The 43,271-nt window shown below is 51.1% G+C and carries 32 protein-coding genes, 1 tRNA gene and 2 pseudogenes; 22 read left to right on the top strand and 13 right to left on the bottom strand.

Going from position 1 to position 43,271, the window contains the following annotated elements; all coding sequences use genetic code 11:
- Positions 1-227 precede the first annotated feature (227 nt).
- On the bottom strand, positions 228-590 hold the full coding sequence (locus tag VFS25_RS02085) for a hypothetical protein (protein WP_326460451.1): 363 nt from the start codon (positions 588-590) through the stop codon (positions 228-230).
- 184 nt (positions 591-774) lie between these two features.
- Here VFS25_RS02085 and xth point away from each other — a divergent pair, with 184 nt between their 5' ends.
- Positions 775-1,548 (top strand): exodeoxyribonuclease III, encoded by a 774-nt coding sequence (xth, locus tag VFS25_RS02080; protein ID WP_326460450.1) that lies wholly within the window; start codon positions 775-777, stop codon positions 1,546-1,548.
- A gap of 9 nt (positions 1,549-1,557) precedes the next feature.
- On the opposite strand, the gene VFS25_RS02075 is transcribed toward xth, so the two are convergent.
- The 6 genes from VFS25_RS02075 to VFS25_RS02050 all read right to left on the bottom strand — a co-directional run bounded on the left by VFS25_RS02075 (position 1,558) and on the right by VFS25_RS02050 (position 9,825).
- Positions 1,558-2,295 carry an SDR family oxidoreductase gene (locus VFS25_RS02075; RefSeq protein WP_326460449.1) on the bottom strand — a complete coding sequence of 246 codons (738 nt, stop codon included), beginning with the start codon at positions 2,293-2,295 and terminating at the stop codon, positions 1,558-1,560.
- Positions 2,296-2,424: 129 nt separating this feature from the next.
- Entirely contained in the window at positions 2,425-3,315 is an 891-nt protein-coding gene (locus tag VFS25_RS02070; RefSeq protein WP_326460448.1) for a helix-turn-helix domain-containing protein, read from the bottom strand.
- A 145-nt stretch (positions 3,316-3,460) separates the two neighbouring features.
- A complete protein-coding gene (locus VFS25_RS02065) occupies positions 3,461-6,106 on the bottom strand; it encodes a TonB-dependent receptor (RefSeq protein WP_326460447.1) in 2,646 nt (881 codons plus the stop codon).
- Positions 6,107-6,246: 140 nt separating this feature from the next.
- Positions 6,247-6,957 carry a LytTR family DNA-binding domain-containing protein gene (locus tag VFS25_RS02060; protein WP_326460446.1) on the bottom strand — a complete coding sequence of 237 codons (711 nt, stop codon included), beginning with the start codon at positions 6,955-6,957 and terminating at the stop codon, positions 6,247-6,249.
- The gene (locus tag VFS25_RS02055; RefSeq protein WP_326460445.1) at positions 6,957-8,000 is read right to left on the bottom strand and encodes a sensor histidine kinase; all 1,044 of its coding nucleotides are present in this window, start codon (positions 7,998-8,000) and stop codon (positions 6,957-6,959) included. Before VFS25_RS02055 ends, VFS25_RS02060 begins: the two co-directional genes overlap by 1 nt.
- A 142-nt stretch (positions 8,001-8,142) precedes the next feature.
- Complete coding sequence (locus VFS25_RS02050) at positions 8,143-9,825, bottom strand: chloride channel protein (protein ID WP_326460444.1); 1,683 nt, start codon at positions 9,823-9,825, stop codon at positions 8,143-8,145.
- Between the two features lie 103 nt (positions 9,826-9,928).
- Here VFS25_RS02050 and VFS25_RS02045 point away from each other — a divergent pair, with 103 nt between their 5' ends.
- From VFS25_RS02045 to VFS25_RS01990, 12 genes are all read left to right on the top strand, one after another.
- Positions 9,929-10,630 carry a Crp/Fnr family transcriptional regulator gene (locus VFS25_RS02045; protein ID WP_326460443.1) on the top strand — a complete coding sequence of 234 codons (702 nt, stop codon included), beginning with the start codon at positions 9,929-9,931 and terminating at the stop codon, positions 10,628-10,630.
- 130 nt (positions 10,631-10,760) lie between these two features.
- The gene (gene abc-f, locus VFS25_RS02040) at positions 10,761-12,350 is read left to right on the top strand and encodes a ribosomal protection-like ABC-F family protein (protein WP_326460442.1); all 1,590 of its coding nucleotides are present in this window, start codon (positions 10,761-10,763) and stop codon (positions 12,348-12,350) included.
- Positions 12,351-12,422: 72 nt separating this feature from the next.
- The gene (locus VFS25_RS02035) at positions 12,423-14,342 is read left to right on the top strand and encodes a PAS domain S-box protein (protein WP_326460441.1); all 1,920 of its coding nucleotides are present in this window, start codon (positions 12,423-12,425) and stop codon (positions 14,340-14,342) included.
- 62 nt (positions 14,343-14,404) lie between these two features.
- Positions 14,405-14,917: a GNAT family N-acetyltransferase gene (locus tag VFS25_RS02030; RefSeq protein ID WP_326460440.1), complete on the top strand. Its 513-nt coding sequence runs from the start codon at positions 14,405-14,407 to the stop codon at positions 14,915-14,917.
- A 46-nt stretch (positions 14,918-14,963) separates the two neighbouring features.
- Positions 14,964-16,334 carry an MFS transporter gene (locus tag VFS25_RS02025; RefSeq protein ID WP_326460439.1) on the top strand — a complete coding sequence of 457 codons (1,371 nt, stop codon included), beginning with the start codon at positions 14,964-14,966 and terminating at the stop codon, positions 16,332-16,334.
- A 165-nt stretch (positions 16,335-16,499) separates the two neighbouring features.
- Entirely contained in the window at positions 16,500-17,555 is a 1,056-nt protein-coding gene (locus VFS25_RS02020) for a tellurite resistance/C4-dicarboxylate transporter family protein (RefSeq protein ID WP_326460438.1), read from the top strand.
- Positions 17,556-17,614: 59 nt separating this feature from the next.
- Positions 17,615-18,703 (top strand): hypothetical protein, encoded by a 1,089-nt coding sequence (locus VFS25_RS02015; protein WP_326460437.1) that lies wholly within the window; start codon positions 17,615-17,617, stop codon positions 18,701-18,703.
- A 34-nt stretch (positions 18,704-18,737) separates the two neighbouring features.
- Complete coding sequence (locus VFS25_RS02010) at positions 18,738-20,954, top strand: molybdopterin oxidoreductase family protein (RefSeq protein WP_326460436.1); 2,217 nt, start codon at positions 18,738-18,740, stop codon at positions 20,952-20,954.
- A gap of 22 nt (positions 20,955-20,976) precedes the next feature.
- A complete protein-coding gene (locus VFS25_RS02005; RefSeq protein ID WP_326460435.1) occupies positions 20,977-21,549 on the top strand; it encodes a 4Fe-4S dicluster domain-containing protein in 573 nt (190 codons plus the stop codon).
- A gap of 12 nt (positions 21,550-21,561) precedes the next feature.
- Positions 21,562-22,062: a Rieske (2Fe-2S) protein gene (locus VFS25_RS02000; RefSeq protein ID WP_326460434.1), complete on the top strand. Its 501-nt coding sequence runs from the start codon at positions 21,562-21,564 to the stop codon at positions 22,060-22,062.
- A 13-nt stretch (positions 22,063-22,075) separates the two neighbouring features.
- Complete coding sequence (locus VFS25_RS01995) at positions 22,076-22,312, top strand: DUF6755 family protein (protein ID WP_326460433.1); 237 nt, start codon at positions 22,076-22,078, stop codon at positions 22,310-22,312.
- A gap of 41 nt (positions 22,313-22,353) precedes the next feature.
- On the top strand, positions 22,354-23,259 hold the full coding sequence (locus VFS25_RS01990) for a cation diffusion facilitator family transporter (protein WP_326460432.1): 906 nt from the start codon (positions 22,354-22,356) through the stop codon (positions 23,257-23,259).
- Between the two features lie 171 nt (positions 23,260-23,430).
- On the opposite strand, the gene VFS25_RS01985 is transcribed toward VFS25_RS01990, so the two are convergent.
- From VFS25_RS01985 to VFS25_RS01975, 3 genes and pseudogenes are all read right to left on the bottom strand, one after another.
- Complete coding sequence (locus VFS25_RS01985) at positions 23,431-23,880, bottom strand: STAS domain-containing protein (protein WP_326460452.1); 450 nt, start codon at positions 23,878-23,880, stop codon at positions 23,431-23,433.
- A 57-nt stretch (positions 23,881-23,937) separates the two neighbouring features.
- Positions 23,938-24,980, bottom strand: a pseudogene (locus tag VFS25_RS01980) (SulP family inorganic anion transporter); the annotation flags it as partial.
- A 235-nt stretch (positions 24,981-25,215) separates the two neighbouring features.
- A complete protein-coding gene (locus tag VFS25_RS01975) occupies positions 25,216-26,136 on the bottom strand; it encodes an AraC family transcriptional regulator (protein ID WP_326460431.1) in 921 nt (306 codons plus the stop codon).
- A 138-nt stretch (positions 26,137-26,274) separates the two neighbouring features.
- Here VFS25_RS01975 and VFS25_RS01970 point away from each other — a divergent pair, with 138 nt between their 5' ends.
- Positions 26,275-27,327 carry an NAD(P)/FAD-dependent oxidoreductase gene (locus tag VFS25_RS01970; RefSeq protein ID WP_326460430.1) on the top strand — a complete coding sequence of 351 codons (1,053 nt, stop codon included), beginning with the start codon at positions 26,275-26,277 and terminating at the stop codon, positions 27,325-27,327.
- A 110-nt stretch (positions 27,328-27,437) separates the two neighbouring features.
- Here VFS25_RS01970 and VFS25_RS01965 read toward each other — a convergent pair whose 3' ends face one another.
- Positions 27,438-27,680: a hypothetical protein gene (locus VFS25_RS01965; RefSeq protein ID WP_326460429.1), complete on the bottom strand. Its 243-nt coding sequence runs from the start codon at positions 27,678-27,680 to the stop codon at positions 27,438-27,440.
- A 191-nt stretch (positions 27,681-27,871) separates the two neighbouring features.
- On the opposite strand from VFS25_RS01965, the gene VFS25_RS01960 reads away from it, so the two are divergent.
- The 6 genes from VFS25_RS01960 (at position 27,872) to VFS25_RS01935 (ending at position 39,478) form a co-directional block, all read left to right on the top strand.
- Positions 27,872-28,492 carry an RNA polymerase sigma factor gene (locus tag VFS25_RS01960; RefSeq protein ID WP_326460428.1) on the top strand — a complete coding sequence of 207 codons (621 nt, stop codon included), beginning with the start codon at positions 27,872-27,874 and terminating at the stop codon, positions 28,490-28,492.
- A gap of 69 nt (positions 28,493-28,561) precedes the next feature.
- Positions 28,562-29,686, top strand: a complete 1,125-nt coding sequence (locus VFS25_RS01955) for a FecR family protein (RefSeq protein ID WP_326460427.1) — start codon at positions 28,562-28,564, stop codon at positions 29,684-29,686.
- Positions 29,687-29,792: 106 nt separating this feature from the next.
- Entirely contained in the window at positions 29,793-33,077 is a 3,285-nt protein-coding gene (locus VFS25_RS01950; RefSeq protein WP_326460426.1) for a TonB-dependent receptor, read from the top strand.
- Positions 33,078-33,088: 11 nt separating this feature from the next.
- On the top strand, positions 33,089-34,669 hold the full coding sequence (locus VFS25_RS01945) for a RagB/SusD family nutrient uptake outer membrane protein (RefSeq protein WP_326460425.1): 1,581 nt from the start codon (positions 33,089-33,091) through the stop codon (positions 34,667-34,669).
- Positions 34,670-34,788: 119 nt separating this feature from the next.
- Entirely contained in the window at positions 34,789-36,051 is a 1,263-nt protein-coding gene (locus VFS25_RS01940; RefSeq protein ID WP_326460424.1) for a Gfo/Idh/MocA family oxidoreductase, read from the top strand.
- A gap of 22 nt (positions 36,052-36,073) precedes the next feature.
- Complete coding sequence (locus VFS25_RS01935; RefSeq protein ID WP_326460423.1) at positions 36,074-39,478, top strand: DUF1080 domain-containing protein; 3,405 nt, start codon at positions 36,074-36,076, stop codon at positions 39,476-39,478.
- Positions 39,479-40,279: 801 nt separating this feature from the next.
- On the opposite strand, the gene VFS25_RS01930 is transcribed toward VFS25_RS01935, so the two are convergent.
- Positions 40,280-40,353 (bottom strand) — tRNA-Asp (locus tag VFS25_RS01930).
- 139 nt (positions 40,354-40,492) lie between these two features.
- Here VFS25_RS01930 and VFS25_RS01925 point away from each other — a divergent pair.
- Positions 40,493-41,446 carry an acetyl-CoA carboxylase carboxyltransferase subunit alpha gene (locus VFS25_RS01925; protein ID WP_326460422.1) on the top strand — a complete coding sequence of 318 codons (954 nt, stop codon included), beginning with the start codon at positions 40,493-40,495 and terminating at the stop codon, positions 41,444-41,446.
- Between the two features lie 64 nt (positions 41,447-41,510).
- On the top strand, positions 41,511-42,389 hold the full coding sequence (dapA, locus tag VFS25_RS01920; protein ID WP_326460421.1) for a 4-hydroxy-tetrahydrodipicolinate synthase: 879 nt from the start codon (positions 41,511-41,513) through the stop codon (positions 42,387-42,389).
- Between the two features lie 528 nt (positions 42,390-42,917).
- On the opposite strand, the pseudogene VFS25_RS01915 reads toward dapA, so the two are convergent.
- A pseudogene (locus VFS25_RS01915) lies at positions 42,918-43,271 on the bottom strand (ribonuclease Z); the annotation flags it as partial.

Below are 43,271 nucleotides of genomic sequence, written 5' to 3'. Positions count from 1 at the left end.
AAAAAGAGAAGGGTACCTATCTCTCAAAGAGTTAAGTACCCTTCCAACTGTATTATTCTGATGTGCCGCCGTATACGGGTCCGTATGTACGGTGGCTGGAGGGGACAGGTAGCGAATTAATCGCTACCTTCCTACTCAATTATTCGCTTATCTGCAATGCCGGCGGCAACTACAACTACCCGTAAATAATAATGCGGGTGCTGGCATTGCAGTATTTATTGCACGAATTAATAAATGGAAAGGGAAGACGTATAAGTAATGCTAACGTTGCTGAACGTGGCATATCCCGTACTAGTGGTAATAGAGGTACCGTTAAAGGTAAATGTATGTGAACCGGGAGCGGAGGCATAAACATTAATAGTATAAGTGCCTGGGTCCAGCGGCCCGAAAGACCTGGATGTTCCTGCTTCCATGGTGGCGCTGAGCGGGGTAGGTCCATACAGGTAAAAAGAACTGTTGTCTGTAGTACCGTTAAATACATTCAGCCCAATGCTGAACTTTTTACTGGCATGTTGGGTTTCTGCCTGAATTTTTTGTTGCGGAAAAGCGCCCAGCAGGCACAGTAAGAAAAGGGTTACGAGTGTTTTCATAACTGGATTTTTTAATTTGAGGATAGCCGCAATTGCCCGGGTTTCACAAACAATATAACGATTTTGATCTATAAACGCAAGGCAGTATTTACTGCTGCGCAGGGATTAGCAGTATTACCACCATGTTTTGTTGTTGCGTTGTAATACTTAACTTTAATCCATATCTGTTTAATCATTAAACTCCATGAAAATAGCAACCTATAATGTCAACGGCGTAAACGGCCGCTTACCGGTGCTGCTCCGCTGGTTAAACGAAACAGCGCCGGATGTGGCTTGCTTACAGGAGCTGAAAGCTCCGCAGGAAAAGTTCCCGGAACAGGCCATTGCAGATGCAGGCTATGAAGCCATATGGCACGGGCAAAAAAGCTGGAACGGCGTAGCCATCCTGTCACGCATAGGAAAGCCCGTAGAGATCTGCCGCGTGCTGCCCGGCGATGCGGAAGATATGCATAGCCGTTATATCGAAGCTATGGTAAACGGCATTACCATCGGCTGCCTGTATTTACCCAATGGCAACCCTGCCCCGGGCCTTAAGTATGATTACAAGCTGAACTGGTTTGAGCGCCTGCACCAGCATGCAAAGCAGCTGCTGGCTAAGGGTACGCCTGTAGTGCTCACCGGCGATTACAACGTAATGCCTACTGAGATGGATGTATATAAACCCGAAAGCTGGAAGGATGATGCCCTCTTCAGGCCGGAGGTGCGCGAAGCTTTCAAAAACCTGGTTGACCAGGGCTGGACAGACGCTATCCGCAAGCTGTACCCCAATGAAAAGATCTATACTTTCTGGGATTATTTCCGCAATGCCTTTGCGCGTAATGCCGGGCTGCGTATAGACCACTTCCTGCTAAGCCCCCAGCTGGACGGGCGTTTGAAAGCCGGCGGCGTGGATAAGGACGTAAGAGGCTGGGAAAAATCCAGCGATCATGCGCCGGTATGGATCCAGCTGGCGGATTAAACCCGCTGCTCACCAGGGGCTTTCATCGCTTTCGCCGTTTATATCATTGCTGAAGTATTTACCGGTAGGGCCATCCGCGCCTGTCAGTGCATATTTTACGATGATCCTGGCCGCATTTTCCACGCTGCCGGTTCCGCGGTGCTGGTTAAAGTCCGTAGCGGTATAACCGGGATCTACTGCGTTTATCTTAAAAGCAGTGTCGCGCAGCTCATAGGCCAGCGCCACGGTATAAGCATTCAGCGCGGTTTTGGAAGGCCCGTAGGCAGCGCTTTTTATGGCGTAATATTTCCAGGCAGGATCGCTGTGCAGCGTAAGCGATGCCAGGCCGGAGGTTACATTTACAATGCGCGGTGCGCCCGATTTTTTCAGCAGCTCCATAAACGCCTGCGTAACATGAACAGCCCCAAAGAAGTTAGTGTTAAATACCTCATGCAGCACATCGGGGCTGATGGCAGAAGGCATTTGCTGGTAACCGCCCATAATACCTGCGTTGTTGATCAGTATGTCCAGCGATGAAATTTGCTTGCTGACCGTATCTTTTGCAGCTGCTACAGATGCAGGATCTGCTACGTTAATCTGTACAGCCTGTACCTGGCTGTAGCCTGCAGCCTTCAGTTGATCTGCTGCTGCCTCACCCTTTTTAATATCGCGGCTGCCCAGGAATACAAAATAACCCTGTGCGGCCAGCTGTTTTGCGGTTTCAAAGCCAATACTCTTGTTGGCGCCTGTGATAAGTACTGTTTGCATCTGTTGATCTTTATTTTTTAGCATTCAGATGGAACCTGCCATGATAAAATGAAGGTTTTATCATAGCCGTTCATATTACACTGCAAAATTATTTTTGCCTGTAATACCAAAACTGCACTTCACGCGGTTTCAATGGTAAATTTCGCGGATGGTGGTGCGGTACTGCACCGGTGTTTGGCCGGCCAGCCGTTTAAAGAACCTGTTGAAATAGGCCGCATCCTCAAATCCCAGGTTAAAAGCAACTTCTTTAATGGACTGGTCTGTGTGGAAAAGCAGGCGCCTGGCTTCCAGCATTATGCGTTCATGAATATGCACAATGGCCGGCTTGCCGCTTTGCTCCTTTACTACTTCGCTTAAATGCCCGGCAGAAATGTTCATCAGCTGCGCATAGGCGGCTACTTCGTGCATGTGGGTGTAGGCGCCTTCAATATGGGACAGGTATTTTTTCAGCACCTGCCGGTCCGGCGCACTATCCGTTCCGCTGAACTGTGCGGTGTATAAACGGCTTAAATAAATCAGCAGCACTTTTACATAGCTTACCAGCATGGTTTGCTGCCATTCATTGGCCGTATGGTATTCTGCGTATATCTTTCCCAGTATATCTTCCACAAAGGCCAGGTCTTTTTCATCCAGCTGCAGCTCGTGCCCGTTATAGGTGTTTTGGATAATGGGCAGGTTCTTTAGAAAATCGTTGCCGTCTGTTAGCAAAAATTCCCGCGTAAAGCTGAAAACAATACCGGTCATGGGATGGGCGGCTTCCTTCATGTGCACCTGGTAGGGAACCGTAAAGTAAAAGGTGTTTTCCTTCAGTACATACGGCTGCATGTCTATCCAATGCCGGCTGCGGCCCTGTTTTACAAAAGCAAAAAAGTAGTAGTCTTTCCGGTGCGGCGTCAGAAACTCTTCCGGCACATAGCTCACCGCAGCATCAATCCTGTTAATGCGGAAGAATTTATTGCCGGTTTTGCTGTCCGGCTCAAAAGGGTACTTTGGAATGGAGGTTTCTACAGTATAAAGCATACTATAAAATTACGCATAACCGTAAGAAAGTAACAGCGGTGATCAGATTATCCGCTAAATAGTACCCTGCGCGCCGGTATGGCACAGGCAGCGTACGGTACCGCTTACCAGGCAGGGCATGGCCGGGCGCAATAGGATGGAGGGACTACTGTAACCCCTGCATCATGCCCTGCGTGCCTTCGGACTCTCCTTTTATGTTTTTCCGCTTGAAAAGCGACATATCCATTTGGCCGAAGTGGTAAGCAATGTTCAGGCGCAGCATGGGAGGATCGTTCAGCCGGTGGCTGTTCTGTATATAAAAGCTGCTTTCGGAATATTGGTCGAACCGGCGGGTGCGGAAAATATCATTTACGCTAAAGGTAACCGACAGGGCATTGTTCTTTAAAAAACTCTTTTGTAAAGCCGCGTCTATCCCGTAGTTGGATTTAATATAACCCTGCGCTGCGCTTTGTGCCCCGCCGCCCGGGGGAGGAGGGCCGCCCGGCGCACGGCCGCTGTTGTTATTCACCGGCAGGTTGGTTTTGGACTGGTAGGTGCCTGACAGCTGCAGCTTAAAGTTTTTAGGCAGCTTAAAATTGCTGTTCATTTTGGCAAACCAGCTCCACATGGCGTCTTGTGATGTGCCAATAATATTATCGGTATTGATCCTTGAATTGTAGATGTTCACATTGGTATTAATATCCAGCCACTGCGTAAGTGTGTTTTGTGAAGTAAGCTCCGCGCCCAGGGAACGGCTGGAGTTGGCGTTCACATACGTGCTTACCGGGTGCTGAATGCCGGCAGCAGTGGTAACCGTGTCCAGGAAACGGGTAATCAGGTCGGTGGAATATTTATAATACACAGACGCCATAATGGTATTGTTACCCTTGAGCTGTTTGGAATAAGACGCTTCCACGGAATTGGTAAACTCCGGCTTCAGGCCTGCATTACCGCGGGTCCAGTTTAGCTGGTCGGTAGAGTCAATGAAAGGGATCAGCTGCATAAAAAACGGGCGGTTAATGCGCCGGGTATAGCTCAGCTGCACTTCCTGCTGGTGCTTCAGTTTCTGGCTCAGGAACACCGATGGGAAAAGGCTGATGGGATAGTTGTTTACAAACTGTTGTTTGGTATCGGTAAGTTCACCGGTATAGTCCGACCGTTCTGCGCGCAGCCCTACCTGGTAGCCGAAATCTTTAATAGCGCTGGTAACGGAAACATAGGCCGCATACACATTGTCTTTATTCTTATAATTGCTGGTGGCGGATGGCACCAGCTGATATTCCCCGCCGGCCGCATTATAATAATAGTTTTGCTGGTTGTTGCTCATCTTACGCAGCTGCACCCTGGCGCCGGCTTCCAGCTTGGAGCTGCCTTTAAAGGGCTTCACATAATCTGTTTGAATGGTAAAGAACTGGTTAGTGCCGCTGCCCAGTATTTTTTGCAGGGTATTGCCGGTGTGGGCGCCGCCTTCGGTAGCATAAACGTCTGTATTATACAAAGCGCTGTTGTTGCCTTTGCCGGAGAAAAAGGTGGCGTCTGCCGTCAGTTCTTCCCCTTGTTTGGGAAACTGGTATTTAAAACCGCCCTGCAGGCCGGTTGCGTTAAACGCCCGTTTATTGCTGGTGTTTCTCTGGCTGTAGCTGATGTGAGAGCCGCCTTCATAGGCGCTGTCGGCCTCCAGCATATCGGTGGGGCTCATGTTGCCATGTACTTTTATAGCGCCAATGGAAAGGGTGGTGCGGTTGGTAACAAAGTAATCGAGCCCCAGGCGGCCAAATAAGAAGCCGCCGCCCATACGGGTTTTATTTTCCTGGTTAACCAGCAGCGGATCGTTTGTTAAAAGGCTGCGTATATCGGTGGTGCCGGTATTGCGGTTCCTCATCTGGTTGCCAAAAGCAGCCAGTGAAAGGTTGATCTTATCCTGCCGTACATTCACGTTGGCGCCGCCATTTAACCCGCCGCGCTTGTCAATGCCCGCGCTCAGGTTGCCGTTATAGCCGCTTTTCTTATTCTTTTTCAGCACAATGTTCAGTATGCCCGCGTTGCCGCCCGAAGCATCGTATTTGGCTGATGGGTTGGTGATCACTTCCACGCTTTCTATTGCATCTGCCGGTATCTGGTCCAGTGTAAGGGTAGTAGGGCGGCCGTCAATATAAATTTGCGGTGTGGCGTTGCGCAGCGTAACATTGCCATCTATATCCACATTCACGGAAGGCACGTTCTTCATTACATCCACAGCAGTGCCGCCGGCGCTTACGATGTTTTGTGTAACATTAAACACCTTTTTGTCAATATCCATTTTCAGCGTAGGGGCGGTAGAGGTTACCACCACGCCGGCCAGCTGTTTGATGGTGGAGTGCAGGGTAATATTGCCGAGATCTTTATCAAAGTTGCCAGCCAGGGCGGCCATGTCCGGCGCCTGGCCTTTATTGGCGGGAGCGCCGCCGGCGGGCATTTTCGGCTGGAACGAAACGGTTTGCTGGTACTGCGCATACCCGATGGCCGATACGGCCAGCTTCAGCGGGCCCATTACCGGCAGGCCTTCCAGGCTAAAATCGCCGTTTGCCTGCGTGGTAACGCCTTTCACCAGTATATCTTTTCTTTTTTTGGTAGCGCTGTCAAACCGGTTCTGCAGTATCATTACAGAAGCATCCTGTATACCCCTGCCGGTGCTGTCTACCAGCTTTCCGTAAATATGGCCGATGCTGGGCGGCGCAGGCATTTTTCCTGCGCCCGGCCTGCCGGGTTGCTGGGCCGCAGCCGGTAATATAATGATAAGCACACCGGTTAAAAGTAGCAGTAATTGCTTCATACGATCTTTTTTGCTGGTAGAATGAAGCGTAAAATTAAAGGGTGTGCGGCGGTGGGTAACGGTAAATGAGATGAGTATCAAAAATACTGCGACGAAAACGCCGTGCGCAAGCTGCTGCCTTCAAAAAGGCGGTAAAACGCTCAGCCCGGCCGGCCGATGAGCTGGAAAAACTTTTCCCGGTAATTTTCACTGATGGGCAGCTCGCGGGCGCCCATGAAAACACTGTTCTTTCTTACAGCGGTAATAGCGGCAATGGCTACTATATACGATTTGTGAATGCGTGCAAACTGTAAGGCAGGCAGCTGCTCTTCAATGGTTTTAATGCTCATGCGGGTAACAACCGGCGCGGTGGTGCTTTTGAGGTGTATCTTAATATAATCCTTCAGTCCTTCAATCCACGTAATATCCGATTTCAGCACCTTCAGCAGGCTGTAATCCACGTTCACGAAAAAGTAATCCGGCGCCGGCTCGCCGCTGCCTTTGCTTCCGGTGCGCAGCTGCTGCAGCTCAAAGGCCTTATTACAGGCTTTGATAAAGCGGTCCAGCTCTACGGGCTTCAGCAGGTAATCCACTACGTTCAGGTTAAAACCTTCGAGCGCGTATTTTTCATATGCTGTGATCAGGATGAACATACAGGGCGAATGGCTGCTTTGTATCAGCTGCAGCCCGGTTAAGCCGGGCATTTGTATGTCAAGGAAAACCAGGTCAATGGCCTGTTCCTGCATCACTTTAACCGCCTCCAGCGGATCGCTGCAGGTAGCTACCAGCTGCAGGTACGGCACTTTGCGTATGTTGTCTTCCAGCAGCTCCAGCGCCAGCTCTTCATCGTCTATGGCAATACAGCGTAGCATTAATGCAGGTTAAGGTGAAGTAATATGGTAAAAACGCCATCCTTTTTATCAATCGTCAGCGTATGGTTGTTACCGTATGATAAGTTAAGGCGCCTCCTTACGTTCGCAAGGCCTATGCCGGCAGTTTTGTCTTTCGGCTCCTGCGCCCGGTCGTTATACCGGTTGCTCACGGAAAACTCCAGGCTGCCCGCCTGCACGGTTAAATGAACGGATATTTGCGCGTCGGGGATAAGGCCGGTGCCGTGCTTAAAGGCATTTTCCACGAATGGTATCAGCAGCATGGGCTCAATGGTATAGCCGTAATCCCGCTGCTGAATGCAGGCCGCTATCTTTACCTTTTTGCCAAAGCGCTGCCTTTGCAGCTCAATGTAGCTCTCCAGGTATTCTATCTCTTTTTCCAGCAGCACCTTGTCGGCATGCGTTTCATACAGCATGTAACGCAGCAGGGAGGAGAGCCTTATCAGCGAAGGCTCCAGCACGTCTGATTTCTTACGCGCAAGCGCCACCATGTTGTTCAGCACATTGAACATAAAATGCGGGCTTACCTGCGACCGTAAAAAAGCCAGCTCGGTGCGCAGGTGCTCGGTTTCCTGCTCTTTGGCGCGCTGCCGGGCCTCCATGCGGTCGCGGATCATCCGGAAAGCAGCGCTGGCAACAATAATAAAGATGAAAACAGGCAGGTTAAATACAAAGAAGTTCCATGTTTTATAGGTAAGCCCCGAGATCAGCAAGGTGAAAAAAAGATGGTCCCAGGCCAGCATGATGCACAGCGCTGCCATCAGCACCAGCATGTACCCGATATATTTTTTACGGTAAATAAGCTTTGGAATGAACAGGAAGGCATTGGCATAAAACAGCAGCATGCGCATGAGGTTATTCAGCAGGTGCAGGTAATGAAAGCCCCTGTCATCTATCAGCCGGTGCGGCCCTGCTTCGTCATCCATCACAGGGCGCAGCATGTAAGGGAATACAAAAAACAGGCCCCAGAAAAGAATGTGCAGGCACAGCACCACCCACTTTTTCGTATACCATTCATCATTCATGGCCGCAATATAACAGTTAGCGGTTAATGCGCGCAGCTTATGCGACGAAATTGAAAAATTCAGCGGTTAATAAAAAAAGCAGGCGGCTGCTGCTGCAAACCGCCTGCTGTTACTAACAGTGAAAAGGCTCAGGTTATGTAGGTTATCGCTTGTAATGTATCATTTTGCGGGTGCGTACCAGCAGCCGTTTGGTACCTACAGGCGCCTCATACTGCTGCTCCTGCGATTTCTGGTTGCTGTAAAATGAGATCAGGTCTTTGGAAGTGATCATTCCTATGGGATGGTCTGCTTCATCTGTTACCATCAGCTCATTCACGCCGTGTTGGCCCATCAGCTGCAGGCAGGTGCCCAGGTCGTCTGTTTCTTTTACAGCATATAATGAGAGGGCCCGGTCGTCTTCCGGTAATGGTTCCATTACTTCTTTTACAGTGGTATAGCGCAGCAGGTCCGGCTCATAGGTATCAGGCGTGCTGATGCCGCGGCGGCGGATCTTTTCTGTCATAATGCTGCCTTTCATCAGGAAAAAGGAAACAAAGTATGCGGCAATACATGCGCACAGCAAAGGAAGCAGCCCGTTAGGCTGTCCGGTTGTTTCCAGCGCAAATATGATAGAGGTGAGCAGTGCGCGGGAAGCGCCGGCAAACATGGCTGCCATGCCTACCAGTGCTGCGGTGGCCAGGGTGATGCCGGAAGCAGGGAAGATCTTCAATACTACCATGCCGGTTAAAGCGCCCAACGCGCCGCCTATGGTGAACAAGGGAGCCAGGGTACCGCCGGAGGTGCCGCTGCCCAGGGATATTACCCAGGAAATATATTTTAATATGCACAGGGATAACAGCATGGCCAGCGGTAAATGGCCGCTCAGCAGGTGCTGTATATTATCATAGCCCACCCCCATGGTGTACGGGGCAAAGTAACCTACCACGCCTACAGCAACAGCGCCGATAGCGGGCCACCACATCCAGTGTACCGGCAGCTTCTCAAACAGGTCTTCAACCGCGTAAACAGATTTAGATACCAGTGCGGCAACAACGCCTATAAATAATCCCATGGCAGTGTACACGATCAGCGCGCCGTCGGAAGGGGCGGTAATAGCGCCCATGGCAAATACCGGCTCATGGCCAAACAGCAGAATGTGCATGCCGGCGCCGGTAATGCAGGCCAGGGCCACAGGAATAATTGACCGGGCAGAGAACTCAAAAAGCAGCAGCTCAATAGCCAGCAGCACAGCGGCCAGCGGGCTGCCGAAAATGGCGGCCATACCTGCGCAGGCGCCTGCGCTCAGCATAATTTTACGTTCTGCGGCGGAAATGTGCATGATTTGCCCGGTAAAAGAGCCGAAGGCGCCGCCGGTGGCAATAATAGGACCTTCTGCCCCAAAGGGGCCGCCGGTGCCTATGGAAATAGCTGCAGACAGGGGTTTTAATAAGGTGATGAGTGGGGGAATCTTACTTTCGTCCAGTATGATCTTTTCCATTGCTTCCGGGATGCCGTGCCCGCGGATGGCCGCAGAGCCATATTTCGCCAGCAACCCTACAATAATGCTGCCCACAATGGGTATGGCAATTACAGCAATACCCAGGCTGTTTTCAGCAGGGCCGGCTCCTTCAAAGGAAAACTTGCCGTAAAAAGCAATGTTGGTAATAAGGTCAATGAGATAAACCAGCACTTTGGCAATTGCGCCGATAACAAGGGCGTTAATAATGGCCTGTATGCTTAAATAAAATACGCGCTTATCTACCATGCCAGGTACCTGTACCTGTTTTTTCCCCTGGATAGGGCTCATAGATGGCGCTAAAGGAATACTTTCGTCACGTTTTTTCATTATAGGTAAACTGATTTACGCTGCAAAAGTATTGCATTTGCAATATTATTTGTGAATAATTTTTATTTTTGTCGGATAAAATGTTGCGTAGGTAATATAATTAATGAGCTCGAAAACAACCTGTGACCTTTCTACCTGCCTTTTCTGCCAGGCCTGCATGCCCGCATGGAAGGAGCTGACGGCGCTGAAAAAGCAAACGCTCACTTTTAAAAAGGGAGAGCAGCTTTTTACCGAAGGCGAACCCGTGCATGCCATGTTCTTTACCTTATCCGGCGCAGTAAAAGTACATAAACAACAGGCAGATCAGAGGGAGCTTATCATTCGCCTGGCCACCGGCGGCGATGTAATCGGCATCCGCGGCTTTGGCGAAAACATTTTCCGTGTGTCCGCCACCGCGCTTGAACCCACCACGGTATGCTGCATACCGTATGACCACCTGCAAACCAGCCTGATGACCAACCCCACATTAAGCTACCGGCTCATGCAGCTGTATGCCACCGAGCTGCAAAGGGCAGAACAACGCATGAGCGACCTTGCCCACCTGGATGTAAAAGGTAAGGTGGCCGCATCCCTGCTGACATTAAAAAACACCTTTGGGGTAAACGAGAACGGCTTTATTAATATCAGCATATCCCGGCAGGACATTGCCTCTTACGCAGGCACCATTTATGAAACCGTGTTCAGGATATTTACGGAATGGATAAACGCCGGTATACTGGAAACAGCCGGCAAACACCTGCGGATATTGGACGAGCACCGCCTCAGCGCACTGGGAATTGCCGGGAACGGGCGTATGAAAACCTGATTTTTTCTTACCTTTGCGCAATCCCACCAAAAACAATACATTCAATGTGAGATATAATTTCTTTCAGGAAAAATAAACCGGGCCTGCTTACCAGGCTCCCGTAATTATTTACGCTACAAAGAAAGAAATTATGTTGCTGTTGCAAGGGGTTACCTACACCCATCCCAACCGGGAGGTATTATTTGCAGGTATAAATATCACCATTAACAAACAGGAAAAAATTGCCTTAATAGGCAATAACGGCGCTGGAAAATCTACCCTGCTGAAATTACTGGCCGGCGAGCTGCAGCCTTCCGGCGGGCAGGTAAAGGTTAGCCGGCCGCCTTATTATGTGCCGCAGCTTTTTGGCCAGCTGAATCACCTTACTGTTGCACAGGCGCTGGGCATTGCGGATAAGCTGCTGGCATTAAAAGCCATACTTGGCGGCCAGGTGACCGATGAAAACATGGCAGTGCTGGATGACGACTGGACCATTGAAGAGCGCTGCACCGCAGCTTTTGCCCACTGGCAGCTGCAGGATGTGGCGCTGCCGCAGCAAATGGGCACGCTCAGCGGCGGGCAAAAAACAAAAGTGCTGCTGGCAGGCATTATGATCCACCAGCCGGCCATTGTTTTGCTGGATGAGCCCAGCAACCACCTGGATGCGCAGGGCAGGCGCCTGTTATATGATTACATCAGCACCACCGGCAGCACGCTGGTAGTGGTAAGCCACGACAGAACCCTGTTAAACCTGCTGCATACCGTATATGAGCTGGGCGCCCATGGCATAACCGCCTATGGCGGCAACTACGATTTTTACCTGGAGCAGAAAAGCATTGAAAGCGATGCTTTGAACCAGGACCTGAAGAACAAGGAAAAGGCATTGCGCAAGGCAAAGGAAACAGAAAGGGAGTCGCTCGAACGCCAGCAAAAGCTGGATGCCCGCGGAAAAAAGAAGCAGGAAAAAGCAGGGCTGCCCACCATTTCCATGAACACATTCAGGAACAACGCGGAGAAAAGCACCGCACGCATGAAAGGCGTGCATGCGGAAAAAATAAACGCCATATCGCAGAAGCTGGACCAGCTGCGCAGGGAGTTGCCGGGTGCAGACAAAATGAAGCTGGACCTGGATAATTCCGCCCTGCATAAAGGCAAGCGCCTGGTAACGGCCGTTGATATAAACTTTGCATATGACGGTCGCCTGCTCTGGAAACAGGGCCTGCACTTTGAGATCAACAGCGGCGACCGTATTGCGGTAAAGGGACTGAACGGCTCGGGCAAAACCACCTTGATAAAAATGATCATGGGCGGGCTGCAGCCGGCCGCCGGCCGCATAAGCAGGGCTACCGCAAAAGTTATTTATATTGACCAGGACTATTCATTGATCAGCAATGCATGCAGTGTATATGAACAGGCGCAGGCATTTAATACAGGCGCGCTGCAGGAGCATGAGGTGAAAACGCGCCTGAACCGTTTTTTGTTTACACGTGAACATTGGGATAAACCCTGTACAGCGCTGAGCGGCGGCGAAAAAATGCGCTTAATGCTTTGCTGCCTGTCTATAAGCAGCCAGGCGCCCGACATGATTATACTGGATGAACCCACCAATAACCTGGACATACAGAATATAGAGATATTAACCGCCGCCATTAACGGGTACAAAGGAACGCTTATCGTAATATCCCATGATGCCTGGTTCCTGGAGCAGGTAAATGCAGCGCGGGCCATTGAGCTGGCATAGCCTGGGGGTTAGATATAATTTTATACATTCGCGGAATTTCCATATCTTATAAATGGAATCCGAATACGTGTTATGTCTAAACCTACATCGCCGCTGGCAATTATTGTAATCTATGCAGTCTGTGGTATCATTTGGGGCTTGGGTATGGAGCTGTTGGCTGCGCTGCTTGGCACGCGCGAACACCCGATGCTGCTGGACCAGCTGCTGAACCATAGAGAGATCATTTTTGTATTGTTATCCGCTATCCTTTTGTACAGGCTGTTCAAAAACAACGAACAAACATTACGGCAATCCAAACAGGCCTATATACGGATGTTTTCTGAAAACCCGCAGCCCATGTGGATCTATAACAAAGAGAATTTTCGCTTCCTGGAAGTGAATGATGCGGCTGTTCACCTCTACGGCTATACCCGGGAAGAGTTTATGAAGATGACCATCCTGGACATCCGCCCGGAAGAAGACGTTGCCAGGATTGTGGAGAACAAGGAAAAGCAAACCGCTGCAGGTTATAATGACTCAGGCATTTGGCGGCATTATAAAAAAGATGGCAGCCTGATGTATGTAAAAATTGAAGCGTTCACTATCACCTACGATAATAAAGCAACCGAAGTAATCAGCGTTGCCGATATAACTTCCCAGTACCTGGCAAAGGAGGCGCTGCAGCGGCAGGAACAGCTCCTGAAATCAATCATCAACAGCTCACAGGCCATGGTTTGGGCCGTAAATGCCCAGTGGCAGTTTATGGCCGTTAACCGGGTGTTCCAGGATAAGTGCGGCCTGCTTACCGGGCTGCAGGAGCCTTCTTTATTCTGGAAAACCCATTATGAGAAAAGCTTGCAGGGCGAAAAAAACTTGGTCGAAATTCACAATGAAACTGCAGAGGAGGAATGGAAGTATATTGAAGTTTCCTTTGATCCTATTTTCCAGAATGGAAACATTACCGGCGTGGTGTGCCTGGCCCGGGATATTTCGGGAAAAAAGCAGCAGGAGATCAACCTCAGGAAGGCGCTGGAGCGGTATGATATTGTTACAATGGCCACCAACGACGCCATATGGGATTTTGACCTGCACAGCAATAAAATAATCTGGAACGACAATGCCATACATTTCTTCGGGTTCAGCAACCGGGAGGAAGATGTGGATTTCTGGATTAAACGTATACACCCCGACGATGAAGCACTGGCTACGGAAAGCGTGTACCAGGCGGTAAAGGAAGGCCGGAACCAGTGGCAGGGTAAATACCGGCTAAAGGATATAAATGGACAGTACCGGCATGTTATTTCACGTGGATATATTGTTTACAACGAGAAAGGAGAACCCGCGCGCATGATAGGCGCCCTGCAGGATGTTGAAGACATTACCGTGAAGAATGAAGAGATCCGGCGGCTTTCACTGGTGGCCAGTATGGCCGATAACCCTGTGCTTATTACAGACCGCCAGGGATGCATTGAGTGGGTGAACAAAAGTTTTGAAGACCTTACCGGTTATGCCCTGGAAGATGTTAAAGGACTGAAACCCCATACTTTTCTGCATGGGGAAGATACCAACCAGGACACTGCGCAGGAAATCCGCGACAAATTAGAAGCATTACAGCCCTGCGTGGTGGAAATACTGAACTATACCAGCACCGGTAAGCCCTATTGGGTGCTCATTGATATTACACCCATTACGGATGCTTCGGGGCAAATAGAAAGACACATCGTTATTCAAACCAACATTACCGAAAAAAAGAAAATAGTACAGCAGCTGGAAGAAAAAAACCGGCTGCTGACGGACATTGCTTTTATCAGCTCTCACCGGCTGCGTATGCCCGTGGCGTCCATACTCGGCATATTTGCGCAGTTTGATAAGGAAAACCTGGCCAGCCCCAATAACCGGCTCTTTCTTGATTACATTGAAAAGCTGGCTAATGACCTGGATGGCATGCTGCACGAAATGGCCGATAAGTGTAACCAGATTTATGGGGCAGATAAGCCGGAAGACAGCGAGTAGGCTTCTGGCATAACGGCCTCCATCAGTTTAAACGTTGCTTTCAAACAATTAATACCATAGCATTGATAATATTTGAAACAGGAAATTTACTCGTAAGGCCGTTCACCGTTAAAGATGCCGACAGCTTTTTTCTGATTAACAGCAATGAGCAGGTAATGCGTTATATACGGCCGGTAAAGTCGCGGCAAAACAGCAATGTTTTTCTAACCGAAAACATCCTGCATTATGAGGCCTACCCGGGCACGGGCAGATGGGCCGTGGTGGAAAAGAGCAGCAACAGCATTATTGGCATGTTCTCTTTGCTGTTCCTGGAACAGGGTACCGCCAAATTACATATTGGATATGCTTTATTACCCGGTTACTGGAATAAAGGCTATGCTACGGTGTTATTGAAAGCCGGCACCGCGCGCTTTTCAGAGGACCATCCCAACGAAATATTATACGCCATTACGCGAAAGGAAAATATTGCGTCGGAAAAAGTATTATTGAAATGCGGATTTGAGCTGGCCGGGGAGTACAAAGAAAATGAAAACCTTTGGAAGATGAAGCCCCTGCACGCCGGCAGGGACTTTTAATTTTTATATTAGTGCTATTATCTAACGGAGACCAACATATCTTAGTATGACACACCGGCGGCATCTTTCATTCGGATATATTGTAAGCACCACCAGCCTCGCATTTGTAGTATCTCAGCTGGATGTTTCTATTGTGAACATTGCCTTGCCTGCAATGGCAAAGGCCTTTTCAGCAGGTATCAGTGAGCTGCAGTGGGTGGCCGATGCCTATACCGTTGCATTTGCCGCGCTCATGCTGTCGGCAGGCGGCCTGAGCGACCGCCTGGGCTCCAAACGTATTTTCCAGCTTGGGTTGCTGTTGTTCGGCATTGCCTCTACCGGGTGCGGACTTGCCTGGAGCGCCGGCAGCCTTATTGCTTTCCGCGCCTTGCAGGGCATGGGAGCGGCCACTATGATCCCCAGCTCGCTTTCCATCCTTAACCAGGCATTTGCGCATGAACCGGACCAACGCGCGCATGCCGTGGCGCTATGGACAATGGCCGGCGGTATTTCCATTGCCGCAGGGCCAATACTCGGCGGGCTTTTCCTGCACATCAGCAGCTGGCGCATGATCTTTTTCGTGAACATTCCCATTTGCCTGGCGGGCGTGCTGCTGGCCGCCAAAATACAGGATGGTGAATTACATCCCAACCGTGGGCTGGATATTACCGGCCAGCTGGTATGGATGCTGGCCCTTACTGCTTTTATTGCCGGCATTATTGAGTGGCAGGCGCCGGGCATCCGGCGCTCGGTAGTAATGGCTGCGCTTGTGCTTAGCGTGCTGTTGCTGCTGCTGTTCCTGCGCATCGAAAAACGTGCGCGGTCGCCCATACTGCCCCTGGACCTTTTTCGTATACCCGTATTCAATGTATTGCTGCTGCTGGGCGTTATTGTAAACAACGCCTATTACGGCACCGTGTTTGTGCTGAGCCTCTACCTGCAAAATACGCTGCATTACACGTCCATACACGCCGGCCTGGCGTTTCTGCCGCTTACAGGCGGTTTTGTTGTTTCCAACTTCATCAGCGGCAGGCTAATGGCCGCTTACGGCATCCGGCTGCCGCTGCTGGGCGGCGCTTTGCTGGCGGCAGTAGGTTATGCCGGTTTACTGTTGGCTGGTACCGCCACGCCTTACTGGCAATTGTTTATTCCTTTTGTGATTATTCCCATGGGCATGGGCATTGCTGTGCCGGCCATGACTACCGGCATTCTTTCCAGCGTGGAAAAAAGCAGGAGCGGAACAGCGTCGGCCGTTCTCAATACCATCCGGCAGGCAGCAGGCGCCATGGGCGTGGCGGTTTTTGGCGCTATGGCCAACGGCGGACCGCGCAACATTGCCTGGGCTGCCCGCATCAGCGGACTGATTTCCTGCGGCAGCCTGCTGCTGGCGGCCGTGCTCATTGGCCGCTATATCCGTAAATCTCAAAACAGCATATGATTAATATCATCCTTTATCAGGATTAATATCATCCTTCATTAAAATCATATGAAGTAGTTTAATCCCCGGATTGAGTAACTTACTCAAACGCGTGCACGATATTTATAATCGCAACGAACAATCAGCACAGGCCGTTGTTTATTGTTCTTAAAACAGTGACCGTCCATGCAAACGATCCAACAGCTGCCCAAACCGGGCCAGCCGCAGGAAACCACCCTGCAGAATTTCTTTCCCGGTTATTTTGCGCTGGTAATGGCTACCGGTATCGTGTCTATTGGCTTGCAGCTATGGCAGTACCACAGCCTGGCCATGGTGTTGCTGGTGGTGAATGTTTGTTTTTACCTGGTGCTGCTGGCCATCCTGGCAATGCGCATACGGAAATTTCCCCGCCTGGTATGGGCCGACCTGCATCATCCGGCCAGGGGCGTTACCTTTCTCACCCTGGTAGCAGGCACCAATATACTGGGCAGTCAGCTGGTTATTATCCTCAACAGGGGCCTGTGGGCATTGTGTGTGTGGATAGCGGGGTTTGCGCTGTGGTTGTTGCTGCTGTACACTTTTTTCCTGTTCAATATTTTAAAGGAGCCAAAGCCCAGCTTTGAGCAAAGCATCAGCGGGGCATGGTTGCTGATAGTAGTATCTACAGAGTCGGTAGCCGTGCTGGGCGCATTAATTGCGCATTACTCGCATTACATTGCATTCATTGCCTTATGTACCTATATGATCGGCGGCATGCTGTATTTTGTGCTTATTGGCCTTATACTGTACCGCTGGCTTTTCATTAGCATGAAGGCCGAGCTGCTTACGCCGCCATATTGGATTAATATGGGGGCAGTAGCCATTACCGCATTGGCCGGCTCCCGGCTGGTAATGTACGGGCATTCTCATCCTGTGCTGGCGCACTGGACCTATTTCGTGGAAACATTTACCATGTTCTTTTGGGCCTTTGCCAGCTGGTGGGTGCCCTTGCTGTTCCTGCTGTTTTTTTACCGGCATTTTATTGTAAAAGTACCCCTGCAGTACGACCCGCAATATTGGTCAATGGTGTTTCCGTTGGGCATGTATGGCGTGTGTACGTTTAATTACGCCAGGATCACCGGTTTTGATTTTATCATACCGGTATCAGGGCTTTTTGTGCTGGTTGGGGTGCTTACCTGGATCATTGTATTAATCGGGCTGCTGATAGAAATAGCACAGCGCATCAGCCGCCGGAAAACGTAATGAACAATTTGGCCGCTAAATTGTTCTTGTGATACCGACAAAACCGTTTTATATACGCAATGCTGACTAACATGCTCTCAATGCTCACTAGCCTGAACCGGAAAGCCTTTATTCAAGCCTTTTTTGCCATGTTGCTGGCCGTTGTTCTCACTTTCATCGGCTCCCGGCGTTTACAGAATTTCGACCCCGCCCTTACCGGTTACCTGATCGGTACCCTGTTTGCGGTTTTCGGCGTGGTGTACCGTTACAGCGTATGGCTGCAGCGGCCGCCCACCCGTTTGTATTACCGGCGTACCTGGCAGCTGCTTTTCCGCTCAGGGCATTTCCTGGAATATTTTACCCGGTTTGTACGTGAGCTGTTCGTTAATATCGGTTTCCAGCGCTTTATTTATCCGCGGGGCCGCAGCCGCTGGGTAGGTCATTTTATGCTGGCCACCGGCTGCATGCTGGCATTTGCCATCACCGTACCGTTAACGCTGGGATGGATTTATTTTACCATGAACCCGAACACCAGTATAGATCCGGCTGCCTCAAAATATTATGAAGTATACGTGTTTGGTTGGAAGATCATGCAGTTCAGGCTGCACTCCGTGCTGGCCGCATTGATCTTCAATGCCCTCAGCTGGTGCTCCATACTGGTTATCATTGGCGTGGCGGTGTTTTTAAGAAGGCGGGTTACCAAAGGAGGGCTGATCGCTTCCCAAAGCTTCAGCGGCGATCTGCTGCCCTTGCTGCTGTTACTCACCGTAGCGGTTACAGGTTTGGGTATTACGCTGGATTATCACTATCTCAAAGGCATCTCTTATAACTTTATGACCATTACGCATGCCATTTCAGTAATTATGTTCCTGGTATGGATCCCTTTTGGCAAATTTTTTCACATCATTCAAAGGCCCGCGCAAATAGGCGCGCATATTTACCGGGAGGAAGGGGAGCGGAACGGTATGGCCATTTGTCCGCATACCGGCAAGGCGTTTACTTCACAGATGCATGTGAACGATCTTAAAGAAGTAACCAAAGAGCTGGGGTTTGACTTTACGCTGGAGAACGGCGCCTCGCACCTGGATTACAGTCCCGAAGGCAAGCGTGATGCCCTTGCAATGGCCCACCTCCGCGCAAGAAGCGCCGGCGGGCATTTATTCGGATAATACAATAGCTTTTTAAAACAGATAATGAACGTTCATGGCTAAACTACCAGTACCGGCAGAACAGATCATTCAAAACTTCGGTCCGCATTTGAACTATGCGCCGAAGGAAGGTTTTTATGGAAAGGACGAACCCGATAAAGTAGTGAAAACGCATTGCTGCTTCTGCGGTATGCAATGCGGCATTAAGCTGCTGGTCAAAGATAACCGGGTGGTAGGGTTTGATCCCTGGATGGAGTTCCCTTTTAATGAAGGCCGGCTGTGCCCCAAAGGCGTGCAGCGTTACCTGCAGAATAACCACCCCGACCGCCTGCTGCACCCTGTGAAAAGAGTGGAAGGAAAAGGTTTTGAGCCTGCAGGGTGGGAAGAGGCCATGAGCACCACCATCAGCGAAATACAACGTATACAGCAAACCTATGGTAAAGATGCGTTCTCTGTGCTCTCCGGCGTATCGCTCACCAATGAAAAAAGCTACCTGATGGGCAAACTGGCCCGCGTAGCCCTGCAAACAAAAAATCTCGATTATAACGGCCGCCTTTGCATGGTAAGCGCCGGCGCAGGCAATAAAAAAGCGTTTGGCCTTGACCGTGCCTCCAATACCTATGCCGATCTTAAACATGCGGAAGTGATACTCATCGCGGGCGCCAATGTGAGTGAAACTTTTCCCACCTTAACACACTGGATATGGCAGGCCAGGGATAACGGCGCAAAGCTGATTATTGTAGACCCGCGGGTTACGCCCATTGCCCGCACAGCCGATGTGCACCTGGATGTAAGGCCCGGTACCGACTCGGCCCTTTATGGCGCCATGCTCAACTACCTGGTGCAGCACGATCTGCTGGATCACGACTTCATTAACCAGTACACAAGCGGCTTTGCAGATAGCATGGAAGCCGTAAAAGATTACTCACTGGAATGGGCATCTGCCGTTACCGGCATCTCAGTAGAAAAGATCAGGCAGGCGGCAGAGCTGTGGGGCCGCGCCAAAACCAGCTTCCTGCTGCATGCGCGCGGCATAGAGCATCACACCAAAGGCGTGGAGAATGTGTCGGCCTGTATTAACCTGGTGCTGGCCACCGGCCGTATCGGCCGGCCGTATTGCGGCTATGGCACCATTACCGGCCAGGGCAACGGGCAGGGAGGGCGCGAGCATGGGCATAAATGCGACCAGCTGCCCGGCAACCGCGATATTACCAATCCTGAACACCGCAAATATATTGCAGGCGTATGGGGCATTGAGGAAAGCGTGTTACCCGGTAAAGGCTATACGGCATATGAGCTCATAGAAGCCATACACAGGGGAGAAGTAAAAGGGCTGCTGTCTATTTGCTTTAACCCGCTGGTATCGCTGCCCAACAACCAGTTTGTAAGGGAAGCGCTGGAAAAGCTGGAGTTTTATGTAGCCATCGACTTTTTCCTGAGCGAAACGGCCAGGCATGCCGATATAGTGCTGGCCGGCTCCCTGCATGAAGAGGAAGACGGTACCGTTACTACCGCTGAGGGACGCGTGACCCGCATCCGGGAAGCCGTTACCCCGCCCGGCGAAGCCAGGAAAGACACGGATATAATACTGGAAATTGCCCGCCGCCTGGGCGCGGGAGATAAGTTCAATTTCAGCAGCAGCGAAGATATATTCAATGAGCTGCGCGTGGCATCCAAAGGCGGTACGGCAGATTATTATGGTATCACGTATGAAAAAATAGAGCAGCACATGGGCGTTTTCTGGCCCTGTCCTGCACTGGATCACCCGGGCACGCCCCGCTTGTGGGAAGACCGCAAATTTGCAACCCCCGACGGTAAAGCGCACTTTGTTCCCGTGAGCTACCGCGAGCCTGCGGAAGTTACCGACCAGGATTATCCCGTAGTATTAACAACAGGCCGCGTGGTATCGCAGTACCTGAGCGGCACCCAAACCCGCCGCATTGGCAAGCTGGTAGATCAATACCCCGAACCGTTACTGGAAGTGCATCCTGAAATGGCCGTCCGCTACGGCATTGCCCAGGGCGAGCTGGTACGGGTGATCACCCGCCGCGGAGCAGCCGACTTTCACGCCAACATAGTAGAAACCATCCGGAAAGATACGGTGTTCATACCCTATCACTGGCCGGGTAAAAAATCCGCCAACCAGCTTACTATCGGTACGCTCGATCCTGTATCTAAAATACCGGAATTTAAAGTTTGCGCCTGCAGGCTGGAGCCGCAGGGCAGGCAAAGCATAGGCGTTGCAGACAGCAATGCTTACGCCAGCGATTAAAGCACACATTTAAAAGCAGCATATGGAAGCGAATACTTATTATCAGACAGACCAGGAGTTTTTTGTAGACATGCAGCGTTGCATTGGCTGCCATGCCTGTGAAATGGCCTGTGCGGAGTGCGAAACCAACGGCCAGCAATCCATGATACATGTGAATTATGTAGACAGGGCCTACACCATACAAACCACCGTGCAGGTATGCATGCACTGCGAAAATCCGGTGTGCGCGCAGGTATGCCCCGCAGATGCCATTGCGAAAGACGAGTTCGGGGTGGTGCACACCGCCAATACCTCCCGCTGCATTGGCTGCTCCAACTGTGTAATGGCCTGCCCTTTCGGTGTGCCAAAGAAAGAGGAGCAGTACGACCTGATGATGAAGTGCAATATGTGCTACGACAGAACCAGCGCGGGCAAAAAACCTATGTGCGCTACCGTTTGCCCCAGCCAGGCTTTGTACTATGGCACCCGCGAAGAGATCAGGGCCATGCGTCCCAACAGCGACCCGGTGAATACGTTCATCTTTGGCCGGGAAACGGTAAAAACAAAAGTAAATATTATGATGCCCAAAGGCAGCACATTCCTGAAAGTTCATTAACAGCATATCAATATGGCACAACAGGATAATACACCGGATTGGAAAATAGACTTTCCCTATAGCACCGTGGAAACATTGCAGGTGTCCAGGAGGCAGTTTGCAAAGTTCCTTTGCCTGGTATCAGGCGGTTTAATGGCAGGCAGCGGGCTGGTGGCGATAAAATCATCCTTTTTCCCGGAACGGAAAGTAGAAGGGGAACATTTTGTTTGTAATACCGCCGCCTTGCCCGTAGGCGGCACACGCTCCTTTACCCTGCCGGGCAGCACGGTGCCGTATATACTCATTCACCTGGAAAACGATGAGTGGAGGGCGTATGAGCAAAAATGCACGCATTTATCCTGCGCGGTATTTTATAAACCGGGCACCGGCCGTATTGAGTGCCCCTGCCACAACGGCTGGTTCGATGCGCTCACCGGTGAGGTGGTACAGGGCCCGCCGCCCCGTCCATTGCCCGCGCTTAATGTGATCGTAAAAGGAGATGCAGTATACGTAACCGGGCAGCAACCTGCCTGATAAACCTGTAACGATGAGTAATTTCAGAGGCGCCCATGAAAAGGCGCATCCCAACAAATCCAATACACTGCTGCTGGCTATTATCACCCTGCTGGTGCTGATTGTATCAATGCAGATATGGCTGTTGTACACGGGTTTAAATAATGCGTTATCGCAGCACCCGGATATTGCCTGGATAACGTTTATAGTTTCGTTTGTGCTGTTTGTGGCGGCATTGGGATTGTTATATTACCTGCCGGAGCGGAAGTAAGGTAACTATTTCAAAGGCAGGCTTTTTGCAGCATCCGGGATATGGCCTCATCTAAATTGCCGTTATACAGCGCCCTCGCAGCGAATTTGCTGATTGCCGCCACCAAGTTTATTGCCGCCGGCGTTACAGGAAGCTCGGCCATGGTGTCTGAAGGAATACATTCAATAGTAGATACATTGAATGAGATTTTGCTGCTGCTGGGCATCCGGCGCAGTAAAAAAGCACCCGATAAAAAGCGCCCGTTTGGCTATGGGAAAGAACTGTATTTCTGGTCATTCATCGTATCTATACTTATTTTCGGCGTGGGGGGCGGTATTTCTTTTTATGAGGGAGTTACACATATCCGGCATCCTGTACATATTACAAACCCGCTATGGAATTATATTGTACTGGGAGCCGCGTTGTTATTTGACGGCATTTCCTTCATTATTGCCCTTACCAATTTTAACAGGATGCGGGGAGATGTGCCTTTCTGGCCGGCAGTAAGGAAAAGTAAAGATCCATCCACTTTTGTGGTGCTGTTTGAAGACGCAGCAGATGTAATGGGCTTGCTGGTAGCGTTGGCAGGCGTTTATTTTGGGCACCGGCTCAACGCGCCCTACCTCGATGGCATTGCATCCATCATTATCGGGTTAGTGCTTACGGCAGTATCTGTGGTGCTAACCCGGGAAAGCCGCAGCCTGTTAATGGGCGAAACCGCTTCGGCGCAGGTGCTGGATGAAGTGGTGCAGATAACAAAGGCCGATCCGGCCATCCGGGATGTACAATGGCCGCTGTCCATGTATCTCGGGCCGGAGGAAATTATCCTGGTGCTGCAGGTAACTTTCCGGGAAGATCTTTCCACGTTGTCCATCGTGGAAGCATCAGCGCGTATCAAAAGTTCCATAAACGGAAAGTTCTCCTACTTCAAGCAAATTTTTGTGGAGCCGCAAGGCCCCTTTTCCTGATTACATAAGTTGTGTATATTTAAGAGATACCCCGGCTGCAGAAATGTGCAGCATAAAACCAGGGAATGTTGGCCTATGAGATTAAGCTTTTCTATTGCAACGCTTCTTTTCCAGGAATATAAACAGTCAGTTATGGATGAGCATTCCCATCCATAACTCCTGCTTATACAACTACTTGCCACTTACCCGGTCTACCACCACCTTGTAATGCGGGTCCTCCAATACATTTACTTCTATTAATTCCGCTGCATTTTTCAACAGCAGCTTGCAGTCTTCGCTCAAATGCCGGAGATGCAGCTTTTTATTGACCTTCTTATAACGTTCCGTCAGTTTGTTCAATGCCTCAATACCGCTCATATCTGCCACCCTGCTTTCTTTAAAGTCAATGATCACTTCCCCGGGATCATTCAAAACATCGAATTTCTCGTTGAACGCTGTAACAGATCCAAAAAAAAGAGGGCCATAAATTTCATAATGTTTGATGCCTTGTTCATCCAGGTATTTCCTGGCCCGGATCCTTTTAGCGCTTTCCCATGCAAAAACGAGCGCGGAAATTATTACGCCGGTCAAAACCGCCAGGGCAAGGTTGTGTAATAATATCGTAATAACAGCCACCAGCATGCCTACAAAAATATCGTGCCTGGGCATTTTTCCGATCATCCGGATGCTGACCCATTCAAACGTACCGATTGATACCATGATCATTACACCCGTAAGCGCTGCTATAGGTATTTTCTCAATAAGAGAGGAGCCGAACATAATGAATACCAGCAGCATTACGGCAGCAACAATACCGGACAGCCTCACCCTCGCACCGGCTGAAATATTAATTAAGCTTTGACCAATCATGGCGCAGCCGCCCATGCCGGAGAATAAACCCGTAATAATATTCGCTGCGCCTTGCGCTACAGCCTCTTTATTACCCCGCCCACGGCTTTCTGTTATTTCATCAATGAGGTTCAGGGTAAGCAGGCTTTCAGTTAATCCAACACCGGCCATAATGGATGCATAAGGAAAAATAATTTCCAGGGTTTCCAGTGAAAACGGTAAGTCGGGAATATGAAAGGGAGGAAATCCGCCTTTAATGGAAGCAATATCTCCTACCGTACGGGTTTGAATGCCAAAGCCGATTACAATGCCGGAAATAACCAGGATGGCCGCCAGCGAGGAAGGTATCACCCTGGTGAGCCTGGGCAGTCCCCAAATGATCAGCATGGCCAGCAAAACGAGCCCGGTCATGATAAATAAAGGGGGGCCGCTCATCCAGTGTAAAACACCGTTGGCATCGGCGGTTTTAAACTGAACAAGCTGCGCCATGAAAATAATAATGGCCAGCCCGTTTACAAAGCCGAACATAACAGGGTGAGGCACCAGTCGTATAAATTGCCGAGCCGCAGCAACCCCGCAATTACCTGGATAATGCCCGCCAGTACAACCGTGGCAAAAACATATTCTACGCCATGTGATTTGACCAGCGATACAAGTACTACCGCCACGGCGCCGGTAGCGCCGGAGATCATTCCCGGGCGCCCTCCGAATACAGCAGTAACCAACCCCATTATAAATGCTGCATACAGGCCGGTTAATGGCGATAAACCAGCTATAATCGCAAATGCCACTGCCTCCGGAATTAATGCCAGCGCTACAGTTAAACCGGATAATACTTCCGTCTTGTAATTTACTTTTTGTTTAAAATCAAATAAATTAAGGTAAGCCCTCATGCTGATGGTTTATTAAAATGATAGTAGTAAATAAAATGAGATGGCGCCGCAGGAATATACGGTGCACTTTAACGGTTTATGATCCGCTATTATGGTGGAGTAGGACGAGTATGTTTGGTGATCATGCTCATAAAGCGAGGCGCAAAACTAGTAATTTTTTTATAAACCGGTAATTTTTGGTCAAATCATTCCCTAAGCTGCTACAACATCGTTAAACCGCAGGCAAATGATACATTCAGGAAACAGACTTCCTGAACGCCGACGGAGATACCTGTGTATGCTTTTTGAAGTATTTTATAAAATAAGAAGGATCATCAAAGCCTAAGCGATACCCGATTTGGTTAACATTAAGATTGGAATGTAATAACAAACGTTGCGCCTCCAGGATAATGCGCTCCTGTATCATCAGGGAAGGTGTTTTATTCAGCGCTTGCCTGGTAATGTCGGATAAGGTTCTCGGCGATATGTATAACAGGTTGGCATATTCAGCCACGGTAAGCCCCTGGTTGTAATGCTCATCCACAAGACTTATGAATTTTGCAAGCTGCATCCTTTTCTCGTCCGGCGCAGAACAAGCACTGCCTTCACTTTGCTCCGACTCATTTTTCTTCCGCTGAATCTGAATGAGAAACAACTTCAGGTAAGCTCTTAATAATTCTTCCCTTCCAAAAGTATCTTCATGCGCCAGCTCCCTTTTTATTTGCCGGGTATATTCATCTAAAATACGGTCCATGCTCTTGTCAATACCGCAGAATGGCTGTTGATAAGGGCTACTGAAAATATTGTATTTCAAAAAGAAATCCGTTTCATTATCGCTTTGAACCAGGAATGTTTCATTGAAGTGGATTAAAACGCCTTTGTAATGGGTATGGTGGTCGAAGTAGTGAACCTGGCTTTTGGCAATAAAGAATACAGTGTTTTTGAATACCTCGTATGCTTTAAAATCAACGAAGTGCCTGCCCTTACCGCTTTTAAACCAAATGATCTGGTAAAAGCTGTGAATATGTGGCGGGGTAGTATTGCCCTTATTCTTTTTTAAGTAGTCGTTTAAATCATGAATAGCAAATTGCGGCTTACCAGGCTGGTTCCTGTTAAGATGGTATTCATTGATGATATTCTTGTCTTTTGCCATAATCTGCGCAGTTGCTGCTTTCACCCGTTGTCAGTGCCGAATTTACGGAAATCAGGCAGCAGTAGGGGATAGGCCATGCCACTTTTAATGATTGCTTATATCTACCATAAAAATGCTTATTTGTACAATAAATAACCTGGAGCAAAGAACCATTTTTGCAAAATGAAACCGGAAAATGATGTAATTATTATCGGAGGAGGCCTGAGTGGCCTGGCTTTAGCATATTTTCTCCAAAAAAAAGGGATTGCCGCTACTGTTTTAGAAGGTGCTGAAAGATTGGGAGGGCGTATACATACGGCTGCCGGCGCTCTTGGTACGCCTTTGGAGCTGGGTGCTACCTGGTTTTCAGATATGCACCCGCAGCTGTTATCGCTGATAGCGGAATTGGGTTTAAAAAAATATCCTCAATTCTCCCAGGGCATATCACTGTTTCAAACGAAATCATTTGAACCTGCCCAGCAGTTTTTTGTGCCTGCAGCTGAGGCGCCTTCGTATCGCCTTGCCGGCGGTACCGGAATGCTTATTAAGGCGCTGTCAGAAAAGCTGCCGCCTGGTTCCATCAGATTAAACGCTAAAGTGGTGGCGGTTCGGGAGGCTGGCAATAGCCTCACAGCGGAAACGGCCGGTGGTAATTTTTATACCGGTAAAGCCATTATAAGTTGTATACCTCCGCAGCTGGTGGCCTCACAGGTAGCAATTTTACCGGAATTACCGCAGTTTGTACTGGATGTGCTGCCAAATGTGCAAACCTGGATGGCCGGTGCAATAAAATTTGCACTGGAATATGCGCAGCCGTTCTGGCGTACCAGGGGATTTTCGGGAATGTTATACAGTCATGCCGGAATTATAGTGGAGATGTATGATCATACCAATTTTGAAGAGAACCGGTTTGGGTTCACCGGCTTCCTGAATAACGGCGCCGCTTCCTATGCCCCGGAAGTACGCAGGGAGTTGGTGCTGCGGCAATTAAGTGAGCTGATGGGCAGCGGAATTCCGTTGCCGGTTGCTTATTACGATAAAGTATGGAATAACGAATTTATAATACACGGAACGCCTGTTATTTTACGTCCTCACCAGGATAACGGGCATCCTGTCTTACGCTCATCCTATATGAATGGTAAATTTCATTTTTGCGGCACGGAAACGGCAACAGCATGTCCGGGTTATATGGAAGGCGCAGTGGTAGCCGCTAAATTTATTGCTGACAGGCTGTAGCGGCGCTTAGCGTTTATTTCTACGTATAAATCACATGAATGGCATCGGAAGTAGCACAAGGCATTACAGAAAATAGGGCAAAGATATTGGGGGAGATTGCGGTTTCCTGTTTAAAGTTGGGAACTATAGGATTGGGCGGTATTGCGGGTATGGTAGCCACGTGTTTTATCAGCCAGGCGTTCATCTCTTAATTCAATCGCAATTTTCTCACGTAGGTATTGAATAAGTAGTTCTTCTCGTTCTATATCCAAAATGTCTGCGAGTTCTGACATAGCAGCAACTTGTCTTAAGAGCAGTCCTTTAGCTTCCCGTTTAGCACGCAGTATTTCTCCAACCGTTTTCTTATGATCCATTTTATGCCATTTGAACATTTTGACTTGACAGATAGTGTGAGGTATATGTAGTTTTAGCGGAGCGAAAATTAATTCCGCTGGAAAAGAAAAATTTGTATTTTACCTGAAGATCGCATCCGCCCACCCCTCCAAAAAAACGGTAATGATTTTATAACAGTGGATTCAGGGCTGTATATTTAATTTTGTGGTTCATGGAACTGACCGTACCAAACGAAGCCGCATTATGGCGGCAGGTAATAGCCGGCGACCGGCAGGCATTCAAGACCTTGTACGAGGCTTATGCTGACCTGCTGTTTGCCTATGCCTGCAGGTATGTGGCTGACCGGGAGATCATCAGGGACTGTATTCACGACCTGTTCGTAGACCTGTATGGTTCCCACCGCAACCTGGCGCCGCAGCCGAACGTGAAGTACTACCTGCTGGTATCGTTCCGCCGGAAGCTGCATGCGCGGCAAAAAAAGGCGTCCCTGCTGGCGCTGCAGGAAGACATGACCTTTCCCGGTAATACCTTTTCGCTTGCCTTTAATGCAGATGATATAGAAAGCCGCCTGATCGCAAACGAAGCCCAGCGGGAGCAGCTGCAACAGCTGACCGCCGAAATGAACCGCCTGCCGGCCCGGCAGAAGGAGATCCTGTACCTGAAATACCATTGCGGACTGGAATATGAAGAGATAGCGGCCCTCATGAACATTACCATACCTACCTGCCGTACCCTGGCCTACAGGGCTATCCGGCAACTGCGGCGGGAACTGCTGGCCGCACCGGCGCATGCCCTGGGCCTGCTGCTGTTCCTCTGCACAAAAAACTTCTGAAAATTTTTTCCGGCCGGGAGTCTATAAATCTTCTTTCCCTTTCTCTATTATTCAGGGGAACTATTATTTATGGCCAGGAACAAAAAACATCCCGGGGATAACGGGGAGCCTGAAGGGCTTCCGGATCATGGCAAACAGGCGGAACGCCTGCGGGCCATTGTTCGCGCGTCCGGCAACGAGCGGCTGTCGCCTGCGGAAAAGGAGCTGCTGTGGCAGCGCATCGAGGCAGACCTGGCGCCCGCACCAAAGATAGCGCCCATGTGGCGCAGGCTCAGCGCCGCGGTAGTAATACTGCTGCTGATATCTGCCGGCATATGGGGCTGGCGCAGCCTGCACCGGCCCTCCCGCCAAAGCCTGCTGGCCTTTGCCACGGCACAGTCGGTAAATATGACTGGCACCACTACCCGGCTTATGCTGGGCAATCATCAGCAGTTGTTGCTGCGCAACAACCGTTCCTCCATTACTTACCGGCAGCAGGGCGCTGTACAGGCAGATACGCAGCTGGTAACGCAGCACCTGGACAACGGAAAGCCTGCCTTCAATACGCTCATTGTACCTTATGGCAACACCGCTTCCCTTGTGCTGGAAGACGGTACCAGGGTATGGCTCAATGCCGGATCGCGGCTGGTATATCCGGCCGCTTTTGCCGCAAAGAAACGGGAAGTGTTCCTGGAAGGCGAAGCATATTTTGATGTGCGGCCATCTGCAGGGCAGCCGTTCTCTGTATATACTTCCGACCTGGAAGTGAAAGTGCTGGGCACCGCCTTTAACGTTACCGCCTACCGCGACGATGCAGGGCAGCAGGTGGTGCTTACCAGCGGCAGCGTGGCGCTGGAAGCGCACAAAGGCCCTGCTGTACACAGGGAACAGAAACAGCTGGCGCCGGGCAACATGGCTGCCTATGCACCCGGTGCGGGAGATATAACGGTAAAGGATGTACGGACCGAAGAATACGTTTCCTGGAAAGATGGGCATATCAGGGCGCTGCACACGCCGCTGGAAGACATACTGAAAAAATTATCACGTTATTATAATCAACCAATACAGGTGAACAGTCAGCAGGGAAAGGAAACTTTTTCCGGCGACCTTGACCTGCAAAAGAACCTGACAGATGTTTTGAGCATCGTTGCCGCCACCACTTCTATGCAGTATGAGAAAAGCGGCAACACCATCATACTTAAAAACAAACCATAATGGTCGGGTAAGGAACCGGAAGATGCTGGAAACATCTTCCGGTTAAGACGGCTTAGGGAAATAAGCCGCCCGGCTAACTATTGTAATAATTAAACCAAACAAATGTATGCAAAATTTTTACGTTTGTTGGCGCATCTTGCTGTACAGCAAAGCGCCAGCCAAAGTATGGTATGCTATGCGACTTACAGCCATCCTGTTTTTCCTTGGCCTGCTGGGGGTGCAGGCCAGCTCTTTCTCACAGAACACCCCTTTGACCGTGCATGTTAAAAATGCGCCGCTGCACGAGCTTTTCAAACAGATCCAGCAGCAGAGCAACTGGAAGATCTTTTATAAAGATGAACTGGTAAGCAGGGCGGGCACGGTTACACTGCATATGCGGGAACGCCGCATTGTGGAAGTGCTGGACAAAGCGCTGGAAGGCACGCCCCTGGGATATACCATTGTAGGTAACCAGGTGGCGATAGTGCCGAAGGAGCAGGCGCCGGCGCGATTCCTGCAGCAGGTGCGGAATGACTCGCTGGTAACGATCAAGGGACGTGTATATGATACGCATGAACCACCACAGGGCCTGCCGGGCGTAACCATCATTGTAAAAGGCCGACCGGCCATGGGTACCACCACCGACCCCGATGGCTACTTCTCTATACAGGCGCCCCGCAACCAGTTGCTGGTATTTTCCCTGGTGGGCTACGAGCCCGCCGAGCACATGGTGCTGGGCGGCAACAGCGGGCTTTCCATCTCCCTGAAGGAAAAAGTGGCTGCGCTGGATGAAGTGGTAGTAGTAGGCCTTACCGAGCAGCAGCGCAAGCACATTGCCAGCTCCGTAGCTTCACTGAATGTAAAATCGGCCCTGAACGGCAAACCCATTACCACCATTTCCCAGGCGCTGCAGGGCGGTGTTACAGGGTTGCAGGTGAACCAGGCTTCCGGCCTGCCCGGCGGCGATGCCGCCACTATCAAAATAAGGGGCATTTCTACACTGAACGGCTCCGATCCGCTGGTGATCGTGGATGGGGTACCTATGGATATGGAATTCATAGACCCGTTAACGATAGAGAACGTGACCGTACTGAAAGATGCCGCTGCTGCCGCCATTTATGGGGCCAGGGCCGCCAACGGCGTTATACTGGTGACTACCAGGCGGGGAGTTCCCGGGCGTGTAGCCGTTACCTACGACGGTTATTACGGCGTACAGTCGCCCACCGTTATGTCCCGGATCGTAGATGGCCCTACCTATATGCGGATGTATAATGAAGCGCTCGTGAACGCCGGCAAAGAGCCGCTCTATTCCGATGATGACATCCAACAGACTATTGAAGGCAAAGATCCTATACGATATCCGAATACCGACTGGCAAAAGCTGATCATTGACAAAACGGCGCCTATTACCAGCCACTCTGTTGGCGTTAGCGGCGGTAACAGCCTGGCCCGTTTTGCCATGAACGTGAATTACCAGTATCAGGGCGGTATGACGCCTGTTACCAGCAGCAAGAAATATAACATCAGGGCCAACACCTCCGTTTCGCTGGCAAAGAACCTCCAGGTGAACATGGACCTGATGGCCATTAAAAGGAATATACTGCTGCCTAACCGTACCCTTGGCAATGATGGCACCCGCCTGCTGGAAGATGTGTACCGTGTGCCGCCTACCATCGTGCCCAGGTATCCCCGGAAAGACGGCTCCACCACCGATATATACGGCCGTTATGTGGATATTGTGAACCCGCTGGCGTACGCAGAGGTGGGAGGCCGTACGGAAAGGGAGTACGCCCAGTCCAGCATTAACCTGCAGCCCAAGTGGGAAGTAATTCCCGGACTGAACCTGCGCGGGCAGTTCAGCTACCGCCTCAACAGCGACCTGGAAGGCAGCACCCGCGAAAACTATAATTTTTTCGATTATTATACAGGCCAGCTGCTGCAAACCTGGGGCCAGCAGCGAAGCTATACGCTGCTGCGCACCACTTATTATTACCTTGGCGCCAATGCGGATTATACCCTTGATGTAGGCAAACACCACTTTTTTGCAATGGCCGGCTATTCGCAGGAAGAAAATAATTTTACCGAGAAGACCAATACCCCGCTGAAGATCTGGTCCATTATATCCACCTACGCCAAGCTCAATTACTCTTATGACGACCGCTACCTGCTGGAACTCACCGCCCGTATGGACGGCTCTTCCAAGTTTGCTTCCGGTAACAAGTACGGCGTTTTCCCCTCGGTTGCAGTGGGGTGGAACCTGGCGAAGGAAAATTTCCTGCAGGATTCAAAGGTGATCAGCAACATGAAGCTGCGCGCATCCTACGGGCAGCTGGGTAATGAAAGTATCGGGGAATACAGGTACCAGACCACCATTAACAGCAGCACCGGCCTGGAAACCGGTTACGGCAATCCTAACATCAGCTGGGAGAAAGTGAATATGCTGGATGTAGGGCTGGACCTGGGCCTGTTCCATAACAAGCTGGAGGTGGTAATGGATTATTACGACAAGCGCACGGACGATATCATACTCTTTCCTCCCCTGTCGCTTATAGGCGGATTTGAAGACAAGGTGCCTGTGAATGCGGGCAAGGTGCGTAACAGGGGCTTTGAGCTGTCCATGAACTACAATGGCAACATTGGAAAGAACGTGGAAGTATCTTTCCGTCCCGGTGTTACTTACAACGACAACAAGATCACATCGCTGCAGAACGGGCCGTATGTGACCACCACCCAGATCGACCAGGAAGGCAGCCCTGTCAAAAGCATGTTCGGGTACAAGACCGACGGCCTGTTGCAGGAGCATGATTTTGACGCCGATGGCAATCCGCTTGTACCAACGCTTCCCGGCTCCCGGCCAGGCGATATCAAGTACCTGGACCTGAACGGCAACAAGATCATTGACAGTGATGACCAGACCATGATCGGCAATACTACGCCCAGGCTGAACTATTTTGCGAACTTCCGTATTGCCTGGAAAGGCCTGGACCTTGAGTTCCTGCTGCAGGGAACAGGTAGTGCAGATGCGCTGCTGGAAGGCATGCTGGCCCTGCCCCTGGACAACAGCAAGGACGGCGGCGTGCCTACCCGTTTTTATGCAGATAACTACTGGACACCGCAGCGCACCAACGCCATGTTCCCCCGCCTGAGCTCCCTGCCCTCCAACAACAAGCTGTCGTCTGACTTCTGGTTCCAGAATTCCGCTTACCTGCGTGTAAAATATATACAGCTGGGTTACAGGATGGAATCCGATTTCCTGAAACGGGCGGGCATCAAAGGACTGCGTTTTTATCTAAACGCGCAGAACCCGCTCACCTTTACTTCCCTGAAGCTCACCGACCCCGAAAGCCAGGGCAACCAGTGGACCTATGGTGTAATGAAGGCATTTATTGCAGGCCTTAATATTCAACTTTAATTCTGTGCACTATGAATAAGATCAATATAATCATACTTTGTGCAGCAGCGCTCCTGCTGGGCGGCTGCGAGAAGTTCCTGACCCATGACGATCCCGTGAATGTGGTGGACGACACCTGGTGGAAAATAGAGGCCAATGCTACGAATGCGCTGGGCAGCGTTTATTCAGGCCTGCCTGGTGGCGCCAGTGGCAGGCAGCTGATGTTCCTTTCCGCCCTCAGCGATGAAGCCGTGGCAAGGCAGGATACGCGTGGCGCTTACGAAGCCTATACGAAAGGTTTGCATAACAGTGACTGGGGCGTGGCCACAAATCTGTGGCGCGACGATTACAAAGATATACGGCGCGCCTGCCGCTTCCTGGAGAATGTAGACCGATGTTATATGGATTCCACGCTGAAGGAGCGTTACAAGAATGAAGCCCGCGCCATGCGCGCCTATTACCACATGGAAATGCTGCTTTTCTTTGGAGGTATACCTATTGTAACCACATCGCTGGAGCCGGAGAACGCCAACCTGAAGCGGAATACAGAAAAAGAAGTATATGACTTTGTGTTGAGCGAGCTCACGGCCTGCGCACCCAACCTGCCGGACACCTATGATAACAAGGAAGCATGGCGTATCTCTTCCGGCGTGTGCTGGGCGTTGATCTGCAAGATGGCGATGTTCTATAAAGAGTATGAAACCGCCAGGATGGCCGCCAGGAAAGTAATTGACCAGAACATATATGAACTGTACCGCAGCAGCAATCCGAAGACCAATAGTTTTGCGGAACTGTTCTCCTATGCGGGTGAGCTGAACAAGGAGCGGATCTTCTTCAAGGATAAGGGTTGCGATAATGCCTGGATCACTTTTGCGCCTTATGGCGTGGCAGGCCAGACCGTCGTTTCGCCTACCGCTGTGGTGGTGAATAATTTTGAAACCCTGCAGGGAAAAACGCTGGAAGAGCTGGGCCCTGATTCAATGGAAATCTACAGGAAAGAGCCTTTCTTCAAAAATAACCGCGACCCCAGGATGGTGGCATCTGTGCTGGTGCCGGGCCAGGTATACGAAAAGGTGACGTTGCTTCCCTTTGCTGATGAAGGCAATGACCGTATAGGCCTGCTGAAGTCTACCGCCACCGGTTTCTGGGTGCGCAAATACCTGGATCCTAAGGACCGCAACGGCACCCGCAGCCTCGACTATATGATCATCCGTTATGCCGAGGTACTGCTGAACTATGTGGAAGCGCTGGTGGAACTGGGCGACTGGCAGCACCCCGATGTAGTGATGTACCTGAACGAGATACGTGACCGCGCCGGCATGCCGCCCGTGGATGTGGCAAAATACAATACACAGGAAAAGCTGCGCCAGCTGATACGCCGGGAGCGTATGGCCGAACTGGCGTTTGAGGGCGCGCGCTTTTATGATATCCGCCGCTGGGGCATACTGGGCGATGTGATGAACGGCACCGTATATGGCGCCGTAAATCCTGCAACAGGCCAGCCGGTATCTGTGGAAGTACGCTCCTGTAATGTAGACCGCGACTTCCGGTATCCGATACCGTTAAGTGAAATGCTCGCCAATCCTAACATGGAGCAGAACCCGCTTTATTAACCTATTATCCCTTTACAGTATGGTCACATGGCTGTTCACAGGCCGTGTGACCATACTGTTATTTTCATGCCATCGTTCATGAAGCGGCCTCAATTTTTCAATTACTTACAAACATGCACATGAAAGAAAACAATTCCAGGAGGGCATTCCTGCGGAATGCATTGGGCACTGTTGCGGCATTCACCATTGTGCCGCGGCATGTGCTGGGGAGAGGCTACCTGGCTCCCAGCGACCAGCTGACCAAGGCGGTGATAGGCACCGGCAGCATGGGGCGCGGACATTTCAAATACGCAGGCGCCCGCGTAGTGGCCATCTGCGATGTAGACAGGCAGCACCTACAGCGGGCCCTGGGAATGCTGGAGAAAGGTGTGAAAACTTTTCATGATTACCGGGAGCTGATACAGCTGCCCGAAGTAGATATTGTACACATTGCCACGCCACCGCACTGGCACGGCATTATGGCTGCCGATGCCGCCCGCGCCGGCAAGGATATCTGGTGCGAGAAACCGATGACCCGCACCATTGGCGAAGGTAAGCGTGTAATGGAAGCCGTGCAGCAACATGGCCGCATTTTCCGCCTCAACACCTGGTTCCGCTTTGAAGATAACTTTTACGGCATGGGCACTACCGTGAAACCCATTAAGAAGCTCGTGGAAAGTGGCCTGCTGGGCTGGCCGCTCAAGGTCACCATCAGCCGGCATACCGGTTTTGACTGGAAGTTCTACTGGGTGGGCAAAACCAACCTGCCTGCGGCCACCCCGCCGCCGGAGCTGGACTACGACTTCTGGCTGGGCCCCGCTCCCTACCGCCCCTACAACCCGCACCGCGTGCACCAGACCTTCCGCGGCTACTGGGATTACGATGGCGGCGGCCTGGGTGATATGGGACAACACTACATGGATCCCGTACAATACTTTCTGGGTAAAGATGATACGAGCCCGGTAAGGGTAGAGATAGACGCGCCCCAACAACACCCGGACGCAGTGGGTACCTGGCGCCGTATCACCTATACCTATGAAGACGGTTGCCAGATCATACTCGATGGTGAAGGCAAGGATGAAAAGGCCGCCTACATAGAAGGTCCCAAAGGCAGGTTATATCCTGGTTTCCGTTCCGACATTCCGGACCTGCAACGCAAGCTGGCAGCATTCCCTGACCCGCAGCCGCAGGTAACGGATTTTGTGGATGCGGTGAAGAACCGTAAGAGATTTGCGCTGAACGAGGAGAACGGGCACCGTTCCTGCACGCTGGTGAACATGGGCAAAATTGCCTTGCAGCTGGGACGCCCGCTGCAGTTTGACCCTGTCACACAGCAGTTCGTGAACGATGAAGGCGCCAACCAGCTGATAGACCAGCCTATGCGCGGACCGTGGATACTTTAACTGACCTAACCTTTCAATCATCATGAAGCAATTAATATTTATACTGATATGCTGCTGCCTGTCGCTGTCATTACATGCACAGGCACCGGCAGACCAGCGCACGGTTGCTACCCGCATTGCCGACGCGCTGGCGCAGCTGCCTGCAAAGAACGGGGAACGGCTGAACGCCGTCATGGCGGAGATCACGGCCATGGGCGAAAAGGGGTTGGCCGAAATGGCCGGCCGGCTGGTGCCGGAAGGGCAGGGAGATAACACCCGCCTGGAATATGCGCTGGCAGGCTATGCCCATTACGTAACGCAGCCCGGCCAGGAGGCGCAGCGCGCCGCTGCTGCCAGGGCATTCAGCCATGCGCTGGAAAGTGTGCGCGACAAGGAGAACAAAGCTTTCCTGATCAAGCTGCTGCAGATCACCGGCGGCAAAGAGGCAGTACCTGCCCTGCAGGCTTACCTGGCAGATGAACGCCTGTGTGATCCTGCTGCGCGTGCCCTCCTGGAAACAGGCGCCGGTACGGCCCGGCAGGCTTTGCTGACTGCTTTGTCCAAAGCCTCCGGCTCCTGCCAGCTGCAGCTGGTAACGGCGTTAGGGCATGCCCGTTATAACGCTGCCCTGCCGGTTATTACGCCGCTGGCGACTGCCGGCGACGCACGCCTGCGCAAGGTGGCCCTTTATGCGCTGGCCGGTATCGGGGATGAGCGCAGCGCGCCCATACTGGCCGCCGCTGCGGAAAAGAGCGGTTATACCTTTGACGAAACGGAAGCTACCGCCGCCTACCTGCATTATGCACAGCGGCTGGCGGAGAATGGCGCGGACAAGAAAGCTGCGGATATTGCAGCCACCCTGCTGAAAAAGAGCGGTAGCAACGACCAGGTGCATACCCGTACCGCGGCGTTGCAACTGCTGGCAGGCATACAGGGCGCAGCAGCTACGCCGTTGCTCCTGAACGCCGCTGACGACAGGAATAGCGAATACCGGGAAGCCGCGCTGAAACTGGCGGCCCGTCAACTGAACGCGGTAACCACCGCTGCCTGGATAAAGAAGGCCGGCCAATCCAAAGGCGCTGTAAAGGCGGCTATCATCACCATGCTGGGCCACAGCCGCCGGCAAGCCGCCCTGCCCCTGATCACGGCCTCTCTGAAAGACAGGGATGCCGCAGTGCGGGAAGCTGCCGCAAAGGCTGCGGGCAGCCTGGGTGATGCTGCAGTCATACCAGCCCTGCTGAACGCATTGCAAAGCGCCGATGCCGCAGGTATTGCGAACATCAAGGCTGCATTGCTTACCATCAAAGGTGCTACCGTAACAGACCAGGCGGCCGCCGCCCTGAAAACGGTTCCCCCCGCCGCACAGGCCGCCTTGCTGGAAGTGCTGGCAGCCCGGATGGACAACAGCAGGTCCGGTGAGGTATTGTCGCTGCTCAACAGCACGCAGCCCGGAGTGAAAAAGGCCGCCTTTGCCGCGCTGCCCGCCGTGACCGGTCGTAATGACCTGGACAGGCTTTTCCCCCTGCTGCTGAGCGTACCCGGTACCGAAGCAGGCTTTGTGCAGCAAGCCATTATGGCCGGTCTGCAGGATATGCCGGACAGCACCGCACGCATGCCGCTGGTACTGCAGCAGTTGCAGCAGGCGCCGGCAGACAGGCAATACCTGTTCTACAATATACTGGCGGGCGCCGGCGGCCCGCAGGCCCTGCAAGTAGTGGAAAACGGTTTCAATAACGGCAATGAGCAAACGAAACGGGCGGCGGTGGCGGCCCTGAGCAGCTGGGCGAATGCGGGCGCACTTGACGCGCTGTTCCGTATTGCCGCCAATAAGGCCAACAGCGATTATGCAGCCGTAGCGCTCAAAGGCTACCTGTCATTGGTGCGCAAGGCCGCTTATACACCCGAAATGCGACTGCTGCAGCTTCGCCGCGCCATGGATATTGCACCTGATGCCGGTATAAGGCAGGCTATCCTGAAAAATACAACCCAGTGCAAAACCTTTACCGGTCTTGTGTTTGCGGGCCGCTACCTGGATGATGCCGGTCTGCAGCAGGCCGCTGCCGCTGCTGTTATGAACATTGCCCTGTCCAGCCACGACTTCAGCGGTAAGGAAACCCGCCGCCTGCTGGAAAAAGTATTGCAGGTGCTGAAAGGCGCCGACAGCGACTATCAGAAAGAGGCGATCCGTAAATACCTGGCGGAAATGCCGGCCGGCGACGGACTGGTGCCGATGTTCAACGGGCAGGACCTGGAAGGCTGGAAAGGCCTGGTGGCCGATCCGCTGAAACGCGCCAAAATGAGTCCCGCCCGGCTGGCCGCCGCACAGCAGCAAGCGGATGAGGCTATGCGCCGGTCATGGTCCGTAAAGGACGGGCTGCTGGTATTCAGCGGCAAGGGGGATAACCTGTGCACCGTGAAAAAATACGGTGATTTCGAAATGTATGTTGACTGGAAGATCACGCCACAGGGCGATGCCGGCATTTACCTCCGCGGTACCCCCCAGGTGCAGATATGGGATACCTCCCGGCGGGACGTGGGCGCACAGGTGGGCTCCGGCGGTCTTTACAACAACCAGCAGCACCCCGGCAAGCCGCTGGTGCTGGCTGATAATGCCATTGGTGAGTGGAACACCTTTCATATCACTATGAAAGGCGACCGGGTAACAGTATACCTGAACGGCAGGCTGGTGGTGGATAACACCATACTGGAGAACTACTGGGATCGCAACCTGCCCATCTTCCCCGAAGAGCAGATAGAACTGCAGGCGCATGGTACCTATGTGGCATACCGCGACCTGTACATCCGCGAGATACCCCGCCCCCGGCCCTTTACGCTCAGCGAGGCGGAGCAGAAGGAAGGCTTTAAGGTGCTGTTTGATGGCACCAACATGCATGAATGGACGGGCAATACGCATGACTACGTGCTGGAAAACGGCAACATTGTGATCTATCCGCAGAAAGGCGGGCACGGTAACCTGTATACGAAAGATGAGTACAGCGATTTCAACTTCCGTTTCGAGTTCCAGCTTACACCAGGCGCCAATAACGGCCTGGGTGTACGCGCACCGCTGGAAGGCAACGCCGCCTATGAAGGCATGGAGCTGCAGATACTTGATAACGAAGCCGATATCTACAAGGATCTGCATGTGTACCAGTATCATGGCTCCGTATATGGCGTGATACCGGCCAAACGCGGCTACCTGAAGCCCGCGGGCGAGTGGAACCAGCAGGAAGTGATCCTGAAAGGCAGCAAGGTGAAAGTGATCCTGAACGGTACCGTCATTCTGGATGGTGATATTGCTGAAGCCAGCAGGAACGGTACGGCGGACGGCAAACAGCATCCGGGACTGAAGCGTACCAGTGGGCATATCGGCTTCCTGGGGCACGGCTCCGTAGTGCGGTTCCGAAATATCCGCATCAGGGACCTCTCGGATAAGCACACGAAATAATAACGGTTACACAGTTGTGAAGAATGAGCCCGGAAGCCTGGCTTCCGGGCTTTTTTTTATGGGTTACCCTTACTTTTATGATCGCTATCGATGATACACCCCGGGCATCTTACATTCTATATAGGGAGTTGGAGTATCTTGTTTAATTCTAAATTTTACTTGTTCACGCCCAAGTCCTCGAAATCTCCGGCAGAGAAGTTAGCAGTGGCTGTTTTAGAATAACTGTTCTTAAGATCAATGCTTATAGTTACTGAACGTTTTAATTGGTTGCCCGTGAGGTTTATACCGGTGATTGAAGCGAGTCGAAGGGGCTGGTGATTTTTATTTTAGCGCTATCTTGAACATAAGTATTCGTACGAACGTTACGAGTTCATTGATTCCCGCCAGTTTTCCAATTATCTTAATGTTTTTTTACGCAGAAAGCCATTTTTAAATTATTTGGTTCAAGGGTTATAAAGTCGCGTCGGTTTCTTCGTCAGGTACTTTATAATCAGTAAGATCAATTGAGGCGATGATCTTTCTACGCACTCGATCACGGATAAATCCTTTTAGGTGTTTGATGGTTTTACCAATTGTGTTGGCCCTCATCCCGGTCACTGTTGTTACCAATTTACGACATGATTATAGGTACCCGAAATGGTGCCCTTTCAATTTGAATTCGTTTAGTTTGAATTGACTTAATATTTGTAAAGTGAGAGAACTTGTCTGAGTAGTAAAAGCGAAAAAGCCCGTAAATCGTCGATTTACAGGCTTTTTCCCTAAAAATGTATCAGTCTTTTGGAACCGTTGCGTTCCGTTACGCGGACCGGACGGGACTCGAACCCGCGACCTCCGCCGTGACAGGGCGGCATTCTAACCGACTGAACTACCGATCCTCCTTAACTTTACAGGCGTACCTGTTCCGTTTTGGGATTGCAAAGATAGCGACAAACCATCGAATTCTGCAAATATTTTTTCAGAAAAACTTTTCCCCTTTATCTTTACACTGTTCTTTAACCAATTTTAAATTCTATTATGCAATTCCTGGACTTTGAAAAACCTATTGCGGACCTGTATGAACAATTGGAAAAGCTAAAGGAAAACGGCCAGAAGTCTGGTGTTGATGTTTCTGCTACCGTAAAAGAATACCAGCAGAAAATTGATACTACCCGGCAGGACATTTACTCCAAGCTTACCAGCTGGCAAAAAGTACAGCTGAGCAGGCATCCCGATAGGCCCTATACTATGGCGTATGTTGAAAAAATGTGCACCAATTTCCTGGAGCTGCATGGCGATAGGAACGTGAAGGATGATAAAGCTATGGTAGGTGGCTTTGCTGAGCTGGACGGTGAAACCATCATGGTTATTGGCCAGCAGAAAGGTATTAACACTAAAATGCGCCAGATCCGCAACTTCGGCATGGCCAATCCCGAAGGGTATCGCAAGGCCCTTCGCCTGATGAAGCTGGCCGAAAAGTTTAACAAGCCCATTGTAACCCTCATTGATACTCCCGGAGCTTTCCCCGGTTTGGAAGCAGAAGAAAGAGGCCAGGGCGAAGCCATTGCCCGTAACCTGTTTGAAATGGTAAAGCTGCGCGTGCCCGTGATCTGTGTAATCATCGGCGAAGGCGCTTCCGGCGGTGCGCTCGGCATCGGCATTGGAGATCGTGTGTTCATGCTGGAAAACAGCTGGTACACGGTAATTTCCCCGGAAAACTGCTCTACCATACTGTGGCGTACCTGGAACTTCAAGGAAAAAGCCGCAGAAGAGCTGAAATTAACCTCCGACCACATGAGCAAATTTGGTTTGGTGGATGGTGTGATCAAAGAACCTTTAGGCGGTGCGCACGTCAATCCCGACGAAGCAGCCGCCATTTTAAAGACCACCCTCAAACAAACCCTGGCAGAGCTGAAAAAAATAGATCCTGATACGCGCATAGAGCAGCGTATCGATAAATTCAGCCGCATGGGATTTTTCGATGAACGGTAAAAAATATTTAGAGATCACAGGCCAAATGCTAATCTTTGCAAACTTTTTGGCTTATAAATAATTCATGGAACAGTTAAGAGGATCGGGTGTAGCCCTGGTTACACCGTTCAAAGCAGATGAAAGCATCGACTGGAATGCTTTGGAAAAATTGATTGATCATGTGATCACCGGCGGAATAGATTATGTAGTGTCTTTAGGCACCACCGGCGAAACGCCCACGCTTTCAGCAGAAGAAAAGCTGGACCTCATAAAGTTCACCTTTGAAAAAGTAAATAAGCGTGTACCCGTAGTGGTAGGCATTGGGGATTATAATACACGCGATGTTGTGAAGCGGCTCGAAACCTGCCCGCTGGATGAAGCCGTGGCCGTGCTCAGCGTGGCGCCCTACTACAGTAAGCCAAGCCAGGAAGGCATTTTCCAGCATTATAAAGCCATTGCAAAAGCTTCTCCCAAACCAGTGATCCTGTACAACGTGCCGGGCCGCACCGGCCGTAACATGACCGCCGCCACCACGCTGCGCCTGGCCCGTGAAGTAGAGAACATTGCAGCCATGAAAGAAGCAAGCGGCGATATGGTGCAGTGCATGCAAATCATTAAAGACAAGCCCGAAGGCTTCCTGGTAATCAGCGGCGATGATGCCCTGGCCATGCCCCAGCTGGCCTGCGGCATGGATGGCGTAATATCCGTAGCCGCTAACTACTTTGCTGCTGATTTTTCCGCCATGGTACACGCTGCCCTGGCGAATGATCTGCCGTTGGCCCGCACCCTGCATTACAAGATGCAGGAAGCTTTTGACCTGATGTTTGCCGAAAATAACCCGGCCGGCATTAAAGCCTTTTTACAGCACGGCGGCCTGATGGAACAGGCCTTCCGCCTGCCGGTAGTGCCTGTAAGCAGCGAGCTGAATGGAAAGATCAAAAGCTTTCTTGATAAGTTTAAATAAGGATTTGGATAATTTTTTTTGAGGAAAGACCTGGCGGTGCATACTGCCGGGTCTTTTTTTGCCTGGGGTCTTTTGGTCGTATTGCAGGTTTTCCTGTAAGTGCTGCAAAACATCAATAACTGCAGTATTTTTCTATTCCTTATGGGGCTTTTCCAGCCCGCCCAACCAGGGCACAATGAGGGCGCAACTTCCTTTCTTTGCACAAATTCCTGTCCCTGGTTATGCCTGTTCACCTGCAGTCCAACTGCACCCCAACTGCGGAAAAACTGGGTTTTCCCTGGGGAGCTATTGCTGCGCTATTGCTGCGCAACTACTCCCCCCTACATAAACCCCCACATCTTTTCCCACATCCATTATACGCATATCCATACACCTCATATTCATCTATTCCACATCCTCAATCTTCCCCATCCCCACAGCCCCATATTCTCAATCCACCTTCTCAATTCACCCGCTCCCATCCACTCGCTCTTTCCCATCTGCACATCTGCATATCTGCACATCCGCACATCCACCTCCATCCGCACATCAAATCACATACGTCGCCCCTTCCTCCGACAGCTCCGTATTCGGAAATACCGGCCGGCATTCATCCAAAAAAGGCTGCAGCTCCGTATACTTCGAAGAAAAATGCCCTATCAGCAGGCGTTTGGCGCCCGCCTTTGCCGCCAGGGTAGCGGCCTGCACCGATGTGCTGTGGTAGCGCTCCGCCGCCCGTTCGGCCAGCGCATGCAGGTAAGTGGTTTCATGGTACACCAGGTCGGCATGCTGCATTTGTGTGATCAGCTCCTCATCGTAAATAGTATCGGCGCAGTACACGTATTTTTTGCCGGCAGGAGGGGGCAGGGTTACCCAGTGGTTTTTTACCAGCAGGCCGTCTTT

Origin of the sequence: Chitinophaga sp., assembly GCF_035761305.1 — a bacterium.
Lineage (GTDB): Bacteria > Bacteroidota > Bacteroidia > Chitinophagales > Chitinophagaceae > Chitinophaga.
This window is presented reverse-complemented; position numbering and strand designations above follow the sequence as displayed.

Excerpts from the sequence above, each read along its gene's own strand:
- VFS25_RS02085 (WP_326460451.1), bottom strand. The coding sequence starts at position 590 with ATGAAAACACTCGTAACCCTTTTCTTACTGTGCCTGCTGGGCGCTTTT.
- xth (WP_326460450.1), top strand. The coding sequence starts at position 775 with ATGAAAATAGCAACCTATAATGTCAACGGCGTAAACGGCCGCTTACCG.
- VFS25_RS02075 (WP_326460449.1), bottom strand. The coding sequence starts at position 2,295 with ATGCAAACAGTACTTATCACAGGCGCCAACAAGAGTATTGGCTTTGAA.
- VFS25_RS02070 (WP_326460448.1), bottom strand. The coding sequence starts at position 3,315 with ATGCTTTATACTGTAGAAACCTCCATTCCAAAGTACCCTTTTGAGCCG.
- VFS25_RS02065 (WP_326460447.1), bottom strand. The coding sequence starts at position 6,106 with ATGAAGCAATTACTGCTACTTTTAACCGGTGTGCTTATCATTATATTA.
- VFS25_RS02060 (WP_326460446.1), bottom strand. The coding sequence starts at position 6,957 with ATGCTACGCTGTATTGCCATAGACGATGAAGAGCTGGCGCTGGAGCTG.
- VFS25_RS02055 (WP_326460445.1), bottom strand. The coding sequence starts at position 8,000 with ATGAATGATGAATGGTATACGAAAAAGTGGGTGGTGCTGTGCCTGCAC.
- VFS25_RS02050 (WP_326460444.1), bottom strand. The coding sequence starts at position 9,825 with ATGAAAAAACGTGACGAAAGTATTCCTTTAGCGCCATCTATGAGCCCT.
- VFS25_RS02045 (WP_326460443.1), top strand. The coding sequence starts at position 9,929 with ATGAGCTCGAAAACAACCTGTGACCTTTCTACCTGCCTTTTCTGCCAG.
- abc-f (WP_326460442.1), top strand. The coding sequence starts at position 10,761 with ATGTTGCTGTTGCAAGGGGTTACCTACACCCATCCCAACCGGGAGGTA.
- VFS25_RS02035 (WP_326460441.1), top strand. The coding sequence starts at position 12,423 with ATGTCTAAACCTACATCGCCGCTGGCAATTATTGTAATCTATGCAGTC.
- VFS25_RS02025 (WP_326460439.1), top strand. The coding sequence starts at position 14,964 with ATGACACACCGGCGGCATCTTTCATTCGGATATATTGTAAGCACCACC.
- VFS25_RS02020 (WP_326460438.1), top strand. The coding sequence starts at position 16,500 with ATGCAAACGATCCAACAGCTGCCCAAACCGGGCCAGCCGCAGGAAACC.
- VFS25_RS02015 (WP_326460437.1), top strand. The coding sequence starts at position 17,615 with ATGCTGACTAACATGCTCTCAATGCTCACTAGCCTGAACCGGAAAGCC.
- VFS25_RS02010 (WP_326460436.1), top strand. The coding sequence starts at position 18,738 with ATGGCTAAACTACCAGTACCGGCAGAACAGATCATTCAAAACTTCGGT.
- VFS25_RS02005 (WP_326460435.1), top strand. The coding sequence starts at position 20,977 with ATGGAAGCGAATACTTATTATCAGACAGACCAGGAGTTTTTTGTAGAC.
- VFS25_RS02000 (WP_326460434.1), top strand. The coding sequence starts at position 21,562 with ATGGCACAACAGGATAATACACCGGATTGGAAAATAGACTTTCCCTAT.
- VFS25_RS01995 (WP_326460433.1), top strand. The coding sequence starts at position 22,076 with ATGAGTAATTTCAGAGGCGCCCATGAAAAGGCGCATCCCAACAAATCC.
- VFS25_RS01990 (WP_326460432.1), top strand. The coding sequence starts at position 22,354 with ATGGCCTCATCTAAATTGCCGTTATACAGCGCCCTCGCAGCGAATTTG.
- VFS25_RS01985 (WP_326460452.1), bottom strand. The coding sequence starts at position 23,880 with ATGCTGGTGGCTGTTATTACGATATTATTACACAACCTTGCCCTGGCG.
- VFS25_RS01970 (WP_326460430.1), top strand. The coding sequence starts at position 26,275 with ATGAAACCGGAAAATGATGTAATTATTATCGGAGGAGGCCTGAGTGGC.
- VFS25_RS01965 (WP_326460429.1), bottom strand. The coding sequence starts at position 27,680 with ATGGATCATAAGAAAACGGTTGGAGAAATACTGCGTGCTAAACGGGAA.
- VFS25_RS01960 (WP_326460428.1), top strand. The coding sequence starts at position 27,872 with ATGGAACTGACCGTACCAAACGAAGCCGCATTATGGCGGCAGGTAATA.
- VFS25_RS01955 (WP_326460427.1), top strand. The coding sequence starts at position 28,562 with ATGGCCAGGAACAAAAAACATCCCGGGGATAACGGGGAGCCTGAAGGG.
- VFS25_RS01950 (WP_326460426.1), top strand. The coding sequence starts at position 29,793 with ATGCAAAATTTTTACGTTTGTTGGCGCATCTTGCTGTACAGCAAAGCG.
- VFS25_RS01945 (WP_326460425.1), top strand. The coding sequence starts at position 33,089 with ATGAATAAGATCAATATAATCATACTTTGTGCAGCAGCGCTCCTGCTG.
- VFS25_RS01940 (WP_326460424.1), top strand. The coding sequence starts at position 34,789 with ATGAAAGAAAACAATTCCAGGAGGGCATTCCTGCGGAATGCATTGGGC.
- VFS25_RS01935 (WP_326460423.1), top strand. The coding sequence starts at position 36,074 with ATGAAGCAATTAATATTTATACTGATATGCTGCTGCCTGTCGCTGTCA.
- VFS25_RS01925 (WP_326460422.1), top strand. The coding sequence starts at position 40,493 with ATGCAATTCCTGGACTTTGAAAAACCTATTGCGGACCTGTATGAACAA.
- dapA (WP_326460421.1), top strand. The coding sequence starts at position 41,511 with ATGGAACAGTTAAGAGGATCGGGTGTAGCCCTGGTTACACCGTTCAAA.